We start from the raw sequence: 56,128 nt of genomic DNA, 5'->3' as shown, positions 1-56,128 counted from the left end.
ATGTTAATGTTAATCAAAATGGTATTTAGAAGGTATAGCAGTATATTTTAAATTTAAATACATCTCATGTTAATGTTAATCTTGTTAGTGCAATGCTAACTATATATAAAGAGGATATTTAAATACATCTCATGTTAATGTTAATCTATACAAACAATAGCTTACCTATAACAATGCTATTATTTAAATACATCTCATGTTAATGTTAATCTGATACTGATGTCATTGGATTTTATGATGTGGAAAGATTTAAATACATCTCATGTTAATGTTAATCTTGCAAAAGAAGAAGATTTAATAAAAGAGCCAATACCATTTAAATACATCTCATGTTAATGTTAATCATATTTCAGGTGATTATGGTTGTGCTGTTTACTGGCATTTAAATACATCTCATGTTAATGTTAATGTTAATCCATTAGATCCTTCAAAACATGGTGAAAATGTAACATTTAAATACATCTCATGTTAATGTTAATCAAGAGGTGCTGTTAAAACGGACAAGAATAAAGCAGGATTTAAATACATCTCATGTTAATGTTAATCGTTCAGATATTTCTTTTAGTTTTAATTCAACAGGAATTTAAATACATCTCATGTTAATGTTAATCGGTAAGGAAGGCAAGAAAGTATTAATAATAGATATATTTAAATACATCTCATGTTAATGTTAATCTTTTGTAATTGGCTAAGACTGCCTAATTCTAAATATATTTAAATACATCTCATGTTAATGTTAATCAATAATTTCAAATGACAAAATTACTTCGATTTTTTAATTTAAATACATCTCATGTTAATGTTAATCTTTTTTATAAAAAGGTATTTGTGTCTTGTTATTTTTATTTAAATACATCTCATGTTAATGTTAATCATTTCTATCATTTCATCCTTTAGTTTTATAAAATCATTTAAATACATCTCATGTTAATGTTAATCCCTTTATATATTGTTCCATCTAGTCTAATATAATAAATTTAAATACATCTCATGTTAATGTTAATCAAATATAAGAAGTGGGAAAAGATAAACAAAAGACTATTTAAATACATCTCATGTTAATGTTAATCCATAAAGTATCGCCACTTACTACATTATAATATACTATTTAAATACATCTCATGTTAATGTTAATCGAAGTCCCTCTAACAATTGCATCTTTAGCATATAAATTTAAATACATCTCATGTTAATGTTAATCGTTTATTTATAACCCTATTTTCAGGTTTTATTCTAATTTAAATACATCTCATGTTAATGTTAATCGGAGACATAAGACATTTCCCTGCCATGCATATAAAATTTAAATACATCTCATGTTAATGTTAATCTTTCCCATTCCAGTAGAGCCCATTAATACTTTACATTTAAATACATCTCATGTTAATGTTAATCCATATGAAAGTTCATCTAATAAAGAAATTGATATATTTAAATACATCTCATGTTAATGTTAATCAATATGATTTAAGAAACATAGAAATATTAACTTTTATTTAAATACATCTCATGTTAATGTTAATCTGACCATACATTTTTATTTGTTGGATATTCTCTTAAATTTAAATACATCTCATGTTAATGTTAATCGATACATTGGGAATACAAGCAAAATCAAATGAAATATTTAAATACATCTCATGTTAATGTTAATCAATATCTGAACCTATAATGTCCTTTCCATACCTATCATTTAAATACATCTCATGTTAATGTTAATCGTAAACTTACATACAAATAGTCTTATTTCTCCTACATTTAAATACATCTCATGTTAATGTTAATCAAATGAAGTTTTTAAAGAAAAATTACATGAAGAATATTTAAATACATCTCATGTTAATGTTAATCACTTAGTAACCTCATTCTCCATTTGTTTTTCCATATAATTTAAATACATCTCATGTTAATGTTAATCCTCCCATCATAGCTAAATTAGTGTTTGCACTAGCATTTAAATACATCTCATGTTAATGTTAATCGCTAAACTTTTAAATAACAGTTTTCATATAAGCAAATTTAAATACATCTCATGTTAATGTTAATCTAAATGTGGCCACCATAAGAAGTCGTAAAATAAGCAATTTAAATACATCTCATGTTAATGTTAATCATTCTACCTACTAGAACCCTATTACCAGTTTTTATATTTAAATACATCTCATGTTAATGTTAATCGAATTTCAAGAATCCTATAGATTTACATTATGGAAATTTAAATACATCTCATGTTAATGTTAATCTAGAAAGATACAAGAATTTAATAAAGCAATGGATTAATTTAAATACATCTCATGTTAATGTTAATCAAAACCATATTTGTTCAATAAAGCTTCGAAATCATCATTTAAATACATCTCATGTTAATGTTAATCAAAATTTTAGGTAAAGAAGAAACAAAGAAAAGCACATTTAAATACATCTCATGTTAATGTTAATCGCGGCTGCAAGTGGCACTGACTTAGCAACAACAGCATTTAAATACATCTCATGTTAATGTTAATCGTGGCTGCCGTAAATTTTAACGCGGCAAAATATATATTTAAATACATCTCATGTTAATGTTAATCTTATTAGCTGATTCTTCTGCTACTATTTGCATACGGATTTAAATACATCTCATGTTAATGTTAATCATAGTGCAGAAAGTACTATAACAAACCATTTAAATGATTTAAATACATCTCATGTTAATGTTAATCATTGGTCAAAATAATAATTGTATTAATTTACCGATATTTAAATACATCTCATGTTAATGTTAATCTATTAAAAAACGTCTTGGAATATTAAGAGCTGATGAATTTAAATACATCTCATGTTAATGTTAATCATACATGGAGAATAAATAAAAATGGTTATGCAGTAACATTTAAATACATCTCATGTTAATGTTAATCACAAGAAATAGTAAAAAGAGCTTATGACTATATGGCATTTAAATACATCTCATGTTAATGTTAATCAATACTATCTGAGTTTTTTTGAATACATTTGGATTTATTTAAATACATCTCATGTTAATGTTAATCCCTATATTATTACTTATAGTATCTACTAACTTTACCACATTTAAATACATCTCATGTTAATGTTAATCTTTTACACGTTGACTTATCATGTTTCTTTCCAATTCATTTAAATACATCTCATGTTAATGTTAATCTTTTCTAATGCATTATACAATAATCTTTCATTATAATTTAAATACATCTCATGTTAATGTTAATCCTCCACAGGTGGAGAATGTAGAAATAGTAAAGGCATTTAAATACATCTCATGTTAATGTTAATCCTTGCTTCAAAATTATTGAATCTAAGTGGTTTAGGATTTAAATACATCTCATGTTAATGTTAATCTAGTTCTTTAGCAGTAGCTGTTAATTCCCGTAATTCATTTAAATACATCTCATGTTAATGTTAATCGCCTGAAAATGAAATGTTTACAGCTGGACTTACTGCATTTAAATACATCTCATGTTAATGTTAATCCTTCCTAATACTAGCTCCATGCCACGCTCGCCTACATTTAAATACATCTCATGTTAATGTTAATCATAAAGCATTAGAGAGAATGGAGAGTGAAGAATAAATTTAAATACATCTCATGTTAATGTTAATCGTTATTTGAATTACATCAAATGTTTCCTCCAAAATGATTTAAATACATCTCATGTTAATGTTAATCATAGTCATGCAAGCGATTTTTGAAGCTATAGGAAGATTTAAATACATCTCATGTTAATGTTAATCAAAATTAAAGGTTGGTGATGGAAATGGTGCATATTAATTTAAATACATCTCATGTTAATGTTAATCTTTTTTACTATTATTATGACTAACATTAGAAGTAACATTTAAATACATCTCATGTTAATGTTAATCCATTTCTTACAGTTGATGGTGGTTTGCCTATCATTATTTAAATACATCTCATGTTAATGTTAATCTGGTGTACAAACTGGTTTTAATAGTACAAGTTATTTATTTAAATACATCTCATGTTAATGTTAATCAAGGAAGCAATAGGAGCAGCACAAGATTATCGTAAATTTAAATACATCTCATGTTAATGTTAATCTGTGAAGATTAGTGTTAAAGCTAGTCTTTTTTTATATTTAAATACATCTCATGTTAATGTTAATCGAGGTTGCAGCAAGTTCTCCTAGTGAGGTCAATTAATTTAAATACATCTCATGTTAATGTTAATCTAGTAAACAAAAAACAACTACTCAAAATGCTATGAAATTTAAATACATCTCATGTTAATGTTAATCTTTTCCCATTCCAGTAGATCCCATTAATACTTTACCATTTAAATACATCTCATGTTAATGTTAATCCATTGAAAATAAGCCATTCTTAAAATGTTAAAATTCCTCTAATACAGTAATAGTAACACATTATAAAAATTTTACCAAGTGATTTTTAAATATTATTATTCTCATTCCTCAACCTATATAACTCTTGTATTTACCTAGCTCTGCAGCAATTTTAATATAATAATCACCTGGTAAAAATATATGCTATTATTGTACTTTTCATATTAAAGATGTTGGATTTAGATTAAAAATAAATTGGTTAATAATATAAACAAATAAGTAAAATTGACATTTAAATATAACATGCTTCAAAAAGGTAGATAACTTTTACATAAGTCATCTACCTTTTTACAAAAATTCTTATTTTCTTTTTATAGATTTTATACCAGTGATCTCTTCTATATACTCAAATTCAGGATTTATTTCATTTACAAAATCTTTAATCCATAAACTTCTTAAAAAGTAAAAGTAGTCTACATCACCATTTTCTTTATCCCAAATTTCTTTATGTACGCAACTCCTTCTAGTCCATTCCACAAAATTTTCATTACTATTTATAATTTCATTTACTCTGTCACATGGCATTCCATCTAATATATAATCATTTACTTTGTTAAATATATCTTCTGCACTATCTAAGATAAATCCCTCTTCTTTAACTTCTTTTGCTGCCATGATCCCTTGATTAATATACAGTTGTTCTAGTTTTGTTTTAGCTTCTATATTATTATCTATTATGATAGTCGTCCAAGCCGCTACTCTTCCTTCTGATGAATGTATCTTTTCTTGTAACCATCCATGAATATTACTTGTATCTATAATTTCATCAAGAGGTTTATTCGGTAGCTTATCTCCATACTTACCTTCAATTTCTCTTTGTAATTTTGAAATATCTAATCCTTGGCTTTTTGCAACATCAATTATTTCATTTTCTAATCCTTCAAACCATAAAATCTTATTAAATAACCAAAAATGAATTTTTCCTAAAAATAAACTCATATCTTTTCCTCCAATATTGAATAATTTATTATATTAAATATCATGTCCTATATAGTACATTAAATATTCAAATGCATATAAAAACAATCTATATAAAATATATTAATAATTTTTGACGAATTAATGTTTTGCTATAATTTAAGTATACATTTTTTACTCAATTAATTATGTAACAAATGTTACTATTAATGAATTTATTTTAATTAAACAATAAAAAGGACTCTATTTTTAGAGTCCTAATTAATTTTGTAAATTAATATTTATTTTTACATTACCCTTCCAGGCAATACTGCATCTAAAATCCCAATAACTACAGATGCTAATAATGCTCCAATCATAGATACTCTCATATTAGGAACTACAAATTGTGCTAAATATATTATTAAAGCAGCAATTATAAATCCCTTTACACCTTTTCCAATAGGTGATGCATCAATTCCCATAAACATTTCTACTACATAATCTGATACCGTTATTACAACCGCTGCTAATAAAAATGACCATAATCCATTAATACTAAATCCTGGTGTTAAAAACGATGTTATTCCTAAAATGATTACAACTAGTGCTAATCTTGTTAACCAATTCAAAGCACTATTACTATCTGAAGTTTTTCTTTTATGTTCCATAAATATTCCTCCTTATAATGATAATTTGCTTCACATATATTATGCCCATGTAATAAAAATAATATTAAGGAAAAAATATTATAAAAAAAACACTCTATAGATATGTTTTAATATCTATAGAGTAACACTTATAATTTTACATCTCTTTATTACAATAATTTAATAAAGAAAAGTCAATACATGTATAGTCATTAATGTTATTATCTATAATTTTTTTATTTAAATTAAGCCAACTTTTGCATTTATCAAGAATAATTGCATCACTTGTTATAACATTATCTAAAGTTTCTAATATTGAATCAACATTGTTGATATTTTCAACTTGCAAATCAAAATTAAACTCACTTAATAATTCTAATATTTTTTCTTTTAACTTTCCTGAATTAGATACTGGCGCATCCAAATAAAAAATAGCTTTTCTCACTTTATTTTCTTCTAACATTTTTCCAATTAGTGTAATTGCTGTTTCAGTTTTATCTATTATACGATATGTGCCTCTCAATCCTGCCAAATCTCTAATTGTTTCATCCATGCATTTTAATAAAGATGAATTAGATAATGCAACTTCCAATGTTATTATGGTGTTAAATCCATCTATATTTACAACACATCCATCTAAATTGCCTTTAATTTCTTTAGCTTTTCTGATTAAAATTCTATTTTTTGCAGAAACAGCTCTTACTAAAGCTAATCTTTGGCGTTCAGATAATAGATAATGATTTCCTATAAACACCGAGGCACTTTTTATGTTATATCCTTGATTTAAAAGATAATATAAATCCTGTCCAGCCTTATATAATTTTAAAAGTGATTTTTCATTAAACTCTTTTTCATCAGTAGCTACATATCCTCTTTTAACAACTTTACTCATATGTTAATATCCCCTTATTATTGTATCTTTGAATTAAATAGTCTATTTCTTGATTAAATATATTATGAGTTTTTAATCTATATAGTTATACTTTTAAATATAACTATCTAAATTTATTTACTTATTTTTATATTCCACAATTATGAGTAACTCCCAAAAAACATTCCACAAATTCTTTAAAATTATTATTCTTAATAGCTAAATCTACTTATAATGTATCTATCGTAAATATTATACATCTCTTTACATTTATTTTTCAAAATAAGTGTAATAGCTTTTAAAAGACTACTAGATTTAATCTAATAGTCTTTTAAAAGCTAATATTTACTATAAAAATACTCCATTCCTATTCTACTTATTTTAAATGAAGGTATTTTTCTAAACTTCTCTTTATAATACGATGTATTGTGTATTTTTACATACGTGTTATATATATTCTTAACTTCTATTTCACCTTCTTGAACTATTTTATTAAAAAATGATTCAATAGATATTATTTTTAGCTCTCTCATAAATTTTCTTTCATAATTATAAATAACATTATCTATAATTTTAACTAACAATGGATTTTCTTCATATTCAACAACACTACGCCTTATATCACTTTTTGCTCTAGTATAAGTATAATCAGCTATAAAGTCATTTTTTCTTATTTGTGCTTCTTCAGATGCTATCTTCATATCAGCCATGGATATTTTTTGAACTGAATTTTCATAATTTTCTTCTAAATCTTTTTCTAAAATTATATATGGTTTGTAATAATAATCTATTTTCTTCCCATTTTCCAAGGTATTTGTTCCAAGAAATACTGTGTAATTCAGATTTATCTTCTTAATGTTGTAATTGCTTTTTATAAATTTTTCTATAAACTCTTTTGGTTTAAAGTTAGCATTTATGTCTCCTATATTTACTGTCTCACAATACTTCTCATATCTATTTTCCTCTTTAAAGACATAAGCATCATTCATAAAATTTTCCTCCTCAAATCTTATATTATATAATATGAAAAGAAAATTTCTTTTAGTACTACATAATTCTAAGCTATAAATTAATATTTATACAATAATCTTAATATTAACTTTAATAGTATTACGATTTTTGTTGATTATAAAAATAAAATTAATTATAATCTATAAAGTATGATGTTAACATTTACTTTAAAAACATAATCTTTAATTAGTTTTATCAAAATCAAGAGGGGGACTTTTTTGAATACATATAGAGGACTATTATATGCTATTTTATCATCTGTAGCATTTGGGCTCATGCCTATATTTGCATCAATAGCTTACAAAAACGGATCTAATCCGACAACGGTCATAATATTTAGATTTTTATTATCATCAATAAGTATATTTATATATCTTTTATATAAAAAAGTTAAAATTAAAATTGAAAGAAAACCCATGTTAATCTTATTAGCAATTGGGATTATTGCATACACTATTACAACACAAACTTTATTTATGTCTTATAATTATTTAGGTGCTGGACTAGCTACTACTCTTCATTTTATATATCCAGCAATTGTGTGTATTATTGGCTTTGTCTTTCTCAAAGAGAAGATTAGTAAAAGAAAAATAATATCATTATTTCTTTCAGGCATAGGCGTTTATTCTCTTGTTGCTTTTGAAAGTAAATCATTAAGTACATTAGGAATATTTTTAGCATTATTTTCTGGAGTAGCTTATGCAATTAATTTAATTGTATTAGGACTTGACTGTATAAAATCAGTAGATAATAAAATTTCAACTTTATATATGTGTGTAGGGGCTACTCTAGGTATGGTTACATATGGTCTATTTACAAAATCAATAATATTGAGTTTTAATACTAAAATAGTAGGATCATACATAGGAATATCATTAATCTCCACTATAGTATCTATAATTTTATTACTTAAAGCTATTGAATTAATTGGAACTTCATCAACATCTATTTTAGGAACTTTTGAACCAATAGTCAGCATAATTTTTGGTGTATTGCTTCTTGGTGAAAATTTATCTTTTGAATTAGTAATTGGAGCTGCATTAATATTAACTGCAACTATTGTACTAGCTAAAGATACAAAAGGCGAATAAAGATAAAAGTAGGTAAATTTGTACTTATTATAAATTTACCTACTGTTATTTTTATTTAATATTTATCTCAGCCATTAATGGATAATGATCTGATGGATATTTATCATTAATATTATATTTTACTATTTCTACATCAATTATTTCAAACTCTTCTGATACAAAAATATAATCTATATGTGATCCCTTTTCTTTATTTTTAAAATGACCCATAGTAGCTTTATTATATAATGACTTATTCATATCTTGTACAGCTACAAGTCTTTTATTGAAAATATCTCCATTTATAAAATTCTTAATTAATTTACTATTAGGACTAGCGTTAAAATCTCCCATAATTATTAATGGAAGTTCTTCTTTTTCTTGTTCTTTCTTTATAAACTCTGCAATCTTTTTAAGTTCATATGCTCTTGCTTGTGGCAAAAGACAATCTAAATGCGAATTACAAACTCGTATTCTTTTCCCATTTTCTAATTCAATTATGACTGTTGTGCAGATTCTTGGAAGCATTGAATACCATCTTGATCTTCCTATCTTTTCTGGATTATCACATAGCCAAAATGTTTTATAATTATCTATCTTATGTTTTTTAGAAATCAAAATATCATTTCTCTCTGAAAACAACTTTTTACTTCTTGGATTGCCTACAATAGTATATGTATTGATATTATTATATATATCTTTAAACATTTTCTCAGTTACTTCTTGAGTACCTATAATATCACAATCATATTTATTTACTATATCAAACACTAAGTTTTTTCTCTCAGCCCATCTATTATTAAAATCTAAAATAAAATCACATCTCAAATTAAAAGTCATTACCTTCATAGCAATATCCTCTTTTCAGCTTGTTTTAAAAATTCATTTATTAAATTATTATCAACTTTGTTTTATCATTCTTTAATATATAGTATCTGTACTTTATTAAAAAAAGACCATCTTTATTATAAAAATAAAAGATAGTCTCTTTACAACCACATAGATTTCTTGCTAACAATTCTTATATTCGGTTGTGACACTTCAGCGTAGCACCAATACTGTCACATAACCGAAGGATCGATTTTTAATGTGCACAGTATTGGTAGCGTAGCGAATTGCGCGCAACCTAATGATGTGTGTCTGACAAATCTCCACCATGGCGCAACACCACAGTATAAAGGCCAAAAAATCTATGTTTTTTAATTTTCTTATTTATTAAATTATACCATATACAAAACCAAATTTCAACATTTTTTAACTTTTTTAATAAAATAATCTTATTGATTAAAATTATTTAATTAGTTATAATATAAAATATAATTCAATTGATATTGAATATCAATTGAATTATACATATTGTTTTTACAAAGGAGGGATTATATTGAATAATATTTTATTTGCTTTCTCATTAACTCTTTTTTCAGGATTATGTACAGGCATAGGAAGTGCTTTTGCTTTTTTCGCTAAAAAAACTAATACTAAATTTCTTTCTATAAGTCTTGGTTTTTCAGCGGGTGTTATGATTTATGTATCAATGATTGAAATATTTTTTAAAGCTAAAGATGCTCTTACAGAACAATTTGGAATAAAGATGGGTTCTTGGCTTACTGTAGTATCATTTTTTGGAGGAATGCTTACTATAGCACTTATTGATAAAGTTATTCCAGTTGGAGAAAATCCACATGATATATATAAAGTTGAAGACTTAAATGCAAATAAAGTTAATTCAAATAACAAACTTTTAAGAACAGGATTATTTACTGCAATAGCTATTGCAATTCATAATTTTCCTGAAGGGCTTGCAACATTTATTTCTGGCCTTCAATCTCCATCTATAGCAGTTCCAATAGCCGTAGCTATTGCAATTCATAATATACCAGAAGGTATCGCAGTATCAGTTCCTGTTTATTATGCTACTGGTAATAAGAAAAAAGCTTTTGTATATTCTTTTCTTTCTGGATTATCTGAACCTTTAGGAGCTATTATCGGATATTTAATCTTAATGCCTTTTATTAGTAATGCGGTATTAGGTATTATTTTTGGAGCAGTAGCTGGTATAATGGTTTTTATATCACTTGATGAACTTCTTCCCTCTGCAAGAGAATATGGGGAACATCATCTTTCAATATATGGACTAGTAGGCGGTATGATATTAATGGCTGTTAGCTTATTATTATTTCTATAAAATTTAGTCTAGTTCATATTTAAATTTAAAATTACACAGTTTATTAATTTTCTTAAGCATGTATAGGTATTATACGGTTATTTAAAATATAAATTAAATTTTATTCATTGAGCAAATTTTGAACTTTTAATAAGGCTATGTTTTAAGTGAATGTTGATATTTTAGTATAAGGGCGAACTGGCATTGGAATTTGCTTTTTAGAACTCTTAAGTGAGAATCTAAATTTTATATTTAGCTTTTCGAACTTACTCAGCGAAGTCGAGTTTCCTTTTAATATTTACAATTAATTGCTTGTCAACAATCTTTGATTGGGAACATGCATTAATTGGACTAAGCTTTATTTTAGAGTTCTTAAAGTAAATTCCTCTGTCCATGAGCTTTATACTACAATATCAACACTGTTTTAAAACATAGCCTTTAATAAAAGCAAAATCACCCCTAATGTGATTAACCTAATATATTATAATTTTTAAAACAACTTTATAACTAACTATTAATCAACTCCATTGCAGAATCAATAATAGCTTTGTATCTTTTTTCATTAACACTTTTTATCCATGATGTCATTCCTGATATTTCATTTATAACTTTACTAGATAATACTTCACCATTATTTTTATCTTTATTAGCATTGTAAATAGCAGCCCTTAATTTTTTAATCCATTTTTTAGGTACTCCAATTTCTTCGTTGTTTATTACAATACCTGTTATACATTGACAATTGTTTTTTCTTAAGAATTTCGTTTTATCCTTGTTTATATTAAAACCCTCTTCTTTAACAATCTTTGAAACTAATCCTATAAATCTGCCAATGTTTAATTCATAATCATCCCCATTAAAGCTAAAACTCATATCATCGGCATATCTTGTATAAGTAAAATTATATTTAGAAGAAAGTCCTTTTAATCTTTTGTCTAATTTTATACAAATTATATTTGTAATCATCGGACTTGCTGGTGAACCTTGTGGAAGAATTCTATTTGATGTCTTTATATATTTTTCTTCTCCTCTAACCTCTATCTTCATACGTTCGCAATATGTACAAATCATTGCTAACATAGATGCAATATATCCAGAATATCCAAAGGATTTAAACATTCCTCTTACTCTTTCAAATGTAATTGTTGGAAAGAAATCTTCAAGATCTATATTAATAAGCAATTCAGGTTGTTTAAAATGACTTTCTGCCGCCGAAACTACAGATTTTCCCTTTAAAAATCCATGAGCTTCATCACTAGTAGGAATTTTTAATAGAATGTCATCTAAAATTTTTCTTTGTGAATTCTTTAATACTGATTTTGGAGCTGCAATATTACGAACTCCTCCTCTTTTTTTGGGAATAGTGTATCTATAATAATGATCAACAGATACTACATCTCTATGATAAACTAAAAATCTCAGCTTTTTATATTCTATTCCTAGAAAACCAGCTAGTTCTTTGTCATCATTTATAATAGGTAAATCTTGTGCTAATAACTTTTCCTTATGAGTTTCTTTATCTTTAAGTAAACTAGAATATCCTTTTCCTATAAATACAATTTTATCTTCTTTTTCTTTTTTCCATTCCTCTGAGCGCTGTCTTTTTTCAAGTTCTCTTTGTTTTTTTCTTTCAGCACGCCTTGCAATAGATTCCTCCATAATAGTCTTAGATACATCCAATCTTATTTTCTCATAATCCCATGTTTCATCGTACTTTTTTTGAAGTTCTATTAATTTTGAATTTATCTTGTCTTTTTCTTCATATAAATTAGCAATTTCATCAATTACTTTTTCATATTTTTCTAATAGATTTTTTCTATTTTCATACTGTTCACTTGTTTCATTTTCTTGTCTTTCATAAGGGGTAGGTAGATTCTGTGGCCAAAACCCATATTCCTGCATCTTTATAAGGGTAAATTCCTTTTTACCCATTGCATTTACAGCTTCTCTATAATCTTTTCTATTATTTTCTTGGTTCTCCATCATAGTACCGTCTCCATAATATCATTAATTTTATATTCTTTATTTGGTTCTAATTTTAGCTTTAAAAATTTTGTAGAAATTAAATATAAAGCTAAAATATGTGAACAAGGAGCTGAAATATTTCTAGGTCCTTTATTAAAATCTCTACAGTCACATTTAACTTTTGAAAGTTGCCCTTCTTGATCTATTTTTATTAAAGTTTCTGTAAAATCAAATTCTCTATTAAAATCATCTGTCCTGTAATATTTCCACTTTTTATATTTAGGATTTGGCGTCTTTAACGAATGTTTAAATATAAACTCATTATCTTCTGTCATTATCACCCTAAAGTTATCCATTCCTTCATCTATATGTTCTTGGACCTTTAATTCCATAGGTGTTGTTTCATATAATTCTTTTGGAATTTCTTCATTACATAATCGTCTAAATCTTACAGAGTCATTTATTGCATCATAATAACCCTCTCCACGTCTTAAAAGCATACCTATTCCTGCTTTGTTTTCACTCTTTGAACTTTCAGTTAAATCTTCATAAATTTTATCTATTGAAGCAAAACGTTTTTCTTTTAATAATTCATAAACTTTATCGTAATTTCCTTCTCCAATAAATCCACCTAATATGTTAAATGCTGTCCCTTTTACCCAATCGTTAGAAGACCATGATGAGAAACCTATAGTCATCTTCATCGCTCCCATATCTCCTATAATAAATTGTGGCATTCCAAATCCAAGAAGTCTTACTTTAAAAGATTTAACTAAAGGAATTATCTTTTCTAAAACAAGCCAACGTCTTCTTCCCCATATTTTTTCTTCTCTTTTCTTTTCTCCATTATAAATTGAATTAAGAGTAAGAGTCTTTCCAAAAGGTTCAAAAATAATTTTAATTGGCTTACCAGGTTCTAATATCCACTTCATATATCTTGGACTTTCTTTTGCTTTATGTCTTCTTAAAAATGAACATATATCATACATATCTATTGGTGATAACTCAACATCCACTCCACCTAAACTGGCAGCTGAAGAAACTTGATTAAACCCCTTTATCCATGTCTCAGGAAGCTCTATTTTCTTTTCCATATGTTCAGGCATTACTCCGCTATCTACTCCAAAACCCTCTGGATTAACAGATAGATTTACATCACTATAGGTTCTAAATCTCTCAATTTCTTTAGCTAATTTAGCTGAAAAATCTATATTAGTTGTTCCTAAAGATGGTTTTTGTAGTAATTCAAATTCTTCCATATCAATTGATAAACATCCATATGTAGACTCATCTACAGAAAATGCTTCAAAAGATACTTGATCAGGATGAACTGTTATTACAGGATCTAAAACAAACCACAGGTCCATATCTCTATCTTTTATAAATTTCCAAAAGTCTTTTTCAATCTTATAATAATCTTTCCATATATCATGTTTATCAATTTCTTTTTTTAGATTGTTTTTAATATCAATTAAATTAAATATTTCTTTATTTTTATCCTCAATAGAATTTAATAATGTATTCATATCATTATTAAGACTATTTCTTATTTCTGGCAAATACTCATCATGTTTTAATATTCTTCTTTCAATTTCTTTGTCAAGCCACTCAAAGAATTCAACTCTTTCTTTCTTTTTTTGACTCATATCAGAAATAACAATTTCACGAAGCATAAGCATTGCATCTCTAAAAATAAGTGGATGCTTTAACTTACCTAAAAAAGATACTTTCTCATTTCTTGAAAGATCTGGACTAAGTCCCAAAACTGTTTCATTTCCTTTATTTAGACACATAGATGGACTTGCATATTCATACTTAACCTTCAAGAGACATCGCCCCCTTTCTTATTTTAGCTAATGCCATAAGTGCACGTTCTGAATCTACTATAATATTTGAACCTCCGATATCTAGTAACATATCTTCGATTTCATTTAATTTATTTTTATATTTAGTTGCAAATTTAGGTATAACCTCATATATACTGTCTTTGCTCTTAGAAATTCTATTAGGAAGAAATATCAATGTTTTTACATAATACATAAAAAGTTCCTCATCTCCATCACCTAAGTTTGCAAGTATCTCAGTTGTTTTATTAGAAATATATTCTTTTACTTCACTTGAAGTATGCTCTAACATTTGAATTATAAATTCTTTAGGAATTAAGTCGCTATATATCTCTTTTAATTTTTTAATTCCAAATAGATAAACTTTGTTTACTGGAGAATCGATTATTATTCCATGTAATTTCCTTTGTTCCTCATTAATCATATTCTCAAAAATTTCTTCTGCTTTTTTATTAAGTATAGTTATATCAGATTCAAACATAATTAATAGGGTAGAAAATCTTTTACTTAATGTTTCACTATTTCTTTCAATAATGCCAAACAATATCTTAATCATTTGCGCTGTAGCAGATTCTAATATACTTACTAATTGAGAATCCTTAGGTATCTCATTATTTTTTATTGATTCTAATAGAGAAACAACTTGTCTATTTCTTTCTGAAATTGCTTTTTGTGTATCTTTTATATTAACTCCATTAAGTAGGTTCTCTAATTCCTCATATGAAAGTGAAAAAATTGCTTCCTCTACAAATATCTCAGCCCACTCTGGCATACTAGATTTTTCAAAAATTGATGAAATAACATATGATATTAAATTCATCTTTTCATCATTAGATATGCCTTTAAGTTTATTAACTGAAAGTGAAAGCAAGTCTCTAATTTCTTTAGATAAAGTAACATTGGTCTTTCTAAATCTATCAGAATTACCTATAATTTCTTTCACAAAGTTTAAATACTCTTTTTCATTTAACGATAAAATGCTTTCCTTAAATAAGTTTATCCAATTATCAAGATCATTTAAAAACATGAAATTCACTATATCACTAGATTTAAATTTTCCATTAGTCCTTTCAAAAAAACTAATAGCAAGCTCATGAACATTTTCATTTTTACTATTGATTAAATCTATCATTAATTTTGAATCAAATTCATCTAGTTTATTTAACTTTTCTGTAAGAATGTTCATAAACATGTTGGCAAGTGGTTCATAAGAAACTAATGTTAAATCACTTAACTCTTTATATGACATATTATTTATAAGTTCATTAGTTCTTTCTGAGTCTTTTAAAATATAATAACATGCCTTAAATATTGGATTAATATTTGAATTTATAGCTATGTATAATACATCATCTAAGTGATTGTCCCATATTTCTTTCATAAATTCATATCGCCCTTGAAGTTTCATTAATTGATCATTTTGCATCCACTCACTTCTAGCTTGCCAATTATCCCAGCCTATTGGAGGTTTTTCTTTAAAATCATTATATAAATAATATTTTATAAAATCATTGAATTGAAAATTTCCTTTAAATTTACATACATAATCATGCTTTGTATAACTTGTTAGAAGAGATTTCATAGCTATTATAAATTTCTCTTCATCATTTTTTGCATAAGAATCCATAATTTTTCTTACATATCGCTTAAAGTATTTTAATTCTTTTCCTTTACCAGTACCTTTAAAATAATATGTTAATCTTGGTGAATCTAAATAATAAGCTATTTTACCAATAACATCTGCTAATCCATATGCTTCTGCTTCTTGAATTGTATTTTTAAATTCAATTGTATTTAACATTACTCCATCAGTGTAAAGTCCTACTTTATAACGCTGAGGAGATCTAGACTCTACCCACTCACCCTTTTCATAATCATATCTTCCATAGTATTCTTTTAAGAGCTCTTGAGCTGCATACTTTCTATAATGTGCTCCTTCAAGTACTTTATTGGAAGGAATATCTTTACCATTAATATGAATAAGATGTAAATCTATTTCTGATAAATGTGTACGTATAAAGCTTTCTCTTTTTTGTCTTAATTCTTCTGTTATTGTATTTACATATATTGTTACACATCGTTTTACACCTTTTGTATAATTTTCGCCGCCCCAATTTATATTTGATTTTAAAATATTTTTTGCTTCTTCTATTAATAATGAATTATTATATCTTGCAAACTCTAAGAATAAACCTGATATCATTTCAGTACTTCCAAGTTTTAAAAGTAAGTTGTAAATTTCCTTTGGTGGATTGCTTTCAATTAATTGAGATAATCTTTTTTTTCTCATATAAATATTTTTATTGCTAAACATATCATAAATAACTAAATAGTATTTATGATATTCTTCATCCAAATTTAAAACTTCATTAGGATGATTAGCTAATCTAAAATTAGGAAAACTTATATTTTTAGCTTGTACATTTTTCACGCAGTCTTCATATGATATTTCTTCAAAGTAAGGTAATACTATTTTATTTTCCTCTTCTAAGTTTTTGAATTCATTAACTAAATAATTTTCATCTCTTTTCCAATACCAACTATAATCAACTCCATTTTTATAATACATTCTAGGAAATTCTTCATCTTTATTCCTATTATAATATCCATCTTCTTGTATAATTTTTACTGATTCAAAAGATGGTAAATGTCCTTCACATCCATTAAATATAGCATAACTAGAATATTTAACTTCGTCTTCAAGAATACTAGTTACAGATTCTCCATCACTTTGAGTATTTTTAAACTCATGTTTTCCATAAAGTATAAGAAAACTTGGATTATTGTTATTATCCCATCCCCATAAAACTATGCTTCTTAAAGGATTATAATCCTTTTTCCATACTCGGTTTAATGTTTTAGTGTTTTTTATAGGACAATTTATGCTATCAACACTATCATTTAATTTTATTTGATTAACTTTATCTTCTTTTGATTTTAAGAAAGAAAAAACTGTATTTAAAAAGTTGTTTTCTTTAAACTTTGACATAACAGTAAACCACCTTAATCTTTTAATATTTTTAGACTATGTTTTAAATTTAATACAAAATATTAATTCCACATAATTCTTTTCAAACTATTTTATCACAGTTATGTTTAATATTAAATATTAATAATTTAAAATAAAAGACTATGTTTTAAATATGTGTTGATATATCCAATTATTCAGTCCACTTTTCTTATGCATATATCAGTACGCTGCTAAAACATAGACAAATAAAAAAATAACCTAACACATTTATTTTTTTACAAATGCATTAAGTTATTTTAATTGTGAATATATTTTAAGTTATTTGTTAGCCTTATTTTAAAATATTTTTAATCGTTTACAAAATAACTACATTTTAATATCCATATATTTTTCATTATCTATTCTAATATTCTCCAATTCATTGGTTATAGCTTTATCCATTGATTCTATATACCTTTCTATTTTTTTTGCTTTTTCTATATCTTTTATATTATTTATGCAAAAACTCAATATTTTTTTATATGCATCTCTTTGCACTTTAATTAATTTCCTATATTGTTTGTTATTTAAATCAACTACATCTACTTCATTCATAATACCTCACCCTCCTAAAAATATAATTCTACAAAAATTCTTATTATCCTTTTTTTGTAAATCAATATTATGATATTATAGGTATAATAAATAATATAAAAAAAACATAATAAACAAAAACACAACTAGAAAATATATAAAAACTTTAAATATTTTCCTGTGTTTTCTCTATTATGTCTCAACAGGTAAAAATCTTACTATATAATTTTTACTAATATGTCACTATTATACAACATTAGTCATATAATTCGATATGCTAAAACTTCATTAGCATTATGTATTACTTAATTCTCTTTTATTTTACTATATACTTCATGATATTTCAACATATTTTTTGAAAAAATATGCTTTTTTAGAAAATAAATAGGAATTTTCTTGATTAAATTCATCAAGAAAACTCCTATTATTCTTTATTATTTAATTTTTTCATCAAATTGCGACTATTAATTAAATTATTGAATCTTAAACTTAGAAATTTCTTCTCTTAATTTATCAATATGTTGTTTTGTTTTTGAAACTTCTTCAACAACTTCTACTGATTTATTATTAACATCACAAGTTCTATTTGCTATTCCAGCAGTTCCAGTTGCACCTTGTGACGATGCTTGTGATACTTCTTCAATTGACTGCATAATATTTCCCATAGAACACATCAGTTCTTCAGCAATAATACTAAATTTAGTAATTATATCACCTATTGTTTTAGCATCTTCATTGTATACATTAGCCACATTTAACATAGTTTTATAATCTTTATCTATATCTATAGATACAAATTTTAAAACTTCATTAGCACTACTTGAAAGATTATTTACGCTACCAGTAACTTTACTAGTTACTTCTTGTATTTCTAAAACAGTATGTTTTGATTGTTCAGCAAGCTTTCTAATTTCTTCAGCTACTACTGAAAATCCTTTTCCTGCATCTCCAGCTCTTGCAGCCTCTATTGCTGCATTTAATGCAAGCAAATTAGTTTGTTCTGTAATTTTCATAATAGCGTCAGATAAAATATTAATTTGATTAACTACCCCTGAAGATTCAATAGCTTCTTCAAGTTTTTCTTTAGTATTAATAAAAATATCATTTGCCTTCTTTTGAGATGCTATAACATTTTCTTTTGTTATATTAGCTCTATTACTAATTTCTTTTGCATTATTTGCACCTTCTTTTGACTTATCTGCAATAGATATAATTGCTTTTTCTATTTCTTTTGAAGTTGTAGTCATCTCATCTGTAGTAGCTGCTGTTTCTTCAACACTAGCTGTTAACTCTTCAGTTGCTGCAGATATATCTTCTAAATTAGAATTTAATACATTTACATCTTCTATAACATTATTAACTTCATTTTCTATAGAGTTTGATTCGCTTTTGATTTTACAAATTAAGTTTACTAATGCAGTTCTCATATCTTGAATGCCATTTATTATAACTCCAATTTCATCTTCTCTTTTAAGATACTTAGAATTTACTTCTATCATAAAATTACCTTTACCAATTTCGGCTAAATAATTTGCAGCTTCTTTGATAGGATTAGTAATTTTCTTTACATTTTTAATAATTATCACACTTATAGCTAGTACCATAATTACAGCTATACATAAAAATACAATGTTAGTTTGTATCATATTTTGTTTTAATTCTTTTTCTGAAATAAGAGCTGCCAGATTCCATTCTGTACCTTCAACTCCCTTAGAATTTACAAAATATTTTTCTCCACCAATATTAACATTAAATTGCTTAGAATCTCCTTTTAATAAATTATCTAAATTCTCTATATTTACATCTTTTATGTTTTTAAAATTATTTTCTTCATTGTTTCCATCCGCCATGATTGTTCCATTTTTATGAACAATCATAAAAAATCCAGTTTTTCCAGTCTTCATATTATTTAATATGTTACTTATAGAAGACTGTTCAACATCAATCCCCACAGCACCAATAACGTTTCCATCAGTATCTTTAACAATTCTGGCATTGCTTGTAATCATTGTATTAGTAGTATCTATGTACGGTTCTGTCCTTTTAATTTCTCCGTTACCATCAATAGCAAGTTTATACCACTGTCTTATTGTAGGATCATATTTTTCCGGTATATATGTTTCTGGCCAATTAATATATCCACCATCTTTTGTAGCTAAATAAATATATTTAGTTTCTGGATGACTTGCAGCGTATTGATCGAAAACTTCATATATTTCCTGTTCAATTCCTCCATTTATGGAAGGTGTCATGTCAACTTTAGTGCTATTGTCTTTATATTTAGTAATAGTTGCATCACCTTTCATTACAATAGGATTTGTGGCCATCATATTAATGTTAGCATCAACTTGATTGTAGAAATTATTAATTGCACTTGATACAATGTTCATTTGTTCATTGGAGTTATTAATGTACTCACTTTTAGCTTGTACACTTATTCTATAAGAAATAAAAGTCATCATTATTACCAAAAACAAACAAATCATTCCTACTGACAGTTGTAAAAATCTAGTTTGTATACTTCTATATTTTTTCATAATTATATACTCTCCTTCCATATATGTAAAATTAAGTTTTAATATCCCAGCTTTCGTTAATATTATATATAATCACATTATTCATTTTTAATATTTTGATATAAGCTGTAATTGAAACCGTATTAAATAATATTACTTTAAGTATATATTATCAAACATTAAAATTCAACAATATTTGACATATTATGTTATTATTATAAAAAAACTCCCCTTCAATATTAATTTATTAAAAGGAAGTTTTTTGTTATTTAAATATTTTTAGATTAAGAATTTTAATACAAATATTATTCCTATTACTACTGTAGCTAAAGTTATATCTTTTATTTTTCCTGTAAATAATTTTAATAGTATGTATGAAACAACTCCAAATACGATACCATCTGATATACTATAAGATAACGGCATCATAATTATAGTTAAAAATGCTGGTATAGCTTCTGTAAAATCTGAAATATTTATTTCTTTTATTGGCTCAATCATAAATAATCCAACTAATACTAATGCTGAACAAGTGACTGCTGGAGTAATTGAAGCAAATATAGGTGCAAAAAATAATGATAATCCAAACATTATAGCTGTAGATACTGCTGTTAATCCTGTTCTTCCACCTTCCGCAACTCCTGAGGCACTTTCTACAAATGTACTTACTGTACTTGTACCAACACATGCTCCAAACGTAGTTCCTATTGCATCTGCAAAAAGAGCTTTCTTTATATTTGGAACTTTTCCATTTTCATCCAACATTTTTGCTTTTGTTGTTACTCCAACTAAAGTTCCTATTGTATCAAACATATCCATAAATAATAATGTAAATAAAGCAACTACCATATCTAAAGAAAATATATTATTCCACTCAAATTTAAAGAAAACTGAACTAATTGATGGTGGTACACTCATTATACTAGTAGGTGTTGGAGTAATTCCAAAAGGAATTCCTATTACAGCTGTAGCAATCATTCCAATAAATAATGCACCTTTAATATTCCTTGCTAAAAGAATACCTGTAATTACGATACCTATTATTGCAAGTAGTGCTGTTCCACTTGTTATATTCCCAAGTGCAAGAATTGTTGAATTATCTTCAGGGTGAACTATAATTCCTGCCCCTTCAAAACCTATCAGTGCAATAAATAAACCAATACCAACTGAAATTGCTTTTTTTATATTTTCTGGTATTGAATCAACAATAGCTTCACGCACATTGAATAAGGTTAATAAAATAAATATAATACCTTCTAAAAGTACTGCTGTTAATGCAAATTGATATGAATATCCCATACCAAGAACTATTGTAAATGCAAAAAATGCATTTAACCCCATACCTGGTGCTTGAGCAAATGGTAATTTGGCATATAAACCCATTATCAAAGTTGCAACTACTGCTGATAGTGCTGTAGCAGTAAACACTGCTCCACTATCCATTCCGGCTGCTGATAATATAGTTGGATTTACTATTAATATGTACGCCATAGTCATAAAGGTAGTAATACCTGCTATAATTTCTGTCTTAACATTTGTATTTTTTTCAGTAAGTCCGAAATAGTTATCTAACATTCCATTCTTTTCAAATAATTTCTTCATAAAACCACTCTTTCGTAAATCTTTTTTTCCACCTGAACTATAATAAGTTATTTTTCGATATATTGCAACACTTTTGTGAATATTTTACGATATTTTAGTACTTATTTTCGGTTTTTATGATGTTTATACGAATATTAATGTATATCTATCTTTCTCATTATTCGTTTTTTATTTTTGAAATCATTATAATTTTCTATTTTTTATAGTTAATTTTTTAATAATTAATCTATATTATAGATAGATAATCTTAAATTCCAAATATAGGTTGATCAATATTTCTCTTATAAATACCTTTTGTACCATTTAATATATAATATGAAGATATCAAGCCAAAAATATTTCCTAAATTAATATCTATATTAGGTCTAAGTGAATAAGTAATTTCTCCATTAATATATTTTTTATATAATTTATTGTATTTAATAAATCCTATTTCTGTGGTCATTGATCTTGAAATTAAACCAAGATAAACTGATTGTAATGCTGGAATATCAGGATTAGGTAACTCCTTTGAATTTACTCCCTTATTATATTTACTATAAATTAACTCAATACCTTCTAGTGTTGATATATAAGAAAGTATGTTTGCATATATAGATATTGTTTGAGCACATTTTTGTGTATCTAATAATCTTAATAATTCTATATCATCTTCAGTGAAATTTTTTGTGCTATTAGTTTTTGTATATTCATTATATTTTCTACTATTATGAGAGTTATTATGTTTATAATTTGAATTTTGTTTCAACTCCTTTCAACTCCTTTACTTTATTGGCTTTAATTTATAATACAAAACTTGATTTTCAGTGAAAATTTCTTAAACTGTTAAGATTTGAATTATATTAATATATGCTCATATATTAATAGTTCTACATTGTGATATATTTAGATATGATTGCTATAGTAATTATATGAATCTCAAAATAATTTAATGATAAATCTTATAATATTATAAGATTCTATCTCCTCATATATAATTTTCTTTAATTAACCCATAACTTTAAAACTGCAACTTATATTTATAATACAATTTTTGATAATTAAAGAGTGCTAAAATAAGTATAATACTCTCTTAAATTATTGCTAGCAAAATAATTTAATATGAGAATATTATACTTATTATAATCTTATATGTTTACAAAAACTTAATTCTATAACATATATTTATATAAGTTTTGATTACTATGATAATTAATATATAGATTTAGAATTAACAAATTCTTCAGCTATTTTATCTGGATTATCAACTTCATTAAATAAAGCAATTGAATAACAAACATCATTTTCTTTCCAAATATATACTAAACAATAATTATACTCATTGCTTTCTTCGTATTTAAATACCTCATTATTATTAATGTTTAATTTTTTTACATTAATCTTTTTAGGTATATTATCTTCTGTATTTTCATTAATAAAATATTCATTTTTCTTTATATCATCATAAAACTTTAAATCTTTTTTAGCTGTAAAAGTAATTCTCAAATTTTTACCAACATAAAAATTATTCATTTCGTAATTTATAATATTGTTTTCTATATCAGAATCTCCTGTTATCCCAACTCCTGACCCAGTTATTTTTATATCTTTATCTACTTTTAATGGAAATTTAGGATTAAATCCAAGAATTTTTTCAGCTTTCTCTAAGTCTCCTTTATCATATATACTCATTACTCCTATTTCTGTTGAAACTTCTCTTGTTGGATAGTAATTTACGTTTTTTATATCTTCTGAATACTTCAAAGATTTTGCTATTTTAAATATATTATCTTTATCAATACTTGTCCATTGATTAATTTCATCTTCATTTTTACATTGCTTATTATAATTTAAGATATAACATATACCAGAATCTTTCCACACAAAATATCTATTTATTTCCTTCATTTCTTTGATCACAATATCAATATCTTCTATTTTTCTTTCTGGAGAAGTAATTGTAACAGTAACCTCTTCTCCATGAATTCCATTAAAGTCTACTAAATTTCTTTCACTTTCTACTTTAAACTCTTCTTGTAGTGCACGTAAGCTTTCTGATTTTTTTATTATCTCTATTGGATCTGATACTCCTGTGATTAATGAAAATTCATTGTTTCTTTCATTGTTATTATCAAAAAACATTTGTACTGCATTTTCTTTATCAGACACTTTTATGACTTGAAATCCAGCTCCAACTTCATTTCCATCTAAAATATAATCTGGTACTTTGAATTTAAATCCTGCTATTTCTTGTGCTTTTTTAATATCATCATAAGCTTTTACAGGTGCATCAATTAAAAATTTAGAATTTTCTTCTTTATTAGATGTTATTTTTGAAACATTATCATTATCAAATCCTTTTACTTGAATACTGTTTGTAAATATTGCTATTGTAGCTACTAAACAACTTAATATAGCAACTGTTGATATTTTATATGAACCTTTTTTAAAGTCTTTTATCATTTTAATTCTCCTTTTTATTTGGTTATTATTTTCAAAACAAATTAGCAATCTAGATTGCTCTTTTTTATTAAAAAACATTCTTGAAAAATCTATAAGCGTTATACCATAATCTATTCTTTCTTTTTCTTCAAGGCACTCTAAAACACATGCATCACAAGCATATTCTCTATACAACTTCATTTTATTTATAGCAATCCATACTAAAGGATTAAACCAATGTATACAAAGAGCTACTATACTAAGAAAGTTATAATATAAGTCTTTTCTTTTATAGTGCATAAGCTCATGTAATAGACTATAGGATAGTTTATTGTAATCTTCCATTTTCAAAACATATTGTGGTATATAAATTTTAGGCTTTAAAATTCCAAATATTCCAGGACTTTTTATTCCATCATATATAAAAATTTGAATTTTTGAATTTATATTTAACTTATCTTTTAAATTGTTGATTATAGATTTAATTTTAAAATCTTTATATATTTCTAAAGGTATAATTTTTCTTTTAAATCTCATTAAAGATAATATGAATGTTAAGCTTAAAACGATTATCCCTATAATCCAAATTAAAGAAGCTATCTTTATAAAATTAGAAATCCATATTTGTTTATTTATAGATTCTTCTTTATTTTTTTCATAATCATTAATTTTTTCTATCTTCTTTGTATCATTATTGTAATTATTATATCCTATGGAAATTTCTCTATTTTTACCTGAGGTATCTAATATCATTTCCTGTAAACTATTTGTATATTTATCACTAAAAATATCAAATAAATTTATATTTACCTCTGGAATTACAGGCACAAGAAGTCTTAACATTACTAAAATCCACAATCCATGTTTAATCCGCACACTAATATGATTATTAAACATTTTTAAAATCAGAATTATTATTAAAATAATAATAGATGCTGTTAAAGATGTTTGAAAAAACCATAAAAAAACCTTTTCTAAACTCCCCATAAAAATATACCCCTTCTCGTTATCTAGTTAAAAATCTTTTATATTGATTTTTTCTTTTTTTTCTTTAAGAATTTTCTCTAATTCTTCAATTTCATCAATAGATAGATTCTCCTCTTCTAAGAAGCTACTAAAAAGAATATTTAAAGCTCCATCATATACTTTTTTAATAAAAGATTTATTTTCAAACTTCATACAATCTCCCTCAGAAATTAAAGGATAGTAATTATATACTCTACCATCTTTTTTAAAACCTATAACCCCTTTTTTTATAAGTCTTGTTATAAAAGTTTTTATAGTTTGTTTTGACCAACTCATTTTTAAACTCAACGCTTCTATTATTTCTTCAGATGTTAAAGGATTTGTTTTCCATAAAGTTTTCATTACTTCCCATTCAGCTTCTGATATTTTAGGAATTTCACTCAAAAAGTACATCTCCTTTCTTTTAAATCTACAAATGTAAATTATTAATTTAAGTCTACACTTGTAGATTTATAATGTCAAGAATATTTTTACATTTATTCCAATTTCAATTGTTTTTTCATTTTATCACTTATAATTTTTAAAAACATTATTAAAAATGTACTATCCTCATTTTTTTATTTAGATATTAAATCTTTATCCTCTACCTAAATCTTACCTTAAATAAAACTTATTATTTATGTTTATAAAATATATGAATAAGCACATATATAATAACTATGCTTCCTATTAACCTTAATATTGATAATATAAAATTCTCCAGATTGAATTTTTTCATTACTTTTTCATCCTCTCAGACTTCTTACAAAAGTTTAATCTCTCTCTCTCTCTTAAGTATAATATATTGTTTGCTATATATTTATACTTAAATATATTAAGCTTATTTAAATCTACAACTCTAATCTACATTTTATCCATCTTTCTGATGAGATTGTATGTAATAAAAATTTAGTATATAAATTAAAAACCACTTAAATATCTTTTAAAATATTTAAGTGATTTTTAATTAAATCTTATTTAAAATATTGTTCTCCATATCCATAATGTTCAACAACATAATCAATATCTTTATCACCACGTCCACTTAAGCAAACTAAAATAGACCCTTGTTTCATTTCTTTAGCTTTTTTCATTGCATATGCAACAGCATGTGAACTTTCAATTGCTGGTATAATTCCTTCATATCTTGATAATTTAAAGAATGCTTCCATAGCCTCTTCATCATTTATAACTTTATAATCTACTCGTCCTAATTCTCTTAAAAATGCATGTTCAGGACCAACTGATGGATAATCAAGACCACTAGCTATAGAATATACTGGTGCTGGTTCACCATTTTTATCTTTTAGCATTATGCTTTCAAATCCATGCATAACGCCTTTTTCCCCATACTTCATAGAGGCAGCATGGTCTCCTAATTTTTCACCTCTACCTAATGGCTCTATTCCTATTATTTCAACTGGTTCCTCTAAAAAAGGTATAAACATTCCAGCAGCATTACTTCCCCCACCTACACAAGCTGTAACTACATCTGGTAAAAAACCTGTCATTTCCTTAAATTGATCTTTAGCTTCATAACCAACAACAGCTTGAAAATCTCTTACCATAAGTGGAAATGGATGTGGACCTAATGCTGATCCTATACAGTAAATTGAATCCTTATAATTTTTAGCATATGAATCAAAAGCAGAATCCACAGCTTCTTTTAAAGTTTTTAAACCATGTGTTACCGGAACAACTTTAGCTCCTAATATTTTCATCCTAGTTACATTTGGCGCTTGCTTTGCAATATCAACTTCTCCCATATGAATTTCACATTCCAATCCAAAAAATGCAGCAGCTGTTGCAAGCGCCACACCATGTTGTCCTGCTCCTGTTTCTGCAATCAAACGCTTTTTCCCCATAAATTTAGCAAGTAATCCTTCACCCATACAATGATTTAATTTGTGTGCACCTGTATGATTTAAATCTTCTCTTTTTAAATAAATTTGACAATTCCCTATTGCTCTAGATAGTCTTTCGCAATGATAAACTGGTGTAGGTCTACCTTGAAATTCTTTACGGATTCTTCTAAGTTCATTAATAAACTGTGAAGAATGACAAATCGTTTGATATGCATCAGCAATCTCCTCAAAAGCTGGAATTAGTTCAGCTGTTAAGTATGCCCCACCGTATTGACCAAAACGACCATTTTTATCTGGATACTTCTTTAAATATGTTCGAAAATCCATTTACAATCCCCCTTATATGCTTTAAGTTTAAATTTACCTATTTAAACATTTACATATAAAATTATACTATATATACTTTTTATTTACAATTTTCTCTCATATTACTATCTATATTCATTCTTAAGTATTTATCATCTATATCTCTAATAAATTTAGAAGGCATACCATGTGATGTTAAAAATAATTTTTCAGTAGCTCTTGTCATTCCAACATAAAGTAACTTCCTTTCTCTAAATTCTAGCATGTCCATATCCTCTTCTTCATTTTTAACTGGACATAGTGGCATTACTTTAGCATTTAGACCTGCAATTATAACAACTTTAAATTCAAGTCCTTTTACAGAGTGCATAGTTACAAGTTTTACCTCATCTTCTGAAAAGTTTATTTCATCATTATCATTAAAAATTGAGCATGGTATATCATAAGCTTGTAAGCATTTCCTAAATTCTTTTAACTGTTTTTTTAATCTAGCAATTATTACTATATCTTTTAATTTATATCCTTCTTTGAGAGTTTCATTTATTAAATTTACTATATATATACATTCTTCAAATTTACTTTCAAAATTTTCATAGGTTGGATAATCACCTTGCTTGTCTATCAAATTAGGTTTAACTAAGTTGTCATTTTGTAGTAAATCTTTATGAATATCAATTAAACTGAATGCTGCCTCAGCTATTTGAGCCGTTGTTCTATAATTCTTACTTAATAAATTAGATTTACCAGTCATATCATATCCTAAGCTGGCAAATGAACGATTTTTTATTAACCAAGCTTGATGGTATATACTTTGAGCTGCATCTGAAATAAATGTTATACTGGAATACGGTTTTTTATCATACAAAGCCTTTAAAAATTCTAATTCAACTCTAGTTAAATCTTGACTTTCATCTATTAAAATATGAGTATACTTTTCAATAGGATATTGTTTTGCTTGATTTAATGCTAATAGTGCCATATCTTGAAAATCAACTTTATTTATATTCTGTAAATTACTATTATATTTTAACAAGACCTCAAATATTGCTCTTCTCTTTTCTGAATTTTTTCTAAGTTTTTGAGGACCATCATTATTTATATTACTTATTCTTCCTATTCTATCAACCAACTGATATTCCTCAAGATCTATATAATTACATGCTTTTATCCACATAATCTCTTCTTTAATAAACTGAAGATACTTAGAATCTATGATTTTTACATCTTTATATATATTACCAATAAAATTTATAGCATTAATTAGTTCACATTTACATTCTTTACGCGAAGCAAGGTCTATATTTATATTATTCTGTTTTTTATATTCATTGAAATAATCAAAAAGTATATCGTCTATTCTTTTAATGTATAACTTCAAACTGTTGTCCTCATCAAATAGATTTACCTGAACATTAACCTTATCTTTGACTTTATCATATATATTTGATACATATTGTTTTAGTGATTTATTATAAGTTACCATAAGTACTTTGTCATCTTTAAGTGGACAATAATGTCTTAATAATAGTGGAATTTTATTTACTGCAACAGTAGTTTTCCCAGAACCTGCTACCCCTTTTATTAATGAATGACCATTTGGTTTATTTGCAATTATTCTTTTTTGTTCTATATTAAGTTGCATTTCTACCCCTCTTTATCTAATTATTTCTATTTTTTGGAAATTTCATATACTAATTGTACTATATTATGTAACGCTATGTAAAGTTTTGATTCACTGTGAATTGAAAGAAAAAATTATTTATATCTAAATATATTTTTCTACACAAAAATAACCCTGTTAAATAGATTTTATGGCAGCACTTTTACTGCATCTACTTAACAAGGATTATTTTATTATTAGGCTATGTTTTAAATTAGTTTTATAATAAAATTATATCTTTTTAACAAATTCAGACTTTAATTGCATAGCTCCAAATCCATCAATTTTGCAATCAATATTATGATCTCCATCAACTAAACGTATATTTTTAACTTTTGTTCCTATCTTTATAGATGATGAGCTTCCCTTTACTTTAAGATCTTTAATTACTGTTACAGAATCACCATCATTTAATATATTTCCATTAGCATCTTTAACTAAAGTTTCTTCTGCAGCTTGTTTTTCTGATTCTAAAGTCCATTCATAAGAACATTCTGGGCAAATAAATAGATTTCCATCTTCATAAGTATATTCTGAATTACACTTTGGACAATTTGGTAAAGTATTCATAAAATTCATTTCCTCCATTGTTTATTAATTTAATATATAAAAACCATTCTTATGCTGTTAACCTCATAAAAATAGTAATTCACATCTTTTTTGTATTGTTTATTTTAAATATTAATAAAATTTCAGGTTATTATTTCTTTAGTAAACTTGCTCTCTAAATAGCAAAAATTTCTCACAGTTTTATATAATATCATAGTATTATTATATTGACAAATTATTTTAATTGATGCTTAAACAACCAATATTCTTTATATTTACCTAAAAACACTATTATAGCTTTAAAAAATGATATTTTCATACTACTACTTTATAAATTCATTTAAATCCTTCAAAATAATTATTTTTCCTCGTTCTAAATTTACATATCCCATTTGTTCAAATTTCTTTAACTTTCTACTAACAACTTCTCTAGTAGAATCAATTTCAAAAGCAAGTTCTTTATGTGTGCTATAAACAATTTTGTTTTTCTTACTTATGAGTAGCTTTGCAATTCTAGTTTCTAATGAATCATGTCTCTTTTCTTCTTTCTTTTCTATGACAGTATTAAATTTACTATATATATCTTTATACATATATTTTAAAAACTCACTATCTTTAAATAGCTGTTCTGTTACTATTTCAAACGGAATTATACATATTTTAGATTGTTGGAGTGCTTTTCCTATAATATTTAATGATTTAAAATTTAAAAGACAGCTTAATGCCTCATGACATAGTTCTCCCTTTTTAATATTAAAAAGATTTGTTTCTTCTCCATTTTCATTAATTCTCTGTATTTTTATTGTTCCATTTATAACAAATATGATGCCTTCGCAGGTACAATTTCCAGATGATATATACTCATCAGCATTTAATGTTTTAAATTTTGCTTTTTTACTTATTATTTTATTGTTTTCTTTGTCAATATACTCTAAAACTTTATAAATTTCATAAAATTCTTTTAAGTTCTTTTCTCTAACATTACTTGCAAAATTACTTTTTTCCATAATTCCTCCATCTAAAAATATATTATTTTAGCTTTATAATTTAAGTCGTTTTTAATATAATGCTCTTTATTACAATAATTTACTAGCATTATACTATTTAAAACAAAATTAAAAAAGATTATAAAATTATTTATTAATTAAAGATGCATTTAAGATTGCTGAACATTCTGATGGAAATGAACATAACTTAATAGCTAAACTTAAAACTTCTGAAAGCTATATTCCTTCAACTTTCATTATTAGCAGAAATTGATGTAAACTTTAATAGGTAGTCTAATTTTAATTTAGACTACCTATAACTATATATTTTAATATCATATACCATATCATTATTCCTGCACTGCATTTGGAAATATGCATGGTTCTAAAGTCGACTAGGCGATTTTATTCTATTATTTAAAATTATATTCTGTAACAATACTATTTCTATTCATAGTCTTATCATTATAATACTCATAAAAAGATAGTCCTAAAAAGCTTCCTGTTATGTTATAAACATTAGTATATCCTAAATTTTGAAGTGCTAAAGTTGCATTATAACTTCTTTGTCCTGTTCTGCAATGAAGGTATACTGGTGCATCTTTTGGTATTTCATCTACTCTTTCTCTAAGTTCACTTAATGGTATATTTTTTGAATTTTTTATATGACCATTTTCATATTCTCTTCTTTCTCTAACATCTATTATTACAGCATTATTTTCTACAAGTTCCCTAACCTTATCTATGTTAACTTGCTTAAAATCATTATTTAGTAAATTAGATCCAACATATCCTGCATAATTAACAACATCTTTTGCTGTTGAAAATGGTGGTGCATAACATAATTCTAAATCTTTTAAATCTTCTACTGTTCCACCAAATTTTATTGCTGTAGCCATTATATCTATTCTTTTAGTAACATCACCTTTACCTATAGCTTGAGCACCTAATATTTTCCCAGTTGGTACTTCATAAAGCATTTTAAAGTATATTGGTGAAGATTTCGGCATTATTCCAACTTTATCATTAAGTATTATATTTACTATATCATAATTTATATTCATATTAAGAACTTTTATTAATGATTCATTTAATCCTGTTGATGCTCCATTATAATTAAATACCTTTATAGCTGATGATCCTATATATCCTTTATTTATTGTACTTTTATTGTTTATATTATCTGCTACACTCCTTGCTGCCTTTTGAGCTGGTCCAGCTAGTGATAATTTAGTCATAGAATGAGTAAGGGAATTATACACTTCAATTACATCACCTACAGCATAAATACTATCATCGTTTGTTTTATAGTTTTTATCTACTTTTATTGCGCCTGTTTCTCCAAGTTCTATTCCCGCATCCTTAGCTAAAGTTACTTCTGGTGCAACTCCTATTGCCATAACAACTGCACTTGCATTCACTTTTTTTCCTGATGACAAAACTATAGTATCTTCTTCAAAACGCTCAACCTTATCTCCAACGATTAAATTTACACCATTATCATAAATTTCCTTATGAAGTATTTGTACCATATCATAATCAAAAGGTTTTAAAATTTGTTTAGTAGCTTCTATAAGTGATACATTAAATTCTGCTTTTCTTAAATTTTCAGCAGCTTCTACGCCTATGTAACCACCCCCAATTACAGCTACATCATTACTATTTATCTCCTTTAAATATCTATTTAATTTATCTATGTCAACTACGTTTCTTATTGTAAAAACATTAACTTTTTCAATACCAGGTATATTAGGCACTATTGGATGTGCTCCTGGAGATAAAATAAGTTTATCATAAGATTCTTTGTAAACTTCTCCACTCATTAAATCTTTGACATCTACAGTTTTATTTTTTCTATTAATTGAAATAACTTCATTATTTACTCTTGCTTTAATATTATATTGTGATATAAATTTTTCTGGACTCATTAAAACTAATCTATTAGGAGAATCTATTACTCCACTTAAATGATAAGGTAGTGCACAATTTGAAAAAGATACATGAGGTCCTTTTTCAAACATTATTATTTCATCTTCCTCACTATTTCTTCTAAGTCTTGCAGCTGCTGAGGCTCCTCCCGCAACTCCACCTACTATTAATATTTTCTTTTTCATAATATCATCCTCCTAATTATTATGTAACTTGATTTTTAACTTTACACTATAATATCAACACTGTTTTAAAACATTAACTTAAGTTACCTCTTTTTTGAGCCAACATAAGATCCTACCCCTCCAGAAACGTTAATAACATCATATCCCTGTTTTCTAAGACTACTACATGTTCTTGCACTTCTTCCCCCTGATTGGCACATTATGTAATATTCTTTATCTTTATTTAAATATTTATTAGGCTCATCTAAAAGCATATCCATTGGAATATTTTTAGCAGATTTTATGCTTCCATTTTTATATTCATAATCTTCTCTAATATCAATAAGTTCAACTTTTCCTATTAAATCATCAATATCATTAACATTAATTACTTTTCCATTCTCTCTTTTTAAAAATCCAAACATATTCTTCCTCCTGTTTTTTATATTAATCTTTTATAAGAAATTTAAATATCTATTTCTTATAAAAACTCATCTCTAACTTGTTAATTTCATTATAATTAACATATGTATTTTCTACTGTGACTTTATCACTTAGCAATAAGTAAAAACAAAAAAATCTATCATTATATATGCTTTTTAGGTTACCTTTTTTTATCATTGACCTAAATTATAATTTAAGTTATTTAAAGACTTCAGCTCTTTGTACTTTCTTAAATAATAAAAAATTCCTTTAGATATTTTGTGTATCTAAAGGAATTTTTATTAATCTTTTTTATGTGTCTTTTTACTATGTTTAACTCCACAATTATTAGCTTTCTTCTCCTTTTCTTGTTGGCTTGCACAAGAACAATCATGTTTTTCACTCATAATATTTATCGCTCCTAAAATAAATTTTTATTATAATTTTATACTACTATTTTGTTCAAGTTCTAAATATTTATTCTTTATTTTTAATTGTATTATTAAAAAACTCCCTTAGATATTTTATGTATCTAAAGGAGTTTTTATTTAATATTATTTGCTATTAATAATAATTTTAATTTATAGTATTCTCATAATTAAAATATTAGAACTAATATTTGGGGTAATAATATAGAAATTACTATTGCATATATTAGATCAAGCCAAACTATTGAACCATATGCACCAATATAAATTAGTCCAATCACTGGTGTTACTAAAATTTTAAATATTATAGACACTTCTTTATTCTTTAATATTGATTCAATCATATTTTCTGCATCAACTTTACTTGGAAATGCATGCATTAATATAGATATTCCAATCCATACTAAAAATAAATTTAACAAATTGTTATAATTTTTAAATTCAAATACTTCTATTGATACAGGCAACATAATAAACATTCCCAAAATGGTATTTATTAAAAATGGTCCTATTGAAACAAAAAAAGATTTTAATGGGTTATCTGCTGGTTCATGTACAACATAACCACAAGGATTTTTAAATTGAAAATATTTTACTTCATATACAGGAACCCTCATTAAACGGCAAAAAATTTGATGTGCTAATTCGTGTACAATAACACCTGGAAATGTTACTGCTGATATTAAAAAACCTGGTATAAAATACATAATCTAAATCCCCCTATTTATCCTAAATAATAATCATCAATAGTAATATTTCCATCTAAAAACTTCATTATATCATCATCAAATCCGTCTCCATTTGAAGTATATTCTTCTTTATATTTCTCAGCTTCATCGTCTTGTCCATTTGTTATAAGAGCAATAATTAAAGTTTCTAATACATAAGTTTCTTGTGGGTCTGCATCATAAGCTTTTTTAGCAAGATTTACTCCCTCTTGTTTATTCCCTTCAAGCATTTCTACTATAGCTAATCCCCTTAATGCACCTGCATTATCATTTTCTTTATTTAATACAGTATTAAACTTTTCTCTTGCACTATTAAAATCTTTTTCTCTACGTAAAATATTAGCTAATTGGATTTTACTATCAGTTATATTATTGTCTTCTTGAATAGATTTACTAAGATATTCTTTAGCTGCATTATTATCATTAGATGTAGATCCTAAATAATAATATAGTAATGATTTATTTTGACTCTTATCATTTAATAAAATTTTCAAATTATTTGATATTAGTTGGTTTTTTTCATTTGGACTAGCATTTTCATCTAAATTGCTTACAATATTTCCAAATGCATCATAAGTTTTATAATATGAATCAAGATATTTTGTGTATTCAGTAATTAAAGTATATGTTGAGTTATCTGCTTCTTTTCCTGATAAATAAGTATCTATTATGTATCCTGCATAATTATATTTACCATTTTCCATGGCTATTTCAATAATTTTTACAGCGGTATCTAGCGAATCAGGATATTCTTCTAATACATTTTGTAAATTTTTTAATGTACTATTTACTTCTCCTTTTTTTGCATTATCTTCTGCCGCAGAATATATTTTATAACTATTAAATACTTTTGGAAATTTTAAAAATGAAATCCCTATAAGAATAATAAGTCCTATAGCAAGAATTGCAAAGATCTTTGGAATTGGATAATGAATTTGTTCTTCTCTACATTTATTGCATAATATTGAATTCTTACATTGTGAAGTGTCTGCATTAACTTGTCCGCATTTATGACATATGCTTCTTTGATAATTCTCTTCATAAATTGAATGTGTTTGTTCATTGTATTCTGTCATATTTAATTTCCCTCCTTTAATTGTACATATTTTGGCATAACATATGAGATTCTACATTATTTTTCAAAATATGTCAATTAAAAGAATTTATATAAAATTCTGTAGTTTTATATGAAATCGTGGTCATCTTGAAATTCCTAATAATAATTACTACATATTTTTATAAAAAAACTTCCTGCTGGTACATCTACTTTTTCTAATTTAATTTCACCATCTTCTTCTGATAATTCTTTAGCATATTTCATAGCTTCCAACTTTATTTATGTATATATCAACATTTGTTTAAATCATAATTAATTATTGTTATACTTCGCTTATATTTATTATCGTAACTTTTTCTAAATAATTAACACATACTATATTAAAATGCATTAGCTTTATATAGTCATATTGAATCCTCATTTATATAACTTATATTTATAAGTAAAAAATTATACTTTATTAACACTAATATTTTTAAGCTATTAAAGAATCGGTTTTCTTACTTGTAAATAGAAAAAACCTATAAAATAGACGTTTTGTCTACTCTATAGGTTAATTTTATTATATTAACTTAAAATATTTATATTATTTCAAGACCTTAATTTATGATACTTAGCAATCACATTCAAAATTAAAAGAAGCATACTCAGCAAAAGTTTTTACTTTTAATGAAAGTGGATCACATAAATCAGTTTCAAATCCAAAACAGAACCTAAATGTATTCTCTACACAAGGTATCTCAGGTGTTGTTGATTCTGGCATACATGCTTCACAAACCTTAAATCTTAAAACATCTTCCTCCTCCTCATCACATACTAATACGCCTATAGCTACTTTTCTATTTTCACATGCAGTTACTGTTACATCAACTATTAATAATCTTCCTTGACATTTTAAGTTAGTAATTTCTATTGGAACATTTGTAGATTCTTCACAACCTACAAAGTTAGCATCAACAGCTTCGTTACAGCAACAATCACACTCAGAAGAACAATCAGTACTGTACCTAACTTGTGCTATTCCAAATCCAAGTGCCGGTGGTACTATAATTTCAATACGATCAAATGGAGTATCGCAACATGTTTTTGCAGCAAATAACCTTGCACCATTTGGAGTAGTAACTGTTCTAACTATATTTCCTACAAACTCATTTCCTGAATAAAATTCAACAGTAAGAGGAAATGTTCCAAAAAGATTAGCTTCCATTTCAAATCCAAAAATGCAAGATGGTTCAGATAAAGTTATAGTCATAGAATTTTGGAAGTTTGAAAATAGTACATCTGGAGTAGAATCTTCAGATAATGGAGGTGAAGACCAATTATTCCAACCTGAAGGTACATTAAGTTTTTGCATATTTGAACTAAAAGTAACTGTTTGAGTACCATCAGTTATAGAGTTTAAAAAGGTTCCTTGTGATATACCTGAAATATCTATTTTTTTTGTAGCTGCTGTATAAGCAGTATCCGGGTTATCAAAAGTAGTAAAACAATCTAAAGCAACTAAAGTCGTAGGTTGTTTTACATTTTTTGTTTCTTGATTCATATATTTATCAACTAAAGTTGGACTGTAGCAATAACTTATTTCTAAATTTCTAATTTCATCTATAGTGTTTTCACAATTAATATTATCATTCATAATATCTTTCTCCTTTGAATAATTTAGATATTTTTCATCTTAATATATACTATTTTTTATATGACAAAATGTTATTTATTATTTAGATTATTCTAATATACTTACAATGTTACTTTTTAATTTTAAAATATACACTTTCTATTTATCGTCATTCCTTAAAGTCAATTTGTAACATTAATATTATTTTCGACATAAAATATAATATTATATGGAGGTGACTACTAGTGAAAACAAATGACTATGATATTCCAACTGAAGTAGAGCATATTGTATTTCCCAAATACTGTGATTGTCTAAATAAAAAAATCAACACCTCATTAGAGGACACTGGGAAATTATTATTAGTTAAAGTACACTTAAAAAATATTTTATATGATAAAAATTTAGCTGTAGGAGTTTTAGTTTTTGAAGGACCTATCTTACGAGCATTTAAAGTAAAAGAAATTTACACTGGTAATTGTGATGGAATGTGTAAATATCATGATATTAAAACCCCTACTTATTATTTTGTTTTTGCTGATAAAGAAGATTGCTCTAAAAAAGATTTTTCCATTAAAATTATAAAAAATTATACCAATATAAATAAGTGATAAAAATATTAAATTTATACAATATAGTTCTTTTATTAACTAAGTTCATTAATAGTTGTCATAGAAAATATTATTGATTGCATAATCATCACTAAAAAACTGTACTAAAATCTTAGTACAGCTTTTATATATTATTTAACTTAATTACAGTAAAAATTAAACTTTACTATAAATTAAACCTTAATAATATAGTTGAAAAATTTACTATATTATTAAGGTTTAAATACTTTTACAACATATATTAAGGTATTATGTATTTCTTCTTTAAGGTTATATATTACAATATTTGGTTATTCTATGTTGACGTTTTCATTGCATTAGACTATACTAAATATATTTGGTAAATTTTTTCAAATGGGAGGTTGTTTTATGGACACTAAATATTCAAATTTATTTGAACCAATAAAAATTGGTAATCTAGAAATTAAAAACAGATTTGTAATGGCCCCTATGGGACCTGCTGGATTATGCTCAGAAGATGGTAGTTTTAATGAACAGGGAATAGAGTATTATGTTGAAAGAGCAAAAGGTGGTACTGGTTTAATAATAACTGGTATTACTTATGTTGAAAATGAAATTGAAAAATGTACTATGCCTTCTATGCCTTGTCCAACTATTAATCCTGAAAATTTTATAAAAACAGCAAAAGTACTTACAGAAAGAGTTCATGCATACAATTCAAAGATATTTTTACAATTAACTATGGGTTTTGGTCGTGTTAGTATCCCTAGCATGGTTGGTGGCGTTCAACCAATAGCACCATCTGCTATACCTCATAAATGGGTACCTGATATAAAATGTAGAGAACTTACAATAGAAGAAATTGAAACTTATATAAAAAGATTTGGTGAATCAGCTTCTATAGCAAAAGAGGCTGGATTCGATGGAATCGAAGTCCATGCTGTTCATGAGGGATATCTTCTTGATCAATTTACTATTGCATTGTTTAATAAAAGAACAGATAAATATGGTGGAAGCTTACAAAACAGATTAAGATTACCTATAGAAATTCTTAAATCAATAAAAAATGCTTGTGGAGAAGATTACCCAGTATCCCTTCGTTATAGTGTTAAAAGTTATGTAAAAGGCTTAAATGATGGCGCCTTACCTGGAGAAGACTTTGAAGAAAAAGGTCGTGATCTTAAAGAAGGTCTTGAAGTTGCTAAAATACTAGAAGAGGCCGGATACGATGCATTTAATTCTGATGCTGGTACTTATGATTCATGGTATTGGAATCACCCTCCTATGTATTTTAAAAAAGGAATGTATCTTTCATTAAATGAAAAGTTAAAACAAGTGCTTAAAGTTCCTGTTATTACTGCTGGAAGAATGGACAATCCTGATCTAGCAAGTGATGCTATTGCTACTGGCAAAACAGATATGATTGCTTTAGGAAGACCACTTTTAGCAGATGCATATATTCCTAGAAAAATTAAAGAAGAAAAAATTAAAAACATTCGTCCATGTTTATCTTGTCATGATGGATGCATGGGAAGATTAGCTACTGGTGGCGGAATTTCTTGTGCTGTAAATCCATCTACAGGTAGAGAAAAGGACTTTGAATTACACACAGTTAAAGAAATCAAAAATGTAATGGTTATAGGCGGTGGTGTTGCTGGATGCGAAGTTGCAAGAGTTTGCGCTATCAGAGGCCATAAAGTTTCTTTATATGAAAAAACAGATAAATTAGGTGGAAATATTATACCGGGAGGAGTTCCTGATTTTAAAGAAGATGACAGAGCTCTTATAAAATGGTATGAAAATGAATTAAAAGAAAATAACATCGATATTCATTTTAATATTGCAGTTACAAAAGATTTAACTGATAAATTAAATCCAGATGTAATTATTGTGGCTACAGGTTCAACACCTAAAATATTAAATTTAGAAGGAAATAAAAATAAAGTTTATACTGCTCAAGATGTACTTTTAGGAAATAAAACTCCTGGAAATTCAACTGTTATTCTTGGTGGTGGTTTAGTAGGTTGTGAAACAGCCCTTTGGCTTGTAAAACAGGGTAAGAAGGTTACTATAGTTGAAGCTCTTTATGATATATTAGCTTCTGGTCCTGAAATATGTCATGCAAATAGCCAAATGCTAAGAGATTTATTAGCTTTTTATAAAGTTGATATTAAAACAAAATCTATCTTATCTAAAGTAGCTGATGACGGTGCTATAATAATAGAAGATGATAAAGAAGTGACAATTCCTGCTGATTCTGTAATTTTATCTGTTGGTTATAATTCTGAAAAATCGCTATATAATGAATTAAAATTTAATGATAAAGAAGTATACCTATTAGGAGATGCAAGAGAAGTTAGAAATATTTTGACTGCCATTTGGGATGCTTTTGAGGTAGGTAGAAATATATAAAATTTAATATTGCTTTAATGATGTAGAGCTTATATTTTTTTACAAAGTTCAACATTCAATTAAAACATAGTAAATAAAAAAAGTGACTATCTAACAAAAATTTTGTTGGATAGTCACTTTTTAATCTCTAATAAAATCTGTTCATCTTACTCATTGCCAATAACTTTGATACTCCTGTCTTTTCCCATTCTTCAACTTGTTCAATAGCTTCCTGAGGAGTTTTTCCTAATCCTACAAGTACACCTGATAAAATAAATTCCTGATATAAATGTTCTGGATTAATTCCTGCCTTATCTTCTGCTAATGCACGATTAACTAATGGGGTAATATATTTAACCCAATCATCAGGAGTAAAGTTAGATTTATTTTGCATTTCACTTCTGTTCATAGTTACAGTATTCATTCTATTATTTGCTTTAAGTATCCCAACTTTAGATAGGGTACTTAAAAATTTAGGCACTCCATGACACGATTTGAATTGTTCTGTTAAATCTTTACCTGCTGTAAGTCCAAAATGTGTTCCGTTAGCCCAAACTGCCTTTTCGCTTAAATCATAAACTATACCTTCTATGGCCACATAAGCAGGTTTTCCGTTACTTCCATCATACTGTGCTAATTCTTCTAATGTAAATTCTCTTTGTTCTCTATAATTATCTCCTATAAGTTCTCTAATAGTTTTGACATCAAAATATATAGACATATCTACCTCGCAAATATTTTTCTCTATATTAGTATAGTTTAAAACTAGTAAATGTTTAAATATTCTTTTTTAAATTCTAAATATCCATTTTTTCTCAAATTACAAGTTAGACATTTTCCACAGCCATTACCTATTGTTACACTTGGTCATAATATTAGAATGTGTTTTAAATCAATATTAATGAATTATCATATCTATAGTATAATAAGCATAATCTAAATATTGGATATTTATTTTTATAGCATTATAGTAAAATCTTTAATATTTATTTATGAGCTGGCCATTTGCATTCTGTAAATTGTATTTCTGTAAACACAGCATTAAATGAAGATTTTTCTGGACTACAAGCATATACTCCTATACGTATTTCATCACTTGCTTTAAATAAATGGAAAATTCTCATTTGTTTAAAATTAACTCCGTCATATGAATTTTCAATACAATAGTCATTTTCACGACGACTAAGTCTATAATACATTTGTTTGTATTTTGCAGAAATATCAGTAGTTGCCCAATCCGAATAACCATAATTAGTTACTACGCTTCCAAGTCTTTGGTATTCTTCATTTTGATATTCAATAGATGCTTTAAACCAATTATCACTATCCTGATAAATTATAACACCACATTGATCAAAACGATGATTACTGTCAAATTGAGTTTTCACTAAAAAAGAAAATTCTTTTTCTTTTGTGCTAACTAACAATGCTGGTGCATTATTGTTTTGAAATCCATAATAAGTTCTTTGCCAAAGATCTGTTCTTGGCTCAGTTTTAATAACAATCTTTTCATCTGATATAGTATATGTTTTGGGTTCAAAAATCCAAGACGCTTCATTATTTTTAAATAACATTGTCTTCCCTCCATTTAGTATTATTCTTCATCTATAATTCTTATAACTCTACAAGGATTTCCTACAGCTACTGCATTATCTGGAATATCCTTTGTAACGACACTTCCTGATCCAATTACTGCATTTCTCCCTATTTTAACTCCTGGATTTATAGTTGTTCCTCCACCAATCCAAGCTCCATCTCCTATTTCAATAGAATGTGCATACTCTAGTCCTGAAATTCTTTGTGAAGGTGATAATGGATGTCCTGCTGTGAAAATATTCACATTAGGACCTATAAGTACATTCTTTCCTATTGTTACTTTAGCACAATCTAATATTGTACAATTATAATTTACATAAGAATTTTCACCCCAATGAATATTGTATCCATAGTCACATCTAAAAGGTGGTTCTATATAAAAATTTTCACCTACATATCCAAATAACTTTGAAATCAATTCATTTCTCTTTTCTACGTCACTTGGGTGTAATGAGTTGAATTCAAAAATCACCTCTTTAGCATGTTGTCTTTCAGAAAATAGTTCTTCTCCAAGAGCTAAATATAAGTCTCCATTTAACATTTTTTCTTTTTCAGTCATAATTAATTCTCCTTTATATATCCCTTATAATTTAATCAGTAAATTTACTTTATCTACTTTTATATTTTGAAAAATATCTCTATAATGATATTATATTTAATTTAAATAGTATATACTTGCAATAAATTGATAATAAATAACACAAAACTGACATTAATGGTGATAAGATGATAAAAGATAATTGTAAAGAAAAAAGAGAGCATGGTAGTTTTTTACTACCGCTAGGCATATATAATGTTTCCTTAGGTAATATTGAAAAATCAATAACAGCACATTGGCATAATGAACTAGAATTAATTTTAGTTTTATCTGGACAATTTAATTTAAAAATCAATGCAGATTCTTATACTTGTAAAAAAGGTGATATAATCCTAATAAATAGCGGATTTCTTCATTATTTTAGTACTGAAGAAAATCATTCTAGCACTTGGAATTCTATTGTTTTCAATATGGAGCAATTAAATAGCAATATTATTGATAATTGTTCCGTTAACTTTATAACTCCTATAATAAATAATGAATTTGAACTTCCAGTAATTATTAATAAAGATTCTCTTATTAATAATGAATTAAAAAATATAATATTAAATATTACTGATACTTATAATTCAAAATATTATGGTTTTGAACTAGAAATCAAATCATTGCTTTTTAGATATTTTTCTCTTCTATTTAAATTTAATTTGATAAAAAAGAAAACAAATAATACATATTTAAATAAAGAAAAAATTGAAAAAATTAAAATTATACTCAAATACATACAAGAAAATTATAATAAAGAAATAGATATTAATACACTTTCTTCTATATGCCATTACAATCAATATCACTTTATGAGATTTTTCAAAAAGTACACTGGTAAAACCTGCATTCAATTTATAAAAAATTATAGATTAGAAAAAGCTGCAAGTTTAATTTCAAATACTGATTTATCTATAACTGAAATTTCATTGGAAGTTGGCTTTACTAATATATCCTATTTTATTCGAAGTTTTAAAGAAAAATATAATACAACTCCTAAAGAATTTAAAACAAGGCTTTAAATAATATCATTTAAAGCCTTGTTTTGTTATAAAAATAAGAAAATTTTTCTTTAATGTATATCTATTAGTACGTAAATTAACTCATTAGAAAATCTAATACATTCCATCCGCCCTTTGTATTGGCCTTGTACAATTCTGTATAACCACATTGAGAACAGGATATTGTAATAAACTTCTTATTCTGAATATCGAATATCTTAGCAAAGTTTCCACCAGTTGCTTGAAATTGATCACTCTCATATTTATTACATCCGCATTTTGAACAAACATATTGACGTTTTTCCATAACATCCTCCTTGTATAATTTAGTTGTAATATTTGATAAAAAGCCACTTATCCTTCTAACTAACATTACATTTCTTATTATTTTTAATATTTTTATTTATTACTTTGCCCGTGCTTTTAAATAATTACATATCCAGTTTTGCTTATACATATAAACACCATGATAAAGCATAGACAATCTTCTTTAATTATTATATTAACATATCTAATTTATACTTTTCCTTAATCTATCCTTAAATTTACATTATAAATTATAACTTACCTTATAATAGAAATCTTCTAAATATATTATGAAAACTTACAAATAACTGTCTTAAACTATATTTTGAAAGTTTTATATAAGTCATTGTATTGTAAAAGTCTATACAATATAGTAATAGTTACATGCCATAAAAATTTCACCAAATAATTTCATATAAGAATGTCCCTAGATATGCTAAAAATATTTTAAATTATACTCTTTGATAAAAAGATTAATATGTGATAAAATTAATTTAACCCTTACTTTAAGGATATTCCTGAGAGAAAAGGTAAAAATTTTAAAAATGTTCTGAAATACATGAGGGTTCTACCCAAATGAGAAGGCAAATATATAATTAAGTATTTATCTCTATGCCTTTTTTGCATAGAGTTTTTTATTTTGTGCCAGATTGGTTTTATACAAATTTTAAAAAGGCATATTGATAAAAATTCAAAGTTCATTATCACATTATGAATTTTGTTATTTACTTAATATTTAAGAAGGGATGGATATTTATGGATACAAGAATTGCTTTAATAGGCATAATAGTTCAAGATACAACTGTAACTGAAAAAGTAAATACTATCTTGCATGATTATAATAAATATATAATTGGAAGAATGGGACTTCCTTATAAGGAAAAAAATCTTGCCATTATAAGTATTGTAGTTGATGCTAGTAATGATATTATAAGTTCATTATCAGGTAAATTGGGTATGCTTAAAGGCATAAATGTAAAAACTATGTATTCAAAAACAAATTAATCCCTATTAACTTTAATGTTGTCAGAACAGCTTTAATAAAATTAATATGGAAAGAAGATGTTTGACATGTATAATGTAAAATCAAGTATAGCAACTGAATTTATTAATAACGAAGAGATTTTAGAAACTCTTAAGTTTGCAGAAGAAAATAAGAGAAATAAAGTTTTAATTAATGAAATTTTAGAAAAGGCAAAAGAATATAAAGGCCTTTCTCATAAAGAAGCTGCTGTACTACTTGAATGTGATTTAGATGAAGAAATAGCCAAAATACATGATTTAGCTAAAGAGATAAAACAAAAATTTTATGGAAATAGAATTGTTATGTTTGCACCTCTTTATTTATCAAATTATTGTGTAAATGGATGTACTTATTGTCCATACCATCATCAAAACAAACATATAAGTAGAAAGAAATTAACTCAAGAAGAAATTAAGAGAGAAGTAATTGCTCTTCAAGATATGGGACATAAAAGACTTGCTTTAGAAACTGGAGAAGATCCTATTAATAATCCAATAGAATATGTTCTTGAAAGTATAAAAACTATTTATAGCATAAAACATAAAAATGGTGCTATAAGAAGAGCGAATGTTAATATAGCAGCTACAACAGTTGAAAACTATAGAAAACTTAAAGAAGCTGGAATTGGAACATATATTTTATTCCAAGAAACTTATAACAAAGAAGCTTATGAAAAACTTCACCCAACTGGACCAAAACATGATTATGCTTATCATACAGAAGCTATGGATAGAGCTATGGATGGTGGAATTGATGATGTTGGTTGTGGTGTTTTATTTGGATTAAATCTTTATAGATATGATTTTGTTGGTCTATTAATGCATGCTGAACATTTAGAAGCTGCTAAAGGAGTTGGCCCTCATACTATAAGTGTTCCTAGAATAAGACCTGCTGATGATATAAATCCTGAAGATTTTGCAAATGCAATTTCAGATGAATTATTAGAAAAAATAGTAGCTATTCTTAGAATTGCAGTACCATATACAGGAATTATTGTTTCTACAAGAGAATCTCAAGAAGCAAGAGAAAAACTTTTAAAAGTTGGTGTTTCACAATTAAGTGGTGGTTCTTGTACAAGCGTTGGTGGATACGTTGAAAAAGAAAAAGAAGAAGATAATTCTGCTCAATTCGATGTAAATGACAATAGAACATTGGATGAAATAGTTAACTGGTTATTAGAGATGGGACACATTCCTAGTTTCTGTACTGCTTGTTATAGAGAAGGAAGAACTGGGGATAGATTTATGAGTCTTGTTAAATCTGGTCAAATAGCAAACTGTTGTCAGCCTAATGCTTTAATGACTTTAAAAGAATACTTAGAAGATTATGCTTCTTTAAAAATTAAAAAAAATGGTGAAAAAGTAATATCAAAAGAAATTACTAGAATTCCAAGTGATAAAGTTAAAGAGGTAGTAATTAAACATTTAGAAGAATTAAATGAAGGTAAACGTGACTTTAGATTCTAATATCAATTCAAAGGCTATTGCATATTATTTTGCAATAGCCTCTATTTAAATATAATACACTTACATATAATTTAAACCAAAAATTTATATTTTTGCAAACTTTAATTTATTCAAATTCTGAATTATCTATATAATTTTTAAATATATAGATTTCTTACCCATCTTCAGTTTTTATCTTTGTTAATTCATCTGATCCAAATAAGTATTTTTTTACCTTTAACAGTATATTTATTATTTTCTATTGAATTTATTGAAAAATTAGAATCTATAAACATTATATTTAAATCGTCAATTGTTCCAACAAATGTTGAACATATTTTTTATTAAATAAATCTTCTTTAGTGACTTCTTTTTCATCATAAAAATTATATGTTCCTGGCTTCTCTTCAAATAAATAACAATCTAAAGGTTTGATATTATTTAAAGTGATTAAATAATTTCCAGTATATTTACTATTTTTAAAGTTTTTTGCAGTTATTATTTTCTTTGTTCCCTCTCAATCTTTTTTAAATATTAACTCACTACTTCTTTCTGCTTTATGAATTTCTTTTTCTGATGTATCTATATACTGTCCCATAGTCCAAAAATAATTACTTTTATAATATGACTCAAAATCTATTACTATTTGATTAAAAGTACTATTTTCAATATTACTTTTAGCTCCCTTAACTTCATATTCATAATAATCATTAGCTTTTATAGGCTTTTCACTACTAAATATAATTATGGCTCCTTTCAACATCCCTATGTATATTTTTCCTTCTATCTTATATGATAAATTATTATCTTTTATAATTTCTTCTGAAACTATATTCTCATCTTTAAATGCTTCTGAGATTTTATAATATTTAGTATCTTTGATATCATTTAACTTTACTTTTAAATTTGTATTATAATCCATGTTTCTAAATTCATTAACTTCGTTTACAGCTATAAATTTTTTATCTTCTAAATTATTATTCTTAAAATTTATTGCCAAAGCTAATAATATTACCATCATAAAAAATATAATCAAAACAGAACTGATTCTTTTTGATAAAAATTCAGACTTTTTATGTTGAATTTCTTTTTTCACTATTTTTTTCATTGGAGCCTTATACTCTTTAGCTTTTATTATTTTAACTTGTGATCCTTTTAATCTTTCTTCTGTATTATTTAAATATTTTTTTGCACTCCTATTTCTAGGATATATCTCTAAAAATTTTATAAAGTTTTCTTTTGCTAAACTTAAATTATCAGTATAATAATAGCCAATACCTAGATTATACAGTGCCTTTGCATTAGTATCTTTTGATAAATAAAAATCCAAATATGGTATAGCTTCTTCATAAGATTGTTTCATGCTCAAAATATTTCCAATACTTAAAGCTAAATCTAAATTTGCATTATCTATTTTAAAAGCTGTTTTATAAAATTTTAGTGAATTATCAATATCATTAATTTTAAAATAAAACTCTGCTATAAAACTCAATAAAATAGGATCATTTTTGAATATTTTATATGCAAAAAATAAATATTCTTTTGCTTCATAAAATTTATTATTATTTAATGATTCATATGCATTTTCTCTTAAATTTAAATATTCATCGATAAATTTAGCATTTATCAACTTTAAATATTCATATCTAAATTTATTAGTATTGTAGCATTTAACTTTATTACAATTTCTTAAAATTTTAATAAATTCATCTACATATTTTCTATCATATTTCTTATATAAGTCTACTTCGTTTTTACTCCAATTAAAATACTTATCTAATTTAACCCAAATCATTACAGGTAAATTTTTAGTTTCCAATAAAAATCTAATCATCTTATCCTCTATAATTTGGAAACTATGAACATTCCAAACTGCATCCATATTCAACAACTTGTCCCATTCATATACATCTATTAATAGTGATTTATCCATATAAATTGAGTTTAATCTGTTTGAAAATTCTTCAATTTGTTCTTCTATGTTTGCATTATTTTCTTCACTTTTTTCGTAATTCTTCGTATTATCTTTACTTATTATGATTTCTTCTGAATTAACATCATCTTCAACTATATCTACATCTTCAACTATATTTAATTGGTAATTCGTACTTTTAGATATACTATTATCTGATTCTTTATTTAAAATATTTTCTTTATTTTTCTTTGCACATTTTATAGCTTTATCATATGCCTCTCTTAATCTTTGATATCCTTCTGCATCATCTTCCGGATTATGTATTTTAAGTAATTTTGCATAAGCTTTTTTTATAGTCTTTATATCGCTATCATAGCTTATTTCTAAAATATCCCACCAGTTCATATTAATAGTATTTCTCCAATTCATCTAATCTTTTAGAAAATAATTTTGCACCTTTTTCTATATTTACAGAATTTTGAGTTGATAAAATTTTTTCAAATTCAATTAATAATTTTGATATATAATCTCTCTTATCGCCAAGAGATTCTTCATATAGTCTTTCTCCCCTAGCTAAAAGTAATCTATTTTCTGTTTTATCCCTTGGATGAATTTTAATCTCTTCAAGAAATTTTATTCTGTCTTTTATTTCTTCTTCTGACATATACTTTTCAGAATTTTGAATTACTATCGACTTCTTTTCTCCAGTAGTTATTGTAAGTACTTCTACCTCTAGTAAACCATTAATATCATATGTATATCTAACATCAACCATTTGCTGTCCAGCCTTTGCAGGTGGAACTGAAATTTCTAATTCTCCAAGCTTTATGTTGTTTTCAACTTTTCTGCTTTCACCTTGGTATACATCTATTTTTATTTCCTTTTGATTATCCATAACTGTTACTAAGCTTTTCACTTTACTTATTGGAATTGGTAAATTTCTTTCAATTATAGGTAAAAAATATCCATCTTCATAACCATCTTCCCCTAAATATTCAACTACATTTACACCTAAAGTGTATGGGCATACATCTGTTAATACTAACTCTTCTAAATCAGAATTTCTTTCTTTTAGAGCACCTTGTATAGCTGCACCTAAAACTACAGCTTCATCTGGGTTTATATTCGAATAAGGCAGCTTATTAAACATCTTGCTAACTATAGACCTAATAAGTGGCATTCTTGTACTTCCCCCAATTAAAATTACGGCTTCAATATCTATTGGAGATATATCTGCATCCCTAAGAGCTCTTTCTACTGGATGTCTTAATCTCAAAATTATATCTGAACATATTTTTTCAAATCTACTTCTATTTATTTCTATTTCAAAACATTTTTCATTTATAATTAAGCTCATGTTAGCAATTTCCTTGTCTGATAATGTTTTTTTACAAAGTTCTGCTTGTTTAGAAAGAACTGATAATGTCTTTTTATCTAATGAATTTATATTTAAATTATTCTTTGTTGCAAAATAATCTACTAATAATTTATTAAAATCTTCACCACCTAAATAATTATCGCCAGCTATAGATTTTACTTCCATAACCCCCTCAAATAATTCAAGTATTGAAATATCAAAAGTCCCTCCGCCTAAGTCAAATACTAAAAATTGAGTTTCTTCATTTTTTTGATTAATCCCATAAGCTAACGCTGCTGCTGTTGGTTCACTAATTAATCTTTCAACTTTAAGACCAGCAAGTTCTCCTGCGCTTTTAGTGGCTTTTCGTTGTGCATCATTAAAATATGCTGGAACACTTATAACTGCTTCTGAAATTTCTTCACCTATATATTTTTCCACATCTTCTTTTAATGATTTTAAAATAAATGAAGATAATTCTTCTGGACTAAATGTATAACACCCCATATTAAATTTTTTTGATGTTCCCATAAATCTTTTAAAATTACATGCTGTTAATTCTGGATGAGTTATAAGTCTTTCCTTTGCCACATCACCTATTAATATCTCACCATTTTCATCTACACTAACAATTGAAGGTGTTAGATATTTTTTTAATACATTTGGTATAATTGTGGGTTGTCCATCTTTCCAAATAGCAACTAAGCTATTTGTAGTTCCTAAATCTATTCCTATAATCGCCATGATTACCTCCTACTATATAAGCTTAACTTTATATAAAAATAAGAGCCTAAACTACACAGACTCTTATTTTGGTGTTATGATATTTATAAATATATTTTATGTATAATTATCTCTATTTATCCATGCAAAACATTATGTAAACTACTATATTTTATAACTTTCATTAATTCTTTTTTAGCATTCTTAAATATTATATCATTTAAGTTTAATATTTTCAAATTTATAACTTTTATTCTTTTAATTTCCTTATAATTTTATATTATAATTTACAAAAATCAAAAATTAATAATCTATTTAAATAAAATTACCCCCAGCACATATATTTATCATACTTCTTCCCTAGATATTTAATAACATAACAATAGGGAGCTGTTGATAAATATTTATTTTACAACAGCCCAATTTTATTCTACTATAGCTATATCATATATGATTTTACAAGTCTCTTTACACCATACACAGTCGATTTCCTGGTGTGCAGGACTTTCTATATGAACATTATAATGCTGATTTAACAATAACTTCATTTTACATTATATATGTGTATCACAATTATTCACTGTATCTTTTTCCTGCCATCCACCTCATTTGTTGCGCTATATATTATGTAACGAGTATAAAAAATTGTTACAAATTACTCTTATTTTACTTATTGCAATTTCTAATAATATCTATATTTACTCTTTTAGGTGGTTCCCCTTCATTTTTTCCTCTTACTGTAACTTCTTCTACTGAAATATTCATCTCTCTTGATATTATCTCTTTTACTCTAGGTCTGCAAAAATTACCTTGGCAAAATCCCATTCCTGCTCTTGTACGTCTTTTTATAGCATCTGTAGATTTTATTGGAATCCCTCTATTCATTGCATCTATTATCTCTGCTTCAGTCACACATTCACACCTGCATATTATATTTTTCTTTGGATCTTCATCATCTATCTTTCCAGCAAAATCTTTGTCCTTTTTAATTATTATAGGTTTTCTATACGGATTAAATCTTTCATTTTTAATTAACTTTAATCCAGATTCTTTAATAATTTCAACTATTTTTTCTGCTATAGCTGGTGAAGATGTTACCCCTGGTGAATCTATGCCTGCAGCATTTATAAATCCTTTAATATTACTTTCACCTATGACAAAATCGCCTGAACTACTAACTGCTCTTACCCCTGCAAAAGTAGTTAAAGCTTTACTCACATCAAAATTTGGTATAGACTTTCTTGCTGTTTCTATTATATTTTCAATGCTTTCTTTATCTGTTCCTATGTCTTCTCTATCATCTGTTTGTTCAGCATCAGGTCCTATCATAAAATTCCCATGATAAGTTGTAGTAACCAGTATTCCTTTTCCCTTTTCTGTAGGAACTGGGAAGATAACTCTATTTACAAGATATCCTTGATCTTTTGTAGAAAGTACATACTGTCCTCTTTTAGGCAATATTTTAAATTGATTTAATCCTATCATATTAGCTATTTTATCACTATAAAGCCCCGCTGCATTTACAACATACTTACTCTCTATTATTCCATTATTTGTACTTATTTTAAAAGCTTCATCTTTTTTCTCTATACCTAATACTGTTGTTTCTAATTTTAAATCTACTCCATTTTCTATTGCATTCTCAGTAAGTGCTATTGTCATCTCATAAGGAGAAACTACTCCAACACTTTTAGCATATAATGCAACTTTTACTTCTTTATTTATATGAGGTTCTAATTCTTTTATTTTATCTCCATGTATTATATCTAAATCATTGCATCCAACTTTTAAACCATTTTCATATAAATCTTCTATTTTCTTTTCATCTTCTTCATTAAATCCTATTACTAATGCACCTGGTTTTCTATATCCAAAATTAAGTTCTTTTTCAAGATGACTATACATACTATTTCCTTTTATACATAATTCACCTTTTAAAGTTCCATATTTAGCTACATATCCACCATGTACAATACCACTGTTTGCTTTTGAAGCTCCTGTTGCAACATCCTCTTCCTTCTCTATAAGACACACTTTTAAATCATATTTTGATAATTCTCTAGCAATAGCTGATCCAACTATTCCTGCTCCTATAATACTAACATCATACATAAATTGCCCTCCCAAATTTAACATTTTATATTAAATGATATTTATTATTATTTAATTAATATTATTTTACAACTTTTAAAAATAAAATACTAGTATAATTTCATAAAACTTTTAAAATTTAGAAATTTAATTTTCTTATTCTTTACATTATATATTATGTATAATAAATTTATATAAAATACTTGATATGAATAAGTGATTTATTTAAAAATAAAAAAATCAACCCATATTAACTACAGGTTGATTTTTTGCATTGCTAACTTTTTTGGGTTATAAATTTAATTTTTAAAATAAACATCCTATGTTTACCTATGGATTATCTTTTTTTAACTTTTGGAAAATACTTTGTATGAAGTAATTCATGAGCCTTGTGGCTTAATGGATGATCTAAATATTTCTCATAGAGAGCAATTACTTCTGGATTTTCATTAGATCTTCTAAGCACTTTACTTCTATCTATTTCATTTAATCCTTCTGCCCTTTTTTCTAAAACTTGTTGTTTATTTTTTCTTATTTTAGGTTGGCCACCGCCACCTACGCATCCACCTACACAAGCCATTATTTCTATTGCATGAAAGAATTCTTCACCTGATCTTATTTTATCTAGCATCTTTGCAGCTTCTTTAAGTCCATGTGCAACCCCTATTCTAAGCTTAAGATCACCTACTTCAAGTTCACAAATTCTAAATCCATCCCAGCCTCTAAGGCCTTCAAATTCTATATTATCAATTCTTTTTCCTGTCATATTTTCAATTGCTGTTCTAGTGGCAGCTTCTATAACGCCTCCAGTTCTACCAAAAATAATTCCAGCACCAGTATATTCTCCCATAACAGTATCTATTTCTTCATCTTCAATTTCTTTTAAATCTATTCCTGAATTTTCAAATATTTTTATAAGTTCTTTTGTAGTAATTACATAGTCAACATCGTAATTCATATCTACCGAAAATTCTACTCTTGATGCCTCATATATTTTAGCAACACATGGCATAATAGCAACTGAAGTTACTTCTTCTCTTGAAAGCCCTTTTTCCTTTGCCCATATTTCTTTTGCTATGGTAGCAAACATCTGCATCGGTGATTTTGCAGAAGAAGGAACTTCCAACATATCTGCATAATTATTTTCTATAAACTTAATCCATGAAGGACAACATGAAGTAAGAATTGGAAGCTTAACACTTTCATCTCCTGCCAAATATTTTTCAAGTCTTTCTTGAAGTTCTGCGGCCTCTTCCATTATAGTTAAATCAGCTCCCCAAGTAGTATCAAAAACATAATTCACTCCTAATTTTCTAAGACCAGCTGCTATCTTCTTTTCTACATTTTCCCCTGGTTCAAATCCAAATGCTTCACCTATTGCAACTCTTATAGCTGGTGCCATTTGAGTAATTACAATTTTATTAGGTGTAGCTAAATCTCTAAGAAACTTTATTGTATTATCTCCTGCTGTTATAGCATCAACAGGACAAGCTGATATACATGCTCCACAATGAGTACATTTGTTGTAATCTATATTATGTTGCTTTTTTAATTCTCCTTCTATGCAGTCAACAGGACAAGCTCTTTTACAGCTTCCACATCCAATACATTTTTTTGTAATTGTTAACTTTATAAGATGATTACATTGTGCTGTATAGCATTTCTTTTCTTCTATATGTTCTTCTATTTCTTCATAAAAATTTTCAACTATTTCTTCCATTATATTATGCTTTTGATTCATCTTATCTTTTACAATATCTGCAAGACTTCTTAAAATATACACATCACGCATATCAGATACACCCTTACTTATTCTGTCTAAAACCTTAAGCATTCTAGTTATTTCATCTTTAACTATTTTATAATTTTCATAAGTACCATCTTTAATTTTTGCCAGCAAATATTCTATGTAAAATTTTCCATATTGGATTATACAATCTTCTTCTGATAAAACAATAATAGCTCTACTAATATTTTCATAAAATAATCCAAAATCAAATTCTTTGTCCAAGCTACTTTCATTTAAAAAACCACCAAAAGGAATTCCTATCTGAGCAGATTTAAAACTACTATTGTGTACAAGACCTCCACAAAGCTCTAATATATCTCTAAGCGTTGCACCTTCTGGAACTTCTATTATTCCTGGATTATTTATTTTTCCGCAAATAGCTATACTTCTTTTTTCATTTCCTGTTATTTCTTTCAATTCCCCTTCACTAAAAGTTGAAAATACGGAACCTAATAAACTTTGTATATATGTATTCTTTTTGTGTGACATAATATCAACTCCCTAAATTTAAAATCATATTAAATAATTTTAAGTTTTTCATTAAAATTTATTTTATGTAAAGATAATTACTCTTTAATTATATTATACACTATATTTAACCATTAAAATAAGAGTTTATATATATAAACTCTTAAAAAAAATCGTCAAGGTCACTTTAAAGCCGTCGATTTTTTAGCCATGTACCATTTTCAAACGCAGTGCATAAATAACAGTGCGGCATATAATTATTATTTACTTTTTATTTGAATTTTTGCTTTGTGAATTTAATGAAGAATTATTATTCTCTTTTTGTTCTGCTTTATTTAAATTATCATTTTTTGAATTTGAAGAATTATTTTCTTCTTGTTTTTCTGGTTTATTTTGATTAAACTCTTTATCTTTATTGTTATTACTGTTATTATCACTATTCTTCTTCTCTTGTTTAAGTACATTTTCTTTTTCTAAATAATTAGTAGAATCTTCTCGCTGAATTTTATTTTCTATTTCTTCATCAGAAATATTGTTTTCATAATTGTTATTTAAATCGTCATTTATTTTATCACTATTTTCTTCATTAGTTACTTTTCTTAATTCTTTATTTTTCTTTTGTATTTCTTTTACAGAAAGATTTTTATAATCTTCTACTTTTATATTTGAATCTAATGCTTGAAGTTTTTGTATAAGATTTAATTTACCTGGTGTTATTCCTAGTTTTCTTGCTTCATCTCTTCTTTGTAATGCAATATTATCTTCTGCAATTTCTGCTTGAATTTCATTTTTATCTAAAACTTCATCTGCTGCAACTTTTAATGAGTCTTCAAGTTCTTCTGAAATTGTAGCATTATCTGTAGCAGTTGTAAGTGATATAACTGCCTCATTATCAGAAGTTATATAACCTTTATCAATAGCATTTTCAATTAATGTACCCACTGCTTCATTAACATTATCATTTTTTAAATCTGTACTTTCTAATATATTTTTACCATCTTCATTATATCCTTCAGCAGATACAACTTGGTCAAGTCTATTTACACCTAATTCAACACTTGGATTAATATCAAGACTTACATATGCTACTGGAGTATTAGCATAAGCGTATCCTCCACCCCCTATTATTACCATTGAACATAACATTACTCCACTTAAAATTAACTTTCTTTTCATATAAAATCCCCCTAAAAATTCATGATAGTGTAAACTTGTTTA

General features: G+C 26.1%; 39 protein-coding genes and 1 CRISPR repeat array. Of the genes, 7 read left to right on the top strand and 32 right to left on the bottom strand.

Annotated features, from left to right (window positions below; translation table 11 throughout):
* Nucleotides 1-51: 51 nt before the first annotated feature.
* A CRISPR array of direct repeats spans nucleotides 52-4,343; the repeat unit is 30 nt; unit sequence ATTTAAATACATCTCATGTTAATGTTAATC.
* 339 nt (nucleotides 4,344-4,682) lie between these two features.
* The 4 genes from NG904_RS13300 to NG904_RS13285 all read right to left on the bottom strand — a co-directional run bounded on the left by NG904_RS13300 (nucleotide 4,683) and on the right by NG904_RS13285 (nucleotide 7,789).
* The gene (locus NG904_RS13300; protein WP_252231964.1) at nucleotides 4,683-5,321 is read right to left on the bottom strand and encodes a hypothetical protein; all 639 of its coding nucleotides are present in this window, start codon (nucleotides 5,319-5,321) and stop codon (nucleotides 4,683-4,685) included.
* Nucleotides 5,322-5,587: 266 nt separating this feature from the next.
* A complete protein-coding gene (locus tag NG904_RS13295) occupies nucleotides 5,588-5,950 on the bottom strand; it encodes a phage holin family protein (protein ID WP_252212180.1) in 363 nt (120 codons plus the stop codon).
* A 136-nt stretch (nucleotides 5,951-6,086) separates the two neighbouring features.
* Nucleotides 6,087-6,821 (bottom strand): DUF434 domain-containing protein, encoded by a 735-nt coding sequence (locus NG904_RS13290; protein WP_252231962.1) that lies wholly within the window; start codon nucleotides 6,819-6,821, stop codon nucleotides 6,087-6,089.
* Between the two features lie 317 nt (nucleotides 6,822-7,138).
* Nucleotides 7,139-7,789, bottom strand: coding sequence for a hypothetical protein (locus NG904_RS13285; RefSeq protein WP_252212178.1), 651 nt, complete (start codon nucleotides 7,787-7,789; stop codon nucleotides 7,139-7,141).
* A gap of 240 nt (nucleotides 7,790-8,029) precedes the next feature.
* On the opposite strand from NG904_RS13285, the gene NG904_RS13280 reads away from it, so the two are divergent.
* Nucleotides 8,030-8,902, top strand: a complete 873-nt coding sequence (locus tag NG904_RS13280; RefSeq protein ID WP_252231960.1) for a DMT family transporter — start codon at nucleotides 8,030-8,032, stop codon at nucleotides 8,900-8,902.
* 51 nt (nucleotides 8,903-8,953) lie between these two features.
* Here the strand turns inward: NG904_RS13280 and NG904_RS13275 are convergent, their stop codons facing one another.
* Nucleotides 8,954-9,730, bottom strand: a complete 777-nt coding sequence (locus NG904_RS13275) for an endonuclease/exonuclease/phosphatase family protein (RefSeq protein WP_252231958.1) — start codon at nucleotides 9,728-9,730, stop codon at nucleotides 8,954-8,956.
* 532 nt (nucleotides 9,731-10,262) lie between these two features.
* Between NG904_RS13275 and zupT the strand changes: the two genes are divergently transcribed.
* Nucleotides 10,263-11,066, top strand: a complete 804-nt coding sequence (zupT, locus tag NG904_RS13270; RefSeq protein ID WP_252231956.1) for a zinc transporter ZupT — start codon at nucleotides 10,263-10,265, stop codon at nucleotides 11,064-11,066.
* Between the two features lie 486 nt (nucleotides 11,067-11,552).
* On the opposite strand, the gene NG904_RS13265 is transcribed toward zupT, so the two are convergent.
* From NG904_RS13265 to NG904_RS13180, 18 genes are all read right to left on the bottom strand, one after another.
* Complete coding sequence (locus tag NG904_RS13265; RefSeq protein WP_252231954.1) at nucleotides 11,553-13,031, bottom strand: reverse transcriptase family protein; 1,479 nt, start codon at nucleotides 13,029-13,031, stop codon at nucleotides 11,553-11,555.
* Nucleotides 13,028-14,836, bottom strand: coding sequence for an SWIM zinc finger family protein (locus NG904_RS13260; RefSeq protein WP_252231952.1), 1,809 nt, complete (start codon nucleotides 14,834-14,836; stop codon nucleotides 13,028-13,030). The genes NG904_RS13265 and NG904_RS13260 overlap by 4 nt, the downstream gene beginning before the upstream one ends.
* Entirely contained in the window at nucleotides 14,826-17,843 is a 3,018-nt protein-coding gene (locus tag NG904_RS13255) for a hypothetical protein (RefSeq protein WP_252231950.1), read from the bottom strand. Before NG904_RS13255 ends, NG904_RS13260 begins: the two co-directional genes overlap by 11 nt.
* 348 nt (nucleotides 17,844-18,191) lie before the next feature.
* Complete coding sequence (locus tag NG904_RS13250; RefSeq protein ID WP_252212171.1) at nucleotides 18,192-18,419, bottom strand: hypothetical protein; 228 nt, start codon at nucleotides 18,417-18,419, stop codon at nucleotides 18,192-18,194.
* Between the two features lie 452 nt (nucleotides 18,420-18,871).
* Nucleotides 18,872-20,935, bottom strand: coding sequence for a methyl-accepting chemotaxis protein (locus NG904_RS13245; RefSeq protein ID WP_252231948.1), 2,064 nt, complete (start codon nucleotides 20,933-20,935; stop codon nucleotides 18,872-18,874).
* 258 nt (nucleotides 20,936-21,193) lie between these two features.
* Complete coding sequence (locus NG904_RS13240; protein ID WP_252231946.1) at nucleotides 21,194-22,516, bottom strand: NCS2 family permease; 1,323 nt, start codon at nucleotides 22,514-22,516, stop codon at nucleotides 21,194-21,196.
* A gap of 247 nt (nucleotides 22,517-22,763) precedes the next feature.
* Nucleotides 22,764-23,264, bottom strand: coding sequence for a hypothetical protein (locus tag NG904_RS13235; protein WP_252231943.1), 501 nt, complete (start codon nucleotides 23,262-23,264; stop codon nucleotides 22,764-22,766).
* Between the two features lie 443 nt (nucleotides 23,265-23,707).
* Nucleotides 23,708-25,924 carry a M56 family metallopeptidase gene (locus NG904_RS13230; protein ID WP_252231941.1) on the bottom strand — a complete coding sequence of 739 codons (2,217 nt, stop codon included), beginning with the start codon at nucleotides 25,922-25,924 and terminating at the stop codon, nucleotides 23,708-23,710.
* A 27-nt stretch (nucleotides 25,925-25,951) separates the two neighbouring features.
* Entirely contained in the window at nucleotides 25,952-26,347 is a 396-nt protein-coding gene (locus tag NG904_RS13225; RefSeq protein WP_252227027.1) for a BlaI/MecI/CopY family transcriptional regulator, read from the bottom strand.
* Nucleotides 26,348-26,916: 569 nt separating this feature from the next.
* Nucleotides 26,917-28,134 (bottom strand): tryptophan synthase subunit beta, encoded by a 1,218-nt coding sequence (gene trpB / locus NG904_RS13220; protein ID WP_252231939.1) that lies wholly within the window; start codon nucleotides 28,132-28,134, stop codon nucleotides 26,917-26,919.
* A gap of 79 nt (nucleotides 28,135-28,213) precedes the next feature.
* On the bottom strand, nucleotides 28,214-29,755 hold the full coding sequence (locus NG904_RS13215) for a 3'-5' exonuclease (protein ID WP_252231937.1): 1,542 nt from the start codon (nucleotides 29,753-29,755) through the stop codon (nucleotides 28,214-28,216).
* A gap of 249 nt (nucleotides 29,756-30,004) precedes the next feature.
* On the bottom strand, nucleotides 30,005-30,343 hold the full coding sequence (locus NG904_RS13210; protein WP_252212163.1) for a zinc ribbon domain-containing protein YjdM: 339 nt from the start codon (nucleotides 30,341-30,343) through the stop codon (nucleotides 30,005-30,007).
* A 302-nt stretch (nucleotides 30,344-30,645) separates the two neighbouring features.
* Nucleotides 30,646-31,329, bottom strand: coding sequence for a Crp/Fnr family transcriptional regulator (locus NG904_RS13205; RefSeq protein WP_252231935.1), 684 nt, complete (start codon nucleotides 31,327-31,329; stop codon nucleotides 30,646-30,648).
* A gap of 392 nt (nucleotides 31,330-31,721) precedes the next feature.
* Complete coding sequence (locus NG904_RS13200; RefSeq protein WP_252231933.1) at nucleotides 31,722-33,422, bottom strand: FAD-dependent oxidoreductase; 1,701 nt, start codon at nucleotides 33,420-33,422, stop codon at nucleotides 31,722-31,724.
* 83 nt (nucleotides 33,423-33,505) lie between these two features.
* The gene (locus NG904_RS13195; RefSeq protein ID WP_252231931.1) at nucleotides 33,506-33,826 is read right to left on the bottom strand and encodes a rhodanese-like domain-containing protein; all 321 of its coding nucleotides are present in this window, start codon (nucleotides 33,824-33,826) and stop codon (nucleotides 33,506-33,508) included.
* Between the two features lie 596 nt (nucleotides 33,827-34,422).
* Nucleotides 34,423-34,959, bottom strand: coding sequence for a metalloprotease family protein (locus tag NG904_RS13190; RefSeq protein WP_252212159.1), 537 nt, complete (start codon nucleotides 34,957-34,959; stop codon nucleotides 34,423-34,425).
* A 17-nt stretch (nucleotides 34,960-34,976) separates the two neighbouring features.
* On the bottom strand, nucleotides 34,977-36,056 hold the full coding sequence (locus tag NG904_RS13185) for a tetratricopeptide repeat protein (protein WP_252231929.1): 1,080 nt from the start codon (nucleotides 36,054-36,056) through the stop codon (nucleotides 34,977-34,979).
* A gap of 594 nt (nucleotides 36,057-36,650) precedes the next feature.
* Nucleotides 36,651-37,673, bottom strand: coding sequence for a hypothetical protein (locus NG904_RS13180; RefSeq protein ID WP_252231927.1), 1,023 nt, complete (start codon nucleotides 37,671-37,673; stop codon nucleotides 36,651-36,653).
* Between the two features lie 224 nt (nucleotides 37,674-37,897).
* On the opposite strand from NG904_RS13180, the gene NG904_RS13175 reads away from it, so the two are divergent.
* Together NG904_RS13175 and NG904_RS13170 are read left to right on the top strand one after the other, a co-directional pair.
* The gene (locus NG904_RS13175; protein WP_252231925.1) at nucleotides 37,898-38,263 is read left to right on the top strand and encodes a hypothetical protein; all 366 of its coding nucleotides are present in this window, start codon (nucleotides 37,898-37,900) and stop codon (nucleotides 38,261-38,263) included.
* 369 nt (nucleotides 38,264-38,632) lie between these two features.
* The gene (locus NG904_RS13170; RefSeq protein ID WP_252231923.1) at nucleotides 38,633-40,636 is read left to right on the top strand and encodes an oxidoreductase; all 2,004 of its coding nucleotides are present in this window, start codon (nucleotides 38,633-38,635) and stop codon (nucleotides 40,634-40,636) included.
* A 127-nt stretch (nucleotides 40,637-40,763) separates the two neighbouring features.
* Here NG904_RS13170 and NG904_RS13165 read toward each other — a convergent pair whose 3' ends face one another.
* From NG904_RS13165 to NG904_RS13155, 3 genes are all read right to left on the bottom strand, one after another.
* Nucleotides 40,764-41,336: a cytochrome b5 domain-containing protein gene (locus tag NG904_RS13165; protein WP_252231921.1), complete on the bottom strand. Its 573-nt coding sequence runs from the start codon at nucleotides 41,334-41,336 to the stop codon at nucleotides 40,764-40,766.
* Nucleotides 41,337-41,601: 265 nt separating this feature from the next.
* Nucleotides 41,602-42,189, bottom strand: a complete 588-nt coding sequence (locus tag NG904_RS13160; protein ID WP_252231919.1) for a DUF1349 domain-containing protein — start codon at nucleotides 42,187-42,189, stop codon at nucleotides 41,602-41,604.
* A 20-nt stretch (nucleotides 42,190-42,209) separates the two neighbouring features.
* Nucleotides 42,210-42,770, bottom strand: coding sequence for a sugar O-acetyltransferase (locus NG904_RS13155; RefSeq protein WP_035787079.1), 561 nt, complete (start codon nucleotides 42,768-42,770; stop codon nucleotides 42,210-42,212).
* A gap of 167 nt (nucleotides 42,771-42,937) precedes the next feature.
* Here NG904_RS13155 and NG904_RS13150 point away from each other — a divergent pair, with 167 nt between their 5' ends.
* On the top strand, nucleotides 42,938-43,813 hold the full coding sequence (locus tag NG904_RS13150) for an AraC family transcriptional regulator (protein ID WP_252231917.1): 876 nt from the start codon (nucleotides 42,938-42,940) through the stop codon (nucleotides 43,811-43,813).
* Between the two features lie 76 nt (nucleotides 43,814-43,889).
* Here NG904_RS13150 and NG904_RS13145 read toward each other — a convergent pair whose 3' ends face one another.
* Complete coding sequence (locus NG904_RS13145; protein WP_012423473.1) at nucleotides 43,890-44,099, bottom strand: zinc ribbon domain-containing protein; 210 nt, start codon at nucleotides 44,097-44,099, stop codon at nucleotides 43,890-43,892.
* 755 nt (nucleotides 44,100-44,854) lie between these two features.
* Between NG904_RS13145 and NG904_RS13140 the strand changes: the two genes are divergently transcribed.
* Nucleotides 44,855-45,103: a TM1266 family iron-only hydrogenase system putative regulator gene (locus tag NG904_RS13140; RefSeq protein ID WP_252212140.1), complete on the top strand. Its 249-nt coding sequence runs from the start codon at nucleotides 44,855-44,857 to the stop codon at nucleotides 45,101-45,103.
* A gap of 66 nt (nucleotides 45,104-45,169) precedes the next feature.
* Entirely contained in the window at nucleotides 45,170-46,588 is a 1,419-nt protein-coding gene (gene hydG, locus NG904_RS13135; protein ID WP_252231994.1) for a [FeFe] hydrogenase H-cluster radical SAM maturase HydG, read from the top strand.
* Nucleotides 46,589-47,084: 496 nt separating this feature from the next.
* Here the strand turns inward: hydG and NG904_RS13130 are convergent, their stop codons facing one another.
* The 5 genes from NG904_RS13130 to NG904_RS13110 all read right to left on the bottom strand — a co-directional run bounded on the left by NG904_RS13130 (nucleotide 47,085) and on the right by NG904_RS13110 (nucleotide 56,086).
* Nucleotides 47,085-48,911 (bottom strand): J domain-containing protein, encoded by a 1,827-nt coding sequence (locus tag NG904_RS13130; RefSeq protein WP_252231915.1) that lies wholly within the window; start codon nucleotides 48,909-48,911, stop codon nucleotides 47,085-47,087.
* On the bottom strand, nucleotides 48,889-50,583 hold the full coding sequence (locus tag NG904_RS13125) for a molecular chaperone HscC (RefSeq protein WP_252231914.1): 1,695 nt from the start codon (nucleotides 50,581-50,583) through the stop codon (nucleotides 48,889-48,891). The genes NG904_RS13130 and NG904_RS13125 overlap by 23 nt, the downstream gene beginning before the upstream one ends.
* A gap of 645 nt (nucleotides 50,584-51,228) precedes the next feature.
* Complete coding sequence (locus NG904_RS13120; RefSeq protein ID WP_252231913.1) at nucleotides 51,229-52,674, bottom strand: NAD(P)/FAD-dependent oxidoreductase; 1,446 nt, start codon at nucleotides 52,672-52,674, stop codon at nucleotides 51,229-51,231.
* 316 nt (nucleotides 52,675-52,990) lie between these two features.
* Nucleotides 52,991-54,931, bottom strand: a complete 1,941-nt coding sequence (locus NG904_RS13115) for a [FeFe] hydrogenase, group A (protein WP_252212138.1) — start codon at nucleotides 54,929-54,931, stop codon at nucleotides 52,991-52,993.
* A 243-nt stretch (nucleotides 54,932-55,174) separates the two neighbouring features.
* A complete protein-coding gene (locus tag NG904_RS13110) occupies nucleotides 55,175-56,086 on the bottom strand; it encodes an anti-sigma-I factor RsgI family protein (RefSeq protein WP_252231912.1) in 912 nt (303 codons plus the stop codon).
* Between the last annotated feature and the right edge of the window lie 42 nt (nucleotides 56,087-56,128).

Origin of the sequence: Clostridium sp. ZBS15, assembly GCF_023845705.1 — a bacterium.
In the GTDB taxonomy this organism is placed as follows: Bacteria; Bacillota; Clostridia; order Clostridiales; family Clostridiaceae; genus Clostridium; species Clostridium aquiflavi.
Note: the sequence above shows the minus strand (reverse complement) of the source record. Positions and strands in the feature narration are given on the sequence as shown.

Bases quoted from the DNA above. Each gene is read 5' to 3' on its own strand.
- NG904_RS13295 (WP_252212180.1), bottom strand. From the start codon at position 5,950: ATGGAACATAAAAGAAAAACTTCAGATAGTAATAGTGCTTTGAATTGG.
- NG904_RS13300 (WP_252231964.1), bottom strand. From the start codon at position 5,321: ATGAGTTTATTTTTAGGAAAAATTCATTTTTGGTTATTTAATAAGATT.
- NG904_RS13190 (WP_252212159.1), bottom strand. From the start codon at position 34,959: ATGTATTTTATACCAGGTTTTTTAATATCAGCAGTAACATTTCCAGGT.
- NG904_RS13275 (WP_252231958.1), bottom strand. From the start codon at position 9,730: ATGAAGGTAATGACTTTTAATTTGAGATGTGATTTTATTTTAGATTTT.
- NG904_RS13170 (WP_252231923.1), top strand. From the start codon at position 38,633: ATGGACACTAAATATTCAAATTTATTTGAACCAATAAAAATTGGTAAT.
- NG904_RS13155 (WP_035787079.1), bottom strand. From the start codon at position 42,770: ATGACTGAAAAAGAAAAAATGTTAAATGGAGACTTATATTTAGCTCTT.
- NG904_RS13115 (WP_252212138.1), bottom strand. From the start codon at position 54,931: ATGTCACACAAAAAGAATACATATATACAAAGTTTATTAGGTTCCGTA.
- NG904_RS13250 (WP_252212171.1), bottom strand. From the start codon at position 18,419: ATGAATGAAGTAGATGTAGTTGATTTAAATAACAAACAATATAGGAAA.
- NG904_RS13140 (WP_252212140.1), top strand. From the start codon at position 44,855: ATGGATACAAGAATTGCTTTAATAGGCATAATAGTTCAAGATACAACT.
- NG904_RS13255 (WP_252231950.1), bottom strand. From the start codon at position 17,843: ATGTCAAAGTTTAAAGAAAACAACTTTTTAAATACAGTTTTTTCTTTC.
- NG904_RS13165 (WP_252231921.1), bottom strand. From the start codon at position 41,336: ATGTCTATATATTTTGATGTCAAAACTATTAGAGAACTTATAGGAGAT.
- NG904_RS13200 (WP_252231933.1), bottom strand. From the start codon at position 33,422: ATGAAAAAGAAAATATTAATAGTAGGTGGAGTTGCGGGAGGAGCCTCA.
- hydG (WP_252231994.1), top strand. From the start codon at position 45,170: ATGTATAATGTAAAATCAAGTATAGCAACTGAATTTATTAATAACGAA.
- NG904_RS13290 (WP_252231962.1), bottom strand. From the start codon at position 6,821: ATGAGTAAAGTTGTTAAAAGAGGATATGTAGCTACTGATGAAAAAGAG.
- NG904_RS13145 (WP_012423473.1), bottom strand. From the start codon at position 44,099: ATGGAAAAACGTCAATATGTTTGTTCAAAATGCGGATGTAATAAATAT.
- NG904_RS13215 (WP_252231937.1), bottom strand. From the start codon at position 29,755: ATGCAACTTAATATAGAACAAAAAAGAATAATTGCAAATAAACCAAAT.
- NG904_RS13160 (WP_252231919.1), bottom strand. From the start codon at position 42,189: ATGTTATTTAAAAATAATGAAGCGTCTTGGATTTTTGAACCCAAAACA.
- NG904_RS13195 (WP_252231931.1), bottom strand. From the start codon at position 33,826: ATGTTTGGATTTTTAAAAAGAGAGAATGGAAAAGTAATTAATGTTAAT.
- trpB (WP_252231939.1), bottom strand. From the start codon at position 28,134: ATGGATTTTCGAACATATTTAAAGAAGTATCCAGATAAAAATGGTCGT.
- NG904_RS13120 (WP_252231913.1), bottom strand. From the start codon at position 52,674: ATGTATGATGTTAGTATTATAGGAGCAGGAATAGTTGGATCAGCTATT.
- NG904_RS13205 (WP_252231935.1), bottom strand. From the start codon at position 31,329: ATGGAAAAAAGTAATTTTGCAAGTAATGTTAGAGAAAAGAACTTAAAA.
- NG904_RS13240 (WP_252231946.1), bottom strand. From the start codon at position 22,516: ATGAAGAAATTATTTGAAAAGAATGGAATGTTAGATAACTATTTCGGA.
- NG904_RS13245 (WP_252231948.1), bottom strand. From the start codon at position 20,935: ATGAAAAAATATAGAAGTATACAAACTAGATTTTTACAACTGTCAGTA.
- NG904_RS13210 (WP_252212163.1), bottom strand. From the start codon at position 30,343: ATGAATACTTTACCAAATTGTCCAAAGTGTAATTCAGAATATACTTAT.
- NG904_RS13125 (WP_252231914.1), bottom strand. From the start codon at position 50,583: ATGGCGATTATAGGAATAGATTTAGGAACTACAAATAGCTTAGTTGCT.
- NG904_RS13185 (WP_252231929.1), bottom strand. From the start codon at position 36,056: ATGACAGAATACAATGAACAAACACATTCAATTTATGAAGAGAATTAT.
- NG904_RS13110 (WP_252231912.1), bottom strand. From the start codon at position 56,086: ATGAAAAGAAAGTTAATTTTAAGTGGAGTAATGTTATGTTCAATGGTA.
- NG904_RS13230 (WP_252231941.1), bottom strand. From the start codon at position 25,924: ATGGGGAGTTTAGAAAAGGTTTTTTTATGGTTTTTTCAAACATCTTTA.
- NG904_RS13130 (WP_252231915.1), bottom strand. From the start codon at position 48,911: ATGAATTGGAGAAATACTATTAATATGAACTGGTGGGATATTTTAGAA.
- NG904_RS13285 (WP_252212178.1), bottom strand. From the start codon at position 7,789: ATGAATGATGCTTATGTCTTTAAAGAGGAAAATAGATATGAGAAGTAT.
- NG904_RS13180 (WP_252231927.1), bottom strand. From the start codon at position 37,673: ATGAATGATAATATTAATTGTGAAAACACTATAGATGAAATTAGAAAT.
- NG904_RS13265 (WP_252231954.1), bottom strand. From the start codon at position 13,031: ATGATGGAGAACCAAGAAAATAATAGAAAAGATTATAGAGAAGCTGTA.
- NG904_RS13150 (WP_252231917.1), top strand. From the start codon at position 42,938: ATGATAAAAGATAATTGTAAAGAAAAAAGAGAGCATGGTAGTTTTTTA.